Annotated in this window: 39 protein-coding genes (2 of these 39 cut by a window edge); 23 read left to right on the top strand and 16 right to left on the bottom strand. The window is 65.6% G+C overall.

The window, feature by feature from the left end:
* Together pglW and pglX are read left to right on the top strand one after the other, a co-directional pair.
* Positions 1-3,998: the 3' portion of a BREX system serine/threonine kinase PglW gene (gene pglW, locus ACFPJ1_RS02290; RefSeq protein ID WP_380101085.1), read on the top strand. The gene continues 238 nt to the left of window position 1, outside the view; only the last 3,998 of its 4,236 coding nucleotides appear in the window; the start codon falls outside the window, past its left edge; the stop codon is at positions 3,996-3,998.
* Positions 3,995-7,570 (top strand): BREX-2 system adenine-specific DNA-methyltransferase PglX, encoded by a 3,576-nt coding sequence (gene pglX / locus ACFPJ1_RS02285; RefSeq protein WP_380101084.1) that lies wholly within the window; start codon positions 3,995-3,997, stop codon positions 7,568-7,570. Before pglW ends, pglX begins: the two co-directional genes overlap by 4 nt.
* Positions 7,571-7,928: 358 nt before the next feature.
* Here pglX and ACFPJ1_RS02280 read toward each other — a convergent pair whose 3' ends face one another.
* Complete coding sequence (locus ACFPJ1_RS02280) at positions 7,929-8,645, bottom strand: hypothetical protein (protein WP_380101083.1); 717 nt, start codon at positions 8,643-8,645, stop codon at positions 7,929-7,931.
* On the opposite strand from ACFPJ1_RS02280, the gene ACFPJ1_RS02275 reads away from it, so the two are divergent.
* The 8 genes from ACFPJ1_RS02275 to ACFPJ1_RS02240 all read left to right on the top strand — a co-directional run bounded on the left by ACFPJ1_RS02275 (position 8,616) and on the right by ACFPJ1_RS02240 (position 28,109).
* Positions 8,616-11,390, top strand: a complete 2,775-nt coding sequence (locus ACFPJ1_RS02275) for a hypothetical protein (RefSeq protein WP_380101082.1) — start codon at positions 8,616-8,618, stop codon at positions 11,388-11,390. The genes ACFPJ1_RS02280 and ACFPJ1_RS02275 overlap by 30 nt on opposite strands.
* Positions 11,387-14,083, top strand: coding sequence for a BREX-2 system phosphatase PglZ (gene pglZ / locus ACFPJ1_RS02270; protein WP_380101081.1), 2,697 nt, complete (start codon positions 11,387-11,389; stop codon positions 14,081-14,083). The genes ACFPJ1_RS02275 and pglZ overlap by 4 nt, the downstream gene beginning before the upstream one ends.
* Complete coding sequence (brxD, locus tag ACFPJ1_RS02265) at positions 14,080-15,363, top strand: BREX system ATP-binding protein BrxD (protein ID WP_380101080.1); 1,284 nt, start codon at positions 14,080-14,082, stop codon at positions 15,361-15,363. The genes pglZ and brxD overlap by 4 nt, the downstream gene beginning before the upstream one ends.
* Positions 15,364-15,370: 7 nt before the next feature.
* On the top strand, positions 15,371-17,479 hold the full coding sequence (locus ACFPJ1_RS02260) for a DEAD/DEAH box helicase (RefSeq protein ID WP_380101079.1): 2,109 nt from the start codon (positions 15,371-15,373) through the stop codon (positions 17,477-17,479).
* Positions 17,480-17,574: 95 nt separating this feature from the next.
* Complete coding sequence (locus ACFPJ1_RS02255) at positions 17,575-22,920, top strand: AAA domain-containing protein (protein ID WP_380101078.1); 5,346 nt, start codon at positions 17,575-17,577, stop codon at positions 22,918-22,920.
* 255 nt (positions 22,921-23,175) lie between these two features.
* Positions 23,176-23,319 (top strand): hypothetical protein, encoded by a 144-nt coding sequence (locus ACFPJ1_RS02250; RefSeq protein WP_380101077.1) that lies wholly within the window; start codon positions 23,176-23,178, stop codon positions 23,317-23,319.
* Between the two features lie 402 nt (positions 23,320-23,721).
* On the top strand, positions 23,722-26,754 hold the full coding sequence (locus ACFPJ1_RS02245) for a DEAD/DEAH box helicase (protein WP_380101076.1): 3,033 nt from the start codon (positions 23,722-23,724) through the stop codon (positions 26,752-26,754).
* A complete protein-coding gene (locus ACFPJ1_RS02240) occupies positions 26,754-28,109 on the top strand; it encodes an Hsp70 family protein (protein WP_380101075.1) in 1,356 nt (451 codons plus the stop codon). The genes ACFPJ1_RS02245 and ACFPJ1_RS02240 overlap by 1 nt, the downstream gene beginning before the upstream one ends.
* Before the next feature lie 1,509 nt (positions 28,110-29,618).
* Here ACFPJ1_RS02240 and ACFPJ1_RS02235 read toward each other — a convergent pair.
* The gene (locus ACFPJ1_RS02235; RefSeq protein ID WP_380101074.1) at positions 29,619-30,509 is read right to left on the bottom strand and encodes an HNH endonuclease; all 891 of its coding nucleotides are present in this window, start codon (positions 30,507-30,509) and stop codon (positions 29,619-29,621) included.
* A 40-nt stretch (positions 30,510-30,549) separates the two neighbouring features.
* Positions 30,550-31,161, bottom strand: coding sequence for a DNA/RNA helicase domain-containing protein (locus tag ACFPJ1_RS02230; RefSeq protein WP_380101073.1), 612 nt, complete (start codon positions 31,159-31,161; stop codon positions 30,550-30,552).
* A 202-nt stretch (positions 31,162-31,363) separates the two neighbouring features.
* On the opposite strand from ACFPJ1_RS02230, the gene ACFPJ1_RS02225 reads away from it, so the two are divergent.
* Positions 31,364-32,323: a helix-turn-helix transcriptional regulator gene (locus tag ACFPJ1_RS02225; protein WP_380101072.1), complete on the top strand. Its 960-nt coding sequence runs from the start codon at positions 31,364-31,366 to the stop codon at positions 32,321-32,323.
* Between the two features lie 219 nt (positions 32,324-32,542).
* Positions 32,543-32,686: a hypothetical protein gene (locus ACFPJ1_RS02220; RefSeq protein ID WP_380101071.1), complete on the top strand. Its 144-nt coding sequence runs from the start codon at positions 32,543-32,545 to the stop codon at positions 32,684-32,686.
* Positions 32,687-32,949: 263 nt separating this feature from the next.
* Here ACFPJ1_RS02220 and ACFPJ1_RS02215 read toward each other — a convergent pair whose 3' ends face one another.
* Both ACFPJ1_RS02215 and ACFPJ1_RS02210 read right to left on the bottom strand, forming a co-directional pair.
* Complete coding sequence (locus ACFPJ1_RS02215) at positions 32,950-33,303, bottom strand: hypothetical protein (protein ID WP_380101070.1); 354 nt, start codon at positions 33,301-33,303, stop codon at positions 32,950-32,952.
* A 558-nt stretch (positions 33,304-33,861) separates the two neighbouring features.
* Positions 33,862-35,010 carry an epoxide hydrolase family protein gene (locus tag ACFPJ1_RS02210; protein WP_380101069.1) on the bottom strand — a complete coding sequence of 383 codons (1,149 nt, stop codon included), beginning with the start codon at positions 35,008-35,010 and terminating at the stop codon, positions 33,862-33,864.
* Positions 35,011-35,070: 60 nt separating this feature from the next.
* On the opposite strand from ACFPJ1_RS02210, the gene ACFPJ1_RS02205 reads away from it, so the two are divergent.
* From ACFPJ1_RS02205 to ACFPJ1_RS02195, 3 genes are all read left to right on the top strand, one after another.
* Positions 35,071-36,042 carry a helix-turn-helix transcriptional regulator gene (locus tag ACFPJ1_RS02205; RefSeq protein WP_380101068.1) on the top strand — a complete coding sequence of 324 codons (972 nt, stop codon included), beginning with the start codon at positions 35,071-35,073 and terminating at the stop codon, positions 36,040-36,042.
* 208 nt (positions 36,043-36,250) lie between these two features.
* Positions 36,251-37,012 carry a 3-hydroxybutyrate dehydrogenase gene (locus tag ACFPJ1_RS02200; RefSeq protein ID WP_380101067.1) on the top strand — a complete coding sequence of 254 codons (762 nt, stop codon included), beginning with the start codon at positions 36,251-36,253 and terminating at the stop codon, positions 37,010-37,012.
* A gap of 232 nt (positions 37,013-37,244) precedes the next feature.
* Positions 37,245-38,087, top strand: a complete 843-nt coding sequence (locus tag ACFPJ1_RS02195; protein WP_380101066.1) for an alpha/beta fold hydrolase — start codon at positions 37,245-37,247, stop codon at positions 38,085-38,087.
* 187 nt (positions 38,088-38,274) lie between these two features.
* Here the strand turns inward: ACFPJ1_RS02195 and ACFPJ1_RS02190 are convergent, their stop codons facing one another.
* The 6 genes from ACFPJ1_RS02190 to ACFPJ1_RS02165 form a co-directional block, all read right to left on the bottom strand.
* Complete coding sequence (locus ACFPJ1_RS02190; protein WP_380101065.1) at positions 38,275-39,336, bottom strand: branched-chain amino acid ABC transporter permease; 1,062 nt, start codon at positions 39,334-39,336, stop codon at positions 38,275-38,277.
* Positions 39,333-40,205, bottom strand: a complete 873-nt coding sequence (locus ACFPJ1_RS02185; RefSeq protein ID WP_380101064.1) for a branched-chain amino acid ABC transporter permease — start codon at positions 40,203-40,205, stop codon at positions 39,333-39,335. Before ACFPJ1_RS02185 ends, ACFPJ1_RS02190 begins: the two co-directional genes overlap by 4 nt.
* Positions 40,202-41,464: an ABC transporter substrate-binding protein gene (locus ACFPJ1_RS02180; protein ID WP_380101063.1), complete on the bottom strand. Its 1,263-nt coding sequence runs from the start codon at positions 41,462-41,464 to the stop codon at positions 40,202-40,204. Before ACFPJ1_RS02180 ends, ACFPJ1_RS02185 begins: the two co-directional genes overlap by 4 nt.
* A 24-nt stretch (positions 41,465-41,488) precedes the next feature.
* The gene (locus ACFPJ1_RS02175) at positions 41,489-42,172 is read right to left on the bottom strand and encodes an ABC transporter ATP-binding protein (protein WP_380101062.1); all 684 of its coding nucleotides are present in this window, start codon (positions 42,170-42,172) and stop codon (positions 41,489-41,491) included.
* 1 nt (position 42,173) lies between these two features.
* A complete protein-coding gene (locus tag ACFPJ1_RS02170; RefSeq protein WP_380101061.1) occupies positions 42,174-42,956 on the bottom strand; it encodes an ABC transporter ATP-binding protein in 783 nt (260 codons plus the stop codon).
* 230 nt (positions 42,957-43,186) lie between these two features.
* Positions 43,187-44,131, bottom strand: a complete 945-nt coding sequence (locus ACFPJ1_RS02165) for a hypothetical protein (RefSeq protein WP_380101060.1) — start codon at positions 44,129-44,131, stop codon at positions 43,187-43,189.
* A 525-nt stretch (positions 44,132-44,656) separates the two neighbouring features.
* On the opposite strand from ACFPJ1_RS02165, the gene ACFPJ1_RS02160 reads away from it, so the two are divergent.
* From ACFPJ1_RS02160 to ACFPJ1_RS02140, 5 genes are all read left to right on the top strand, one after another.
* The gene (locus tag ACFPJ1_RS02160; RefSeq protein WP_380101059.1) at positions 44,657-45,064 is read left to right on the top strand and encodes a hypothetical protein; all 408 of its coding nucleotides are present in this window, start codon (positions 44,657-44,659) and stop codon (positions 45,062-45,064) included.
* 112 nt (positions 45,065-45,176) lie between these two features.
* Positions 45,177-45,761 (top strand): OsmC family protein, encoded by a 585-nt coding sequence (locus ACFPJ1_RS02155; RefSeq protein WP_380101058.1) that lies wholly within the window; start codon positions 45,177-45,179, stop codon positions 45,759-45,761.
* Positions 45,758-46,948 (top strand): NAD(P)/FAD-dependent oxidoreductase, encoded by a 1,191-nt coding sequence (locus ACFPJ1_RS02150; RefSeq protein ID WP_380101057.1) that lies wholly within the window; start codon positions 45,758-45,760, stop codon positions 46,946-46,948. The genes ACFPJ1_RS02155 and ACFPJ1_RS02150 overlap by 4 nt, the downstream gene beginning before the upstream one ends.
* 104 nt (positions 46,949-47,052) lie before the next feature.
* A complete protein-coding gene (locus tag ACFPJ1_RS02145; RefSeq protein ID WP_380101056.1) occupies positions 47,053-50,223 on the top strand; it encodes an ATP-binding protein in 3,171 nt (1,056 codons plus the stop codon).
* Between the two features lie 146 nt (positions 50,224-50,369).
* Positions 50,370-50,705 carry a hypothetical protein gene (locus ACFPJ1_RS02140; RefSeq protein WP_380101055.1) on the top strand — a complete coding sequence of 112 codons (336 nt, stop codon included), beginning with the start codon at positions 50,370-50,372 and terminating at the stop codon, positions 50,703-50,705.
* A 7-nt stretch (positions 50,706-50,712) separates the two neighbouring features.
* Here the strand turns inward: ACFPJ1_RS02140 and ACFPJ1_RS02135 are convergent, their stop codons facing one another.
* From ACFPJ1_RS02135 to ACFPJ1_RS02125, 3 genes are read right to left on the bottom strand one after another with little or no spacing between them, the layout of a single operon-like run.
* A complete protein-coding gene (locus ACFPJ1_RS02135) occupies positions 50,713-51,396 on the bottom strand; it encodes a response regulator (protein ID WP_380101054.1) in 684 nt (227 codons plus the stop codon).
* Positions 51,393-51,896: a sensor histidine kinase gene (locus ACFPJ1_RS02130; RefSeq protein ID WP_380101152.1), complete on the bottom strand. Its 504-nt coding sequence runs from the start codon at positions 51,894-51,896 to the stop codon at positions 51,393-51,395. Before ACFPJ1_RS02130 ends, ACFPJ1_RS02135 begins: the two co-directional genes overlap by 4 nt.
* Positions 51,896-53,464: a two-component sensor histidine kinase gene (locus ACFPJ1_RS02125; protein ID WP_380101053.1), complete on the bottom strand. Its 1,569-nt coding sequence runs from the start codon at positions 53,462-53,464 to the stop codon at positions 51,896-51,898. The genes ACFPJ1_RS02130 and ACFPJ1_RS02125 overlap by 1 nt, the downstream gene beginning before the upstream one ends.
* 171 nt (positions 53,465-53,635) lie before the next feature.
* On the opposite strand from ACFPJ1_RS02125, the gene ACFPJ1_RS02120 reads away from it, so the two are divergent.
* Together ACFPJ1_RS02120 and ACFPJ1_RS02115 are read left to right on the top strand one after the other, a co-directional pair.
* The gene (locus tag ACFPJ1_RS02120) at positions 53,636-53,989 is read left to right on the top strand and encodes a hypothetical protein (protein WP_380101052.1); all 354 of its coding nucleotides are present in this window, start codon (positions 53,636-53,638) and stop codon (positions 53,987-53,989) included.
* Complete coding sequence (locus tag ACFPJ1_RS02115) at positions 53,986-54,690, top strand: DUF4386 family protein (RefSeq protein WP_380101051.1); 705 nt, start codon at positions 53,986-53,988, stop codon at positions 54,688-54,690. The genes ACFPJ1_RS02120 and ACFPJ1_RS02115 overlap by 4 nt, the downstream gene beginning before the upstream one ends.
* A gap of 582 nt (positions 54,691-55,272) precedes the next feature.
* Here ACFPJ1_RS02115 and ACFPJ1_RS02110 read toward each other — a convergent pair.
* Positions 55,273-56,106, bottom strand: a complete 834-nt coding sequence (locus tag ACFPJ1_RS02110) for an alpha/beta hydrolase family protein (protein WP_380101050.1) — start codon at positions 56,104-56,106, stop codon at positions 55,273-55,275.
* 323 nt (positions 56,107-56,429) lie between these two features.
* Here ACFPJ1_RS02110 and ACFPJ1_RS02105 point away from each other — a divergent pair, with 323 nt between their 5' ends.
* Entirely contained in the window at positions 56,430-56,996 is a 567-nt protein-coding gene (locus ACFPJ1_RS02105; RefSeq protein ID WP_380101049.1) for a flavodoxin family protein, read from the top strand.
* A gap of 273 nt (positions 56,997-57,269) precedes the next feature.
* Here the strand turns inward: ACFPJ1_RS02105 and ACFPJ1_RS02100 are convergent, their stop codons facing one another.
* A protein-coding gene (locus tag ACFPJ1_RS02100) for a hydroxypyruvate isomerase family protein (RefSeq protein ID WP_380101048.1) crosses the window boundary here: on the bottom strand, positions 57,270-57,671 show its 3' portion. It continues 405 nt past the right edge of the window; the window shows 402 of its 807 coding nt (coding positions 406-807); its start codon lies beyond the right edge, outside the window; it ends in the stop codon at positions 57,270-57,272.

Below are 57,671 nucleotides of genomic sequence, written 5' to 3'. Positions count from 1 at the left end.
CCTACCGCTGGCAGCGGAATGGCCGGACCGAGGATTCGCCGCTTCCCCTCACGCGCCGCAAGGCGCAGCGTCTCAAGAGCGTGATCGTGGACGCGTTGCGGGAACTGGCCCCCACCCTGAATCCGCGCGAGGCGGTCCCATTCATTCAGGAGTGCATCTACCTGCATGCCGCCGACGGCTCGTGCGGGCTTGCCCATGCCGACGCCGCCGATCTGTTCGGGCCAGATGGCAACGAACGCACGTCCCTGCTCCCGAGTATCGCCGACCGCCTGCTGGAGCCGCGCAACTCGGCCCAGCGACCGAAGCTGATCGACAACGACGACCTAGTCGCCGCGCTGTTTGAGAAGATCGGCTTCGCCCAGCGGCGGGAGCCAGAGGTCGGGTCCTGGCGCCTGGTTGGCCCTGCCGAGACTGAGGGTGATGATTGGCAGGATTGGCCTGCCGAGCATGCCCGCATTCGGGACCAACACGCTCGCATTCGCTTTTTTGTCAGTGAGCCGGGCGCCTCCGACGCGTCACGCCGTGCCAAGGCACAGCTTGTTGAGCGGGAGTTCGCGCTGACGTCAAAGCTCAGCCACCACGGTCTGCTGACGCCGCGGGATCTCGTGGAGAACGAGGTCGGCGCCGGTCTGGTGTTCGACCGCAAGGAGTCCGCGCGACGCCTCGACCTATGGTTGGCCGACCGGCCCCACGGCCTGCCGCTCGAAGAGCAGGTGGGAATCATCCGCCAGCTGGCGGAGGCCATGGCCTATGCCCACCGGCAGGGCATCGTGCACCGCGGCCTGACGCCGGCAGCCGTCATGGTGTTCCCTGATGAGCCGAACGGAGCCGCCCCGACCGTGCGTGTCGGCGGTTGGCAGCTCGTCGGCGCCGACCGCGGCACAGGTACGGACGGTGCAGCCGGGAGCGCGACCAGGCTTCATCGGATACTGGAAGACCGGCGTGTTCCTGACGCTGAGCAGCAGCGGATGGAGGTGTATCTCGCGCCCGAGGGTCGGTTCGATGTCGGAGCCGAGCGGGTACGGCTCGACGTCTTCGGGCTCGGGGCACTCGCCTACCTGCTGGCATCAGGCCAGCCGCCTGCGCAGTCCGTCACGGATCTTAGGCAGCGGTTGCGAGAGAACGGGGCGCTGGACATCAGTGCCGATGTCACCGGTGCACCCCCCGAATTGCGCCAACTGATCCGTTCGGCTACCGCCGCCGCTGTGAGTGAACGCTCGGAGGACATGAATGCCGTCCTCACAGATCTCGACCGCCTAGACCGCGTCCTCCTCGGGCGAGACCAGGCTGTCGCGACACAGCTTGATCCATTGGATGCGGTGCCGGGCGACGTGCTGGCCGAGCGGTTCGAGGTTGTACGGCGCCTCGGGTCCGGCTCGACAGCCGTCGGGCTGCTGGTGAAGGACCGGGACGCGGACGAGGAGTTGCGCGTCCTCAAGGTCGCGATAAACGACAAGGCGCAGGCGCGGCTGGCGGATGAACTAGAGGTTCTGCGGGCACTTCGGGCCAAGCCCCACACCCGCATTGTGCGCCTGCTCCATAACGAACTCCTGACATTCGGGAAGCGTTCCGCGCTGCTCCTGGAGTCTGCAGGCGAGGAGACCCTTGCCGACGCGTTGCACGAACGGCCGCGACTGTCACTCGATCTGTTACAACGGTGGGGCACCGACCTACTCGAAGCGCTGGTGGCCCTCGACCGCATCGGCATCGACCACCGCGACGTCAAGCCGGCCAACCTCGGCGTCCGGGAGCAGAGGGGCGAACGCAAGAAGCACCTCGTGCTCTTCGACTTCTCGCTCTCTCGAGCGGGCGCGGCCTCAACCCAGGCAGGAACGCCCCCGTACCTGGACCCGTTCCTCGGGGAGGTGGGGCGTCCGACCTGGGACTCCGCCGCCGAGCGCTATGCAGCGGCCGTGACCCTGTTCGAGATGGCGACAGGCCGATCGCCGGTGTTCGGTGACGGGCAGAGCGATCCGACGGTTACCGGCGACGAGGCGGCTGTCGACCCAGGCATGTTCGACCCAGCTGTTGCCGGTGCCCTCACAACGTTCTTCCAGCGGGCACTGAAGGCGAGTGCTCGCGAGCGGTTCCACACTGCGAGTGAGATGCTCGTGGAGTGGCGGGCAGCGCTCAGCGACCCCATCACCACCGTCATCGACAACGCGGACGAAGTGGCCGACGCTGTGACGCCCGAAACCCTGCTGTCGCAGTCGGGCCTCTCCCCACGCGCACTATCCGCTGTTGAGCCGTTGGGGCTGCAGACAGTGGGTGATCTGGCACGTGTTGATCCAGGGCGGCTATCTCGTCTGAAGGGCGCCGCGAGCCCTACCCGCCTGGAGGTACGGCGGCGCGCCAAGCAGTGGCGTGAGCGCTTCGGCGATGACCTGCGGCTGGCGGAGCTCCAAACAGCTCCGCCCGCGGATGTGGTCGCGAGCGCTCAACGGCTCGCTGCGATCGCAGGGAAGCCGCGATCGACCAAGCGTCGGGCGGTGGCTGAGAGCCTCCTCGGCGTTGGCGCCAGCCTGACGGTTCCTGATCCCTTCGCGACGCTCGCCGGACTGATTTCCGGTCTGGGGTTCAAGGATCAGCCGCAGCTCTCGGTCATGCTTGGGCAGATCCAGGAGCAGTGGGCCTCGGACGACGAGGCAATCGCGATTCTCAGTTCGGCCCTGGCCGATGCTGTTGCGGTATTGCGATCAATTGGCGGCGTTGCGTCTGCGCACGATCTCGCCCAACGTATGGCCGCGGGCGACTTGGACTCGGCTGTGGCGAGCGCGGACACCGTCCGCATCACCGCCGGCCTGCTGCGGGTCGCGTTGGACCGGGCCGAGTTGGTGGTCCGTGGCGACGGCGATCCGGCGCCAATCACGCGGATGCGTCGACGTTCCGCAGATCGGGCCGTGCTGGTCGCAACTGATCCCAGCCTGTTCGACCTGGCACCGCGGCTCGGTGAGATCGCCGACTCCTTGGTGGCGGAGCTCAGCGAGACCAGCTCGGTCGTGCCCGCCTCGTACGCAACGGCACGAATCCGGGACGCGTGGCCCGGTGATCTCGAACTGCCCGACGAAATCACGTTGACCCGCCTGGCGGCGCGCTGGTCGCAACGGGCTGGAGCCTCGCGCCGCGGCGAGCTGCACGACCGGCACCTGCCGCACGAGCGGGCGGTCGCAGTAGCTCTGGGCGGTGTATCCGTCTCGCAGCAACTGACCCCACAAACTATTCAGGAGCAGGTGAGGGCGCGTTTTCCTGACCTGCAGCCAGTGCCAGGACGGCCCGACCTCGACCGGATAATTCAGCGGGCAGGACTGCCGCTTGAATGGAGCCGCGCTGACGAGGCATACGTCGCCCCCTCGCGGGGGCCGCTCTCGACAGGTTTCCATAGCCGCTCGACCTCCCTTGCTCCGCATGCAGTTGAAGGCCCCGTCAACGGCTTGGAGCCTGAGTACCGGCGTCTCGACGAGAGCATCCGGACCCGATCCTTCAGCGCGATCGCCGTTCCGCCAGGCGACCTCGACGGCTTCCGGAACGACCTTGTCGAGCGCTACACAGCGACCGTGGTCGACGTGACCGAGGTATTGGTGGCAGAACTGCACCGGCAGGCGAAGGCGGTGTCGATCGCGTGGGCCGATGTGCAGGCGGCGGACGCGGCGGAGCCTGGTACGACTGCATCACAAGGTCTGGCGATGCTGGTTCGTCGCGCGATTCCAGCGGTGGAAGCTGCGATCGCCAGCGCGCAGGAGGCCGAGCCGGCCGGATTGCGCCCTGTCCTCCTGACCGAGGCTGCCCCACTGGCGACTTATGGCCACTCGGACGTCCTCGCGCGGCTGGCGGATTTGACCACGGCGCATCGGCAGGCGGTCTGGCTTCTTCTGCCGTATGACGAATCGATGGCTGTCGATCTCGACGGACGCGCGCTGCCACTGGCGCACACAGGCCAGGTCCTTCGAATGGTGCGGCGGCACAGGGCATCAACACAATCGAAGGGGACTGCTTCATGACGGTCGGCAAGAGCCTGACAGCGGAGCTGCGGGCTGAGGTCCTGACGCTGCAGGATGATCTGCGCGGAAGGCTGACTCGCCTACCGGACACGCTGGCGGAGTGGAAGGACGAGCACAAGCGTGCCGTGGCGCAGTTGCGCACCGGCCAGTCGTGGCTGCAGTGGTCGGAGGATCGCATCACCCAGGCGGCGGTGGCTTGGGTGCTCACCACCGTCTTCATCCGGTTCTGCGAGGACAACGAGCTCGTCGCGCCGGTTTGGTTCGCGGGCCCCAGGCGACGGTGGGAGGAAGCCACCGATGCTGAAGCGGCGTTCATTCGTGCGACGGCTCGCGATAACCCGGACGTGACGGAGCGAGAGTGGTTGCTCCAAGCGGTCGAGCACCTGCGCGACCTCCCGGCAACTCGCGCCTTGGTGGACGAGCACAGCCCGCTCTGGCTGATCGCACCCTCCGGTGACGCGGCGGCACATCTGACCGCGTTCTGGCGGGATAAGGACGATTCCGGCGGCCTGCGTCGCGACTTCACGGACCGCGAGCTGGACACCAGGTTCCTGGGTGACTTGTATCAGGACCTGTCCGAATCGGCACGCGAGCGGTTTGCGCTGCTGCAGACGCCCGAGTTCGTCGAGGAGCTGATTCTCGACCACACGCTCACATCTGCGCTGCGCTCGCGGAAGCTGGACGAAATCAAGATCATCGATCCCACCTGCGGTTCCGGCCACTTCTTGCTGGGCGCTTTCGTGCGCGTCCTGGAGCGCTGGCACCGTGAGGCGCCGGGCATCAACGAGCGCGAGCTGGTCCAGCGGGCGCTCGATGCGATCCACGGCGTCGACGTCAACCCGTTCGCTGTCGCTATCGCGCGCTTCCGGCTCATGGTGGCCGCGGTGAAGGCGTCCGGCATGCCCAGCCTGGAGGATGCGCCGGCGTTCCGGTTCCACCTTGCGGTGGGTGACTCGCTGCTGCACGGGCGAGGCGGATCACAGCAGTTCGACCTCGGTATCGAATACGTCGACGACCGCGAATCGGCCGCGTTCACCTATGCGACGGAGAACTACGCATCGCTGCAGGCGATCTTGGTCGAGGGCAAGTACGACGTGGTGGTGGGCAATCCGCCCTATATCACGGTGAACGACAAGGCTCTCAATGCGCGCTACCGCGACCTCTACAACTACTGCAAGGGCACGTACGCACTGACCGTTCCATTCATGGAGCGTTTCTTTGCATTGGCCAAGTCCGGCGACAACGCCGGATGGGTCGGGCAGATAACGTCGAACTCCTTCATGAAGCGTGAGTTCGGAGCGCCGCTCATCGAGGACTTCTTGGCGAAGATTGACCTTAGCCACGTGATCGACACCTCAGGCGCCTATATCCCCGGCCACGGCACGCCGACCGTGATCGTTATCGGGCGCAACCGCGGCCTGATCGGGTCAACAGTTCGCGCCGTGCTGGGTGTTCGTGGTGAGCCCGGCCGACCGATTGACTCGGCCAAGGGCAAGGTCTGGTCGTCGATCGCGGAGCACCTGGACGAGCCTCACTATGAGGACGAGTGGATTACAGTCACCGACCTTGCTCGCGAGCAGCTCGCCAAGCATCCATGGTCTCTCGCCGGCGGCGGTGCCCTCGAACTGACGGCGGCGATTGTTGCAGGGTCGAACTCGTTATTGGCCAACCACGTCCGGTTGATCGGGCGCACTTGTCATACGGGCTCAGATGATGCCTATTTCGCGCCGCCCGGCTCGTGGCGTCGCCGCGGAGTCGACTCCGCGTCCATCGTCCCGCTCGTCACTGGCAATGTCCTACGCGATTGGACGAACAACTGGGACCTGGAGGCGATGTTTCCATATTCTCAAGCGTTGGCGGCCTCCCTTGATGACGCGGCGGTCTCCAGGCATCTTTGGATGCACCGGGCGGCACTTAGAACACGTCGCGAGCCTGGCGGGACCCACGAAGAGGTTGGGTTGACATGGTACGAATGGAGTCGGTGGCACCCTGAACGCTTTGTCGTCCCAATGGGGATTGCGTTTGCGTTTGTGGCTACGCATAACCACTTTGTGCTTGATCGAGGTGGGAAGGTCTTCAACAGGTCGGCGCCGGTGATCAAGTTGCCGGCGGACGCTACCGAGGATGACCACGTGGCGCTGCTCGGCGTCCTCAACTCTTCCACCGCCTGCTTCTGGCTCAAACAGAACAGTCACAATAAGGGCAGCACGGTCGACTCCAAGGGGGCGCGTCAAACGACTGTCGCTTGGGAGAATTTCTTCGAGTTCACCGGGACCACCCTGCAGGACTACCCGCTTGCTAAGAGATTGCCACTGCAGCGGGGGCGTGAGCTCGATCGACTGTCGGGGCAGCTGCGAGAGCTCTCATTGGCCACCACTGCGGTGGTGCCCTCCCGGCGCGGCCTCGACGTGACAAGAGATTCGACCGCTGCGATCCGGGGCCAGATGGTAGCGATTCAAGAGGAACTCGACTGGGAGGTCTACCAGGCGTACGGTCTGATCGAGGATGATCTGTCATACAGTGGCGACGAATTGCCCGCGGTGGCCCTTGGTGAACGCGCTTTCGAGATCGTGTTGGCGCGTCGATCTATTGATGGCGTCGGAGACACAGTGTGGTTCAATCGCCATGAATCTACGCCACGCACCGACCTGCCTGAGCACTGGTCAGAGGAATACCGCTCGATCGTGGAAAAGCGCATTGCGCTGATCGAGAGCAACCGCTTCATTCGTCTGTTGGAGAGCCCTGAGCACAAGCGACGATGGGCGACTGAGCCGTGGCGAAAATTCGAGGAGCGTTTACTCCGAGAGTGGCTGCTAGATCTGCTGGAGGACAAGCGCTACTGGTTCGATCGGGCGGGGCGTCCGACGCCTCGTAGCATCGCCACACTCGCCGATGTTGTGTCTCGAGATGATGAGATCAGCGGCGTTCTCGCGTTGTGGGAAGGGCGCCCAGATGTTCCCGTGCTGAACAGTCTTGAAAAACTGCTGACTCCAGAGGCCGTGCCCTACCTGGCTGCATACCGATACAAGGATTCCGGGCTTCGGAAGCGCGCCGAGTGGGAGCGCGTCTGGCACTTGCAGCGGAAGGAAGACGACAAGACGTACAACCAGGCGACCGACGGACCAATCCCGGTGCCGCCGAAGTACACCACCGCCGACTTCCGCAAGACCGACTACTGGCGTCATCGGGGCAAGCTCGACGTGCCGAAGGAGCGGTTCATCGCCTACCCGGATGCCGGTCGGGAGACCGATCCGACGCTGGTAATCGGCTGGGCCGGCTGGGACCACGCACAACAGGCGCTGGCTTTGGCGACGTTGGTCCAGCTCCGGGAGAGCGAGGGCGCGAGCGAGGAGCGGCTGATTCCTCTGGTCGCTGGGCTGGTCGAGTTGCTGCCGTGGGTCAAGCAGTGGCACGACAACGCCGATCCTCTTTACGGCGGCGGATCGCCGGCTGAGTTCTTCATAGCGCAGGTAGACAGCCGCGCCGCTCAGCTCGCTCGTACACCAGAGCAGCTCGCCGCCTGGCGGCCGCCGCAGGCTAAGCGAGGGCGACGCACGAAGGCGGGCGGATGACCTGCCGTCGGTCCCGGATGCTTGATAGGACAGCACTGAACGACCCCGCGGCCGCATCGGTTGAGGCCGCGAGCACGTACCGACTGGGAGACACATGAGCACGCTGCTCCGCGATGTCATCGCCATCCCTAAGCGCACAGGGGCGGACGACTACGTCCTGCGTCTCACGGAAGGCGTTCAGGGGAGCCACCGCAATCAGACCATCGACGATTACGTCGTCACAGATCAACTGGCAACGTCGTTCGACCAGGCGCTAGACCTCGTCGCCAGCGCCCTCCGCGACAACACCAGCCGGGCGGCCTTCCTCCACGGCTCCTTCGGGTCCGGCAAGAGCCACTTCATGGCTGTCCTCTACGCCTTACTCGGTCACGACCCTGTCGCGCGCGCGAAGGAAGAACTCGCCCCTATCCTTGCGCGCCACGACGACGACCTCGCGGGCAAGAAGATCCTCCGGCTCGCGTACCACTTCCTCGATGCCGATGCCGTCGAGGACCGGATCCTCGGCGGCTACGTCGAGCAGATCCGCGCACTGCACCCTGGTTGCATCCTGCCGGCCGTCCACGCCAGCGACGGCCTGCTGGCGGACGCCGAGCGGCTGCGATCGAGGATGGGCGATGACTCCTTCTTCGAAGGTCTCAATGCACTCGCCGGCGGCGGCAGTGACGATCCGTGGAGCAAGATGCTCGACGGCGCCGGCGGCTGGAACAAGGACCGGTACGACTCTGCTCGCGCGGCCGCCCCGGGCAGCGACGCTCGCCAGGAGCTGGTCACGGCCTTGGTGGCGGTCTACTTCCAAGACTCCTTCAGCGTCAGCCGCGGAGCGCGCTATGTCTCGCTCGACGAGGGCCTCGCCGCGATCTCGAAGCACGCCAAGGGCCTTGGCTACGAGGCGGTGGTCCTGTTCCTGGACGAGCTGGTGCTCTGGCTGACCTTCCTCGTTCGGGACCACCAGCGGTTCAGCCAGGAGGCGCAGAAGCTCACGAAACTGGTCGAGTCCACCAGCGGCGAGCGCTCCATCCCGCTCATCTCGTTCGTCGCACGCCAGATGGATCTTCGCCAGTACTTCGGTGAACACGGCGGCGGCCCCGGGTCCGAGCGCCAGGCGCTCGAGGATGCGTTTCGTCACCAAGAGGGTCGCTTCGTCCCCATCACACTCGGAGACGACAACCTCCCCTACGTCGCGCAGCGCCGGCTTCTGCGCCCGCTTGACGACCGGGCCGACAGGATCTTGACCGACGCCTTCGAGTCGCTGGACAGGCGGCCTGAGGTCTGGGACACGCTGCTCGACAGCGCGAACAGCGATGACAAGCACCGGGGCGCCGACCAGCTCGCCTTCCGTCGTACCTATCCGTTCTCGCCCGCGTTGGTGTCGACCCTCCGCGCGTTGGCCTCCGTGATGCAGCGCGATCGCACAGCCCTCAAGGTGATGCAGCAACTGCTGGTCGAACAGCGTGACACGCTGACCGTCGACGACGTCGTCCCGGTCGGTGATCTGTTTAACCTCGTCGTGCACGGCAGCCAGCCCATCACCAGCGAGATGGCCGGCCGCTTCACCAACGCGCGTGCGCTGTACACCGACAAGCTGCGGCCGATCCTGTTGCGCGACCACGGACTCGCCGAGGAGCAGGTCGCAGCGCTGGATCCGTTCCACCCGTTTAACGCGGACGACCGGCTGGTGAAGACGCTAGTACTATCGGCGGTCGCACCCGAGGTGCCAGCACTTAAGGACCTGACCGCTAGCAGGCTCGCAGCGCTCAATCATGGGTCGATTACCTCGCCGCTGCCAGGCCAGGAAGCAAGCCTGGTGCTCAACAAGGTGAAGCGCTGGAGTATCGACGTGCCGGCGCTTCGGGTCAGCAACGACCCGCGGAACCCGGTGATTCGGCTCGGCATCTCGGAGGTCGACTACGAGTCGATCATCGATCGGGCACGCGCGGAGGACTCGACCGGTGCGCGGCGAAACACCCTCAAGCACCTGGTGTGGGACGCCTTCGGCTTCGCTGACACCGGCGACGACGCCTTCGGCGTGCACCGCCACGCCGTGCTGTGGCGGGGCTCCCGCCGCGAAGTCGAGATTGTCTTCGGCAACGTCCGAGACCGGGAATGGTTGCCGGACAATCGCTTTGAGGCGACCTCGGACACGTGGCGGTTCGTCATCGACTATCCGTTCGACGAGGACGGCAAGAGCGCCCGCGACGACCTGGCGCGACTGGATGATCTGCGCACCCGCCTTAGCCACACCACTAGCCTGGTCTGGCTGCCGCGGTTCCTTCATCCCGCGCGCCTAGACGAGCTCGGAAAGTTGGTAATTCTCAACCACGTGCTGAGCAGCGACGAACGGTACCGGCTGGCGTCCGATCATTTGGGCGACGTGGATCGAATCGAAGCTCGTCGCATCCTTGAGAGCCACCGCGATAGCCTGCGGGAGCGGTTGCAGCGGGCCATCCAGGAGGCATACGGCGTTGCGACCGAGACACCCAACACGTTGGTCGATGATGCAGCCCACACGAAGGTCTTGGTCAGCCTCAACGCGGAACTGCAGCCCGAGTCGCCCGTCGGCGCCGACCTCGCGTCGGCATTCGACAACCTGGTAGACCAAGCCTTCACAACCCTGTTTCCTGGTCACCCACGCTTCGGCAATGAGGACGTCCGCCCGAAGGACCTGATCACCGTCCTTCGGTATCTTCGCCTGGCCCGGCAGGACTCAGACGGCCGCGCGCCTGTGGAACCGCGCGACCGTGAGGTGGTCGGGCGCATCGTCGGCCCACTCGGGCTGGGCCATGTCAGCGAGAATGCGCTGCTGTTCGAGTCGAGTAGGTTCACCTGGTCCACCGAGATCAACCGGGCCTTCGGGCGTGAGGACCGCGGTGGCCAGGACACGGTGACTGTCGACGACGTGCGACGGTGGATCGCCGCGCGCGAACCACGTGCAGGTCTGCGCCCTGAGGTGGCCGATCTGGTGGCGCTGGCCTGGGCGGAGCTGACCGACCGATCGGTGTGCCGCGGTGGAGTGGCGATGACGCCCACGCCGGACCCCGGGAAGCTCACCTCGGACATGGAGTTGCGGCCGGAGGCGATGCCCGACCACGAGGACTGGGAACAGGCGATCGAACGAGCTCAGCGTATCTTCGGCACGATCGTCAACCAGTACCTCACCACATCGTCGGTGACTGAGTTGGTCAGCGATGTGGTGCACCGGGCCGGTGTGCAGCGAGCGGCAGCCAGCGACCTAGTCGGGCGGCTTAGCGCGGCCTATCAGCGACTCGGGATCGACGCAGCCACGCGGACGGGCAGGCTGGCGACGGCACGCAGCGCCGAGCGGTTGGTTGCTAAGCTCACCGAAACTCGCGACCGGGTGGAGATCGTTCGTGGTTTGGCAAACCACGACATGCCGTCGACGCCGGAGGCGCTGAGCAGGTCGCTGATGTCGGCGTCGCAAGCAGCCCTCCAGCTGACGAACTTCGGCTGGGACAGGCTGGCGCCGCTGGTTACCGCATCAGCGGTCGATGACGTCCGGGGCCGGGAGGCAGCCGCCGCCCTCAACCGGCTTCGAAAAGCGCTGCAGAGCGATGAACTCGCGATCCAAATCGGCAAGGCACTCAAAGATGCCGACCACGATGTCTTCACCTGGCTGGCCGGCGGCGTCCAGAAGCCAGGACCGACGCCCCCAACTCCGCCCTTGCCGCCACCACCGCCTGGCAGTGGCTCGGCGACCATTGAGTCGACCAGTGATCTAGATGAGGCGATCGCGGCGCTGCGCGACTACATCAGCGATCACCCGGGCCGGACTGTCTCGGTCCGGTGGCAGGTTGAGTCGTGAGTCTGACACCGATCACCATTGCCGAGGTGCGAGCGCTGCTCGATGACGTGCGGAGCAAGGGGCACGGCGACGGCGTGGTAGCCATCCAGGCTCAGCCTGTGTGGGAGGAACCACCGACTCTGGACCACCGTGGAACACCCGTCAGCGTGGTCACCGCCAGCTCCGCGCTTGCCGTCCGCGAGGCCCTCTTGCTGCGTGAGCCGCAGCGCTGGTTGGTGATCCTCACAGATCGAAGCGAGGCCGATCTCGGGCTCAGCATTCGCGCTCATCTGGCTGGTCAGCGGCTTCATCGCCCCGATGCCTGGGCGGGTGTTCGTCAGCGGTTCGCCGCTACGCGCGTCGACCACCGCCTCGTCGTACACAAGGAGCACCGGGCGCTGGCCACGGGCGTACTTGCGCTCACCCCTGCCGGGGGAGCCTGGCCGCCGACGGCTGGTGGTTTCCTGACGCTCGATCACCTGTGCTCAGCTGTTGCGGATGAACAACTGGGCTTGCGGGGGCGTCCGGATGTCGGGCCCGACCTGGTACTCGACTGGAGCACGGGCCGGATGGTGGCAGCCTCGCTGGCCGACCTCCGCACTCTGGCAGGCAACGCCCTGACCGACTTCGTGGTGGAGTGGATCTCGCGTCAGGCCGGACCTCTGGAGCGCGCGGCTGCGGCGTTGCTGAAGAACGGGCGGGTGGCAGATCTTGTTCCGCTCGGCTTGGTTGCAGCTTGCGTGGTTGAGTCCGATCCAGGGTCGGGCCCCAGGGCATTGTTCAAGAAGAACGTGGGTGAGAACCCGAATGACGATCAGCTACGCCGCTGGGCTGAACTCGCCCGCGATGTTGTCGAAACCCTCGTTGACCGCGACCAGTCGTCCGTTGCGGCGATTTTGGATCGCGGCGATGCACTACTGGCTGACGTCGACGGCACCGCATTCGCCGCCGCCTCGCCAGTACTCCGAAGTGGACTCACCGAACGGCTCGCGGCCGTCGGTGAGGCAATGTTGTCTGCTGTCGGCTCCACGTTGCGGGGCCGCTCGACGGCGAGAATTGAAAGGGCTGACCTGAGCGCGGCGGAAGCAGCGCTGGCCGATGTCCGGGACCACATCCTTGCGCGTCGCAATGACCAGGCCGCTCGCGCAGAGGCAGGAGTCCGGCTGCTGCGCTGGGCGGTCGCCCCGTCCAGGGAAGCGATGTCGCTCGCGGATCTCACGTCGGTCTACCTTGAGGATCTTGCCTGGGTGGACCGTGCAGTTAACGATGCCTGGTCGGGGGTGCACGCCAAGAGTCTCTCGATGGGGCTGGAGCGAGTGCTCCACCTCGTGCGTGAACGACGGGGAGCGTTCGACGAGCAGTTCGCCAAGGCACTGGCGGCCGATACGGCAAAGGTCATCGGTAAGCCGTCTGTGCTGGGAGTCGAGTCCCTCCTGGGCGATGTGGTGATGCCGATCGCGTCCGAACTGCCCGTGCTTCTGGTGGTCGCTGACGGCATGAGTGTTGCGGTGGGCACCGAGGTGCTGGACGATCTGACGACTGGAGTCCAGAGCTGGACCGAGTGCCTTCCCGCGGATGGCACGAGCCGGCTGGCGGCGCTCGCCGTCCTGCCGACGCTGACCGAGTACTCCCGGACAAGCTTGCTTTGTGGCACGTTGACTCGTGGGTCCCGACGCCAGGAGCAAATCGGCTTCGAACGACTATGCAAGGAGTACGGGAAATCCTCGAAGCTGTTCCACAAGTTCGAGCTTGAGAAGAGCAAAGCCGGGTTCGCGCTTGCCGGTGAGGTCGCCGACGCTGTGGATGACGTCCAGGGCATCCGGATCGTGGCGTGCGTGCTGAACACAGTCGACGACGCGCTCGACAGGTCCGATCCGGGCGGTACCACGTGGACGAGCGACATGGTCAAGCATCTTGCGCCATTGCTGACCACAGCGCGTCGGGCCGGTCGGGTTGTCGTGCTCACCGCGGATCATGGGCACATCGTGGAGCGGCGTGAGGGCCGTTCTCTTCCGGCGAAGGAGATGACGAGCAACCGTTCGCGCATAGCGCTGTCCAAGAAGGACGTTGAAGCTGGCGAGGTTTATGTCGAGGGAAGTCGGGTCATGACCGAAGGCGGGACGGCGGTCCTCGCGGTCGATGAACTGGTGCGTTACGGACCGATGAAGGCCGGCTATCACGGAGGCGCTGCGCCTGCGGAGGTCGTCGTACCAGTGGCTGTCCTTTGCGCCGGCGACGCCCCTCAGAACTGGATCGCGGCACCCCCGCAAGCACCATTGTGGTGGCATGAGCAGGTTGCGGCGACGATCGCTTCGGTCGACGAAAAGCCGGTCTCTGCCCCGTCGCGTCGGGCACGTCGTGGCGCGGACGAACTGCCGTTCGATGAGCCGACAAGCACGCCGACGCGCGGCTTGGGTCATCAGTTGGTCAAGGCACCGGCCTACCAGCGTAGGCCGAAGGTCGCTGGTGGTCCGACCGACGAGCAGGTCGTGGCGCTGATATCGGCGCTGGCTACTGCCCCGTCGAATCGGCTCGGACTCACCGCGGCCGCGACGACCCTCGGCGTGCCTGAGGTTCGTGTGGTCGGCGCGATCGCGGCTCTGCAGCGGCTATTCAACGTCGACCAGTACCCAGTGCTCGCCCGAAGCGCTGACCAGCGCAGTGTCGAGCTCGATATCGGCCTGCTACGCGAACAGTTTGGTCTAGGCACGTGACAGTCACCGTCAGCCCACGCCGCCGCCGCGACATCGTGGATGCCCTGCGCCGGGGAACCGTGCCGAGCAACGGTCTAGACGTCCTTGCCGTGGGCTTACGCCGGTTCGAGGGTGCAGTGGACGCGGAGCTCGACACGGTGGTTGGCGGGGGAGCCGTCTTCAAGGCGGTGCGTGGCGATTACGGGTCAGGCAAGACCTTCTTTGCCCGCTGGGTGGCGGAACGAGCAAAGCAGCGGGGACTTGCCACCGCAGAGGTTCAAATTTCTGAGACCGAGACTCCACTGCACAAGCTGGAGACGGTGTACCGGCGAGTCGCTGAGTCGCTGCAGACTGCCGAGTTCCCGCCGTCTGCGTTTCGACCCGTCCTGGATGCCTGGCTGTACGCTTTGGAGTCGGAGGCACCCGGGGAGGTCGACTCGGTGCTCGAGCGCCGATTGGCTTCCGTGTCGCAGACCACGCCGGCGTTTAGCGCGGCCCTTCGAGCGTACCGATCGGCAACCGGTGAGGGCGAAACCGCGAAGGCCGAGGGGTTGGCGGCCTGGCTCGCTGGTCAACCCCACGTTTCCTCATCCGTACGACGTTCAGCCGGCGTCCGGGGTGAGCTTGACCACTTCGGGGCGTTCGGCTTCCTGCAGGGACTTCTCACGGTTTTGCGGGACAGCGGCCACCCGGGCCTTCTGCTGGTGCTCGACGAGGTGGAGACACTGCAGCGGGTGAGGATTGACGTCCGGGAGAAGGCACTCAACGCGCTCCGGCAGCTGATCGACGAGGTCGACGGCGGACGATTCCCAGGGCTGTACCTGGTGATAACCGGCACTCCCGCATTCTTCGAGGGAGCTCAAGGGGTACAGCGGTTGCCGCCCTTGGCGCAGCGGCTCGCTACGGACTTCACCACCGATGCGAGGTTCGACAACCCCCGGGCAGTGCAGCTACGCCTACCGGGGTTCACGCTCGAGACGCTAGGCGAACTCGGTCGCAGGGTCCGCGACATATTTGCCGTTGGCGCAGAGTCACCAGATCGGATCGCCACTCACGTGTCCGACTCCTACATCGACGAGCTCGCCGCTGCCGTGACAGGTGGACTCGGAGGGCAAGTGGGCGTGGCGCCGAGGGTGTACCTGAAGAAGCTTGTTGGTGACATTCTCGATCGCGTGGACCTCTACGACGACTTCGATCCGCACCGCGACTACAAGCTGACCGTCAGCGGAAGCGAGCTCACGGACGTCGAGCGCAATGCTCGGACGCAACGCGCAACCTCCGTCGACGACGTCGAGCTGTAAGCGCCACATGAGCGTTGACCTCCTGCACCCGACAATCGCCCACCACATCGTGAACACGTTGCAGTGGCCTTCGTTGCGCCCCCTCCAGAACGATTCGATCGAGCCACTGCTGCGTGGAGACGACGCGTTGCTCCTCGCGCCCACGGCGGGCGGCAAGACCGAGGCTGCGACCTTCCCGCTACTCACCTCGATGGCGAACGGCCGCTGGCACGGGTTGTCGATCTTGTACGTATGCCCGCTTAAGGCCTTGCTGAACAACCTTGAGCCGCGGCTTACGTCATACGCGTCCTGGATCGGACGTACTGCCGGCCTATGGCACGGCGACGTATCGACAGCACGAAGGGGCGCCCTCATTCGTCAGCCTCCTGACATCCTGCTGACCACGCCGGAGTCGTTGGAGTCTGCGCTCGTGTCGACCAAGGTCAATGCTCACGAGTTCTTCGGGAACGTGCGAGCGATCGTCGTCGACGAGGTCCACGCCTTCGCGGGCGATGACCGGGGATGGCACCTGCTTGCAGTGCTGGAGCGGGTGGAGCGACTGGCCGGTCACAAGATTCAGCGAGTCGGACTGTCTGCAACGGTGGGCAACCCGGACGACCTGCTGCGCTGGTTGCAAGGGAGCGGCGTCGGAAGGCCTGGCGCAGTCGTCGCCCCAGATGTCCAAGCTGGCAGGCGCGCTGACGCTGATGTCGTCCTAGACGACGTGAGCGGTGACAGCCCCGCGGAAGGGACGGCCAACGCGGCGAAGGTCATCTCAGCTCTGCACGCCGGCGAGAAGCGTCTTGTGTTCTGCGAGAGTCGGCGCGCTGTCGAGACCCTGGCATCGGCGTTGCGGATCAGAGGTGTCGAGACCTATGTCTCGCACTCGTCGCTGTCTCTCGACGAACGCAGGCGGGCGGAGAAGGCGTTCGCCGAGTCCCGCGATTGCGTAATCGTCTCGACATCGACCCTTGAGCTCGGCATTGACGTTGGTGATCTCGATCGGATGATCCAAGTCGACGCTCCGGGCACCGTGGCGTCGTTCCTCCAGCGACTCGGGCGAACCGGGCGACGAGCGGGTACCTCGCGCAACGCGCTGCTGCTCGCGACAACGCCTGGTGCTCTGCTGCATGGGGCAGGTCTGCTGCACCTATGGAGCCAGGGATTCGTTGAGCTGGTGGAGCCGCCACCTGATCCCGCTCACGTGCTGGCGCAACAATTGATGGCGCTGTGTCTGCAGGAAGGCCAGGTCGGTGAGTCGACGTGGCCGGAATGGTTGGGGAGGACCACGCCACCTGACTCGCACGATGCTGCAATCGCAGACTGGCTTGTCGAAAGTGGCCATCTTGAGCGCGACAGCGGAATGCTGTTTGTCGGTCCAGAGGCCGAGAAGCGGTACGGCCGTCGGCACTTCATGGAACTGCTCAGTGTATTTACGGCCGCCCCTGAGGTGGCCGTTTGGGCGGGCCGCGAGCAGATCGGAACCGTCTCGCCGTTAGCACTCACACGGCGGGTGAGCGGTCCGCGGATATTGCTCCTCGCTGGGAGGGCCTGGCGGGTGACAGCCATCGATTGGAAGCGACGACGGTGCTTCGTCGAGGCAGCTGCAGACGGAGGACGGGCGAGCTGGCGCAGCGCGTCGGTCCCGCTCCTGGGTTCGGCTCTTTGCCAAGCACAGCGGGAGGTGCTGCTCGGTGCTGAGCCCGATGTCGAGCTGTCGCGGCGAGCTATGACTGGTCTGGCCGAGCTGAGAGAGTCGATGCGGAACACGGTGAACCCGCGCGGCAGCGTGGTGGTCCGAGATGACGGATTGCACTGGTGGACCTGGGCGGGTGGACGAGCCAACCTGACCTTGGCAGCAAGGCTGCAGTCCGTCGCAGAGCCAGCGGCGCGCTTCGACAACTACGCCATTCGGCTGCAGCCGGACTTGGCGAGAGATGAAGTGGAGGCTGCTTTACAGTCCGCGCACTATGACTCTGCTCTGCCCGAGGTGTCCGATGAGGCGCTCACCGGTCTGAAGTTCTCGGAAATGCTCCCGCCTGGCCGCGCACGCGCCACCTTAGCCAGTCGACTGCTCGACGAGAACGGTGCGAGCATTGCCCTAGAACCAAGGACTTACAGCAACATTTCAGACTAACTGGTTTGCCTACGCGTTGAGATCGTCGGTTGTTAGGCGATCACTGGCAGGTGGCGTCAGGGTCGCAGATCTGGGGAGGAATCAAAGTGTCATTTATGGAGCAGGAATCGGCGACCGAGCTGACATCAGGGATGAAGGAAGGCCGAAGCCCGCTCGTTGAGCGAGCGATGAACCTCTTCGAATTCCTCGCGCGTGCTCAGCAGTTGAAGACGGCGCCTCCTCGCACTACGGATGCCTACGAACGAGAAGGGTCCGTTACTTGGTTCGCAGATCTGCCGGACCATTGGGCGATCGCCAGTGCTCACCGCAGTGCGATCGTGGAGCCGGACGGCCCGATCCTGACGGTTGAACGAGTTCCGCGAACGGAGGCACCGATACCTGAGGATGCGTTGGCGCCATGGCTTGCGGGTCCCATCGACGACCCGGAACGAGTGCCGCGGCTTCGTGAATCGATCCACCGATCCGAGAGCCCCGAAGCTGGCGTGAGTAGTGAGCCAGATCCCATTGAGGTGACATCCTCGATGGTGTTGATCGAAGATATGCCCGATGTAATTACCGCTTACAACATGTGGCTCAAAGACTGGCAGTCGTGGGCGGGTCAGGAATTGCGAGATCAGGCCGTAAGATTGCTGTACGGGGAACTGTTCTCCACTCACGTGACTGCCGCCGGACACGCTGAGGAGTTCGAACTCGTAGTCGGCGTCGGCTGCCTAGGCTGGAAGCCCGATGGGTATAGCCCGGTCAGTCGGCACCTGTTCACGGCGGCAGCAGCCATCAACCTCGATGCCGACAGCGGCCGTCTCACCGTCGTTCGTGAGCCCGCCATCGATACCGTCACGGTTGAGCTCGACATGCTGGACCCTCATCTCATCACGAACCCGCAGCGAATCAACGAGCTGAAGAGTGAAGCACGTGGCTTCGAGTCCCATCTTCTAGATCGGGACGAGATAGGTATCCTTGCCCGACGCTTTGTACACACCCTTGACGCAGGTGGCGAGTATTTTGACACAGACACGGCGCCCGAATGTCGCGCGGATGCCGTCGCGGCCTATGCACCAGCGCTCATTCTGCGAAAGCGATCGCAGCAAGGTCTGGTCGAGATCTTCCAGACGATCGTCGCGCAACTGGCCGAGAGCGATGAGGTTCCTTCAGGTCTACTTCCTCTAATCGACCCGGACCATGTACCGGCGGCGCTTAGCGATTCCGCCGAGGGCGGCATGGTCTCAATCGACGATGAGGTGTTCCTACCCTTACCTGTCAACGACATTCAGCTCAAGATCATCCGCAAGGTCGACACCAGTGCGCAAACACTTGTACAAGGTCCGCCGGGAACGGGCAAGACCCATACCGCGGCCGCGCTGCTATCGCATCTCTTGGCCCAGGGGAAGCGGGTCCTGGTCGCGGCCCACACTGACCGGGCGCTCAAGGAGGTCCGAGACAAACTTCCAGCGGCCATCAAACCGCTGAGCGTTGCGGTGGTCGGAACGTCGCGCAGCGACATGTCGGATCTCAAGCTAGCGGTCGAACGCATCGCATCCACCGCGGCAGATCATGATGCTGATGAAGCTGTGCGTGCGATCGAGCAGGCCGTCCTATCAATCGACGAGCTTCGCCGCCAACGTGCGGAGACGCACCGCCAGCTAATTGAAGCTCGCGAGCAAGAGGTCGGCACACATCAGCACGGTGGCTATGACGGTACGCTCGCTGCCATTGCGCAGAAGTACCAGTCTCAGGCCGAGGAATTTCGGTGGTTGGCACAGCACGCCACCGTACTACCGACCGAAGCTGTACCCCTGACTGACGCGGAGATTGTGGAGTGGCACAGCTACTTGCTCGATGAGGAACTCGTAGAGGATGAAGCGGACGCGGCACTACGGCTGATCGATGTCGAGTCAATTCCGCTGCCTCATCAGTTCGCTGACCTGCGTGCACAGGAACGCGATGCCGCTGCGATCGCAAATGGACATGGCGACCTCAACGCACACCACGCGTTCGACGCTGTCAGCCGTCTCGAAGCCAGTGAACGCACGCCGCTACAAGATCGGATGCGGGCGTTGGCTCAGGTTGCCGGCGAGCTCGAGCAACGTAGCGAAGCCTGGATGAACGAAGCTCTCTTTGATATACGCGCGGGCAGGGCAGGTTTGTGGCAGGTGCGCTCGAGCCAGATCTCGCAGCTGATAGACCGAACCCGGCCCTTGGCAGATGCCTTGGGGCCGATCACTGAGGTGACTGTTAGCGGCGGCGACATCGGCGCGCTCACGGCCTTGGCTCAACACCTTCACGAGCACGTGAGCAACGGTGGTTCCGTCAAGACCGCAGCGGACGGCTCACCCAAGCTCGGCGCCTTCACCGCGAAGGCCGTCAAGCAGGCCAAGCCGCTGCTCGATAATGTTCGCGTCGACCAGCTTCCGCCGACGACCGAGCACCAGCTCAGAATGTTCCTCACATTTGTAGAGGCTGAGCGGTCGGTCAACGCGCTCGATAAGGCTTGGCCGTCCAACGTAAACATCCCGCCAGAGGGCACCCTCCGAGAGCGTCTCCAATGGCATACCACTGAGCTGCAGCAGCTCAATCGTGTCCTGAACCTAGGCGAGCGACTTGCGGTCGAAGAACAAAGCCTCGCCAGTCTCGGGCTCCCGCGGCCGGACTGGCACGACCTGATGGCCGTCCACACTTACGCCAACCTCGTTGATGCAGCGGCCGCCAAGGATGCCTTGGCCGCGGCGGCGCAGCCCTTGGAAGCGTTGGAAGAGGCTATCGAAACCGCGACGCGCTGGCTCGATGCCGCCCCATGCGTTCAGCATCTACATCTGGCTGTGCGACGCCGAGATCATGACGAGTACGCGGCCGCACATGGACGTCTCAAGCGGCTGCACGAAGTACGCAGCACGGCCGCGCGCCGCGACGAACTCGCCGCGCGACTAGCCAGCGGGGCGCTGGCGCTCCGACAGACGATCGAGCAGAGTCCTGCGGATCCGCGGTGGTCGTCGCGCCTACCGAACTTGGCCGCTGCATGGTCGTGGGCCGGCACCGGTGTCTGGATCTTGGAGCAGGACACCACTGATATCAACGCACTGCAAGCGAAGATCACTGTCATCGAGGAGCGGCTGCGTCGCGAGGTCGAGACCCTTGCGGCAACGCGTGCCTGGAACCATGCCGTCTCGCCAGGCAGATTGACGGGGCAGGCTCGTGCCGACCTTACCCAGTACGCCCAGCTCGTACGTCGAATGGGCAAGGGCACGGGGAAGTACGCAGCCCAGCAGCGTGCCGAGATCCGGAAGGCGATGGATCGCTGCCGCCCGGCAGTTCCCGTGTGGATCATGCCGATCTATCGCGTCGCGGAACAGTTGCAGATCGAGCAGAACATGTTCGACGTCGTCATTGTCGACGAGGCGTCTCAGGCCGGACTGGAAGCCACCTTCCTGCAGTATCTGGCCCCCAAGATTGTCGTTATCGGGGATGACAAGCAGGTGTCACCTGTCGCCGTGGGCGTAGACCAGCAGGGCTTGCGTGACCTCGCTAACCAGTACCTCGCCGACGATCGCTACAAGGCGTCCTGGCAGGACCCGAAGCGCAGTCTGTTTGACGAGGCTCGAATGAGATACGGCAGCATGATTACGCTCACCGAGCACCGGCGTTGTGTGCCGGAGATCATCGGATTCTCCAATCGGATCGCTTACGAGCCTGACGGCATCCGCCTCATTCCGGTTCGTCAGTACGGCGCGGATAGACTCGAACCGATCAAAGCAGTCTTCCTTTCAGACGGATACCAGAAGGGGACGACGAACAAAGTCAATCCGCCTGAGGTTGATGCGATCGTCGATCAGATCGAGAAGTGTCTGAGCGATCCGCGGTACGACGGACTCACCTTCGGTGTCGTCTCGCTCTTGGGGGGCGCGCAAGCGAAGGCAATCGAGGCGGGGCTCCTCGAGCGCATCCCGCCCGAGGAGTGGGCGGCGAGGGATCTGCGATGCGGGGACGCGGCGGACTTCCAAGGGTCGGAGCGAGACGTGATGTTCCTGTCTATGGTGGCTGCGGCAGAAGTCGGTCGGCGACTGGGCACGCTGACACAGGATTTGTACGTTCAGCGCTACAACGTGGCCGTGTCACGAGCCAAGGACCAACTGTGGCTGTTCCACTCCGTGGCGATCGGCGACGTCAGTAACCCGGCTGATATGCGTTTCCAGCTTCTGGACTACTGCTATGGAGTGATCAATCGGCTCCAAACCGATGACGACGGCGTCGTCAAGCATGACGTGCCCGAGAACGCGCTAGTTGAGCCCTTCGACTCGCTATTTGAGCAGCGTGTCTTCAATCGTTTGATCGACCGCGGCTACACCGTCATTCCGCAGTTTCCGGCGAACGGCTACCGACTCGATCTTGTCGTTGTCGGGCCCAAGGGTCGGCTGGCGATCGAGTGCGACGGAGACGCGTGGCACGGACCGGACGTGTATGAGAGGGACCTTGCTCGCCAGCGCGACTTGGAGCGCTGCGGGTGGCAGTTCTTTCGAATCCGTGAGTCTGCCTTTTACGTCGATCAGGCCGGCGCTCTGGATGCCCTCTGGGGCACGCTGAGCGAGCTTGGCATCCATCCGTCCGGATGGCTGTCGGAGGAGATGGATGACGCGGCGGACGCGGAAGCGGACTCTGGCCAGGACGGCAAGGGTGGAGTAGAACTAAGCACCGATGACCAGTATGAGCACATGGGCATGTCCAAGCTAAGCGCGCCTCACGACATCGCACCGAGCATCGCGGGAGCGGTTGGCCGGGTCGCAGTAGACGAAGACTTCGTAAACGAACCGGCTACGTTTGCCGACGACGTCGCGGAGCTGGACCCGCTTGTTCCATCGGCCGTCGATAGGAGTCGTGAGCTTGCGCCATACGCGGAGTACACGGGGATTTTGCCGTCAGCTGTGACCGCGACAAAGCATGACTTGATCCGGGGGATCCGTTCGATCGTCGCGGTTGAAGGACCAGTCGAAGGGCATCGGCTCCATACGGCGTATGTCAGAGCGTCGGGTGGTCACCGAGTCGGCAAGCAGATTGCCAAGGCTCTGAACTCAGCCATCGTGATCGCCGTACGGCAGGGAACACTTCTGGCAGACAATCCATTGGAGCAATCGGGGGTGAAGCCACGAACTTACCGGCTACCCGATCAACCCGAGCTAACCGTTAGGCAGTTGGGGCCGCGTCCGCTCGAGCACGTCCCGCCGCGGGAGCTGGCTGCACTGATTGCAGATGCAGCAGACGTACATGGATGGGACAGTGACGAAGTCCTATTCAGACAAGTGTTGGATCAGCTTGGACTACGCAGACTTACCACCAACGTTGAGGCCCGACTCGCCGCAGTGCTGTCCCTAGCCCGCGATGTTTCAGCTGGAGAGCAAGAGACCGCAGGCATCTCAGTCACACAGGTTAACGACGAGGGCCGCGAGGCCTGAGGCAGTAGGAGGACAGTAGGAAGTCTGAATTGTGGCGGCCAGGTGGGCCAGTCAAGACGACATTATTGAGGTGGCGCTTGGAAGGAACGTCTGGGCGCCGCCGCGTCGCAACGATTGCGGGCCATCGGTGGCTGTGGAGCGGCGGGTTCGGTTCAGCCGCGGCGAGCGCGCTGTGCTCGCGGGCCAAGGCGTCGGACGGTACGTCTCTCGGCGCCGGCAATGGCCAGGAGCGTTCAGCGCGTCCACTGCGGCCTGTTGGCTGGCGCCCCGCTCGATTTGGTCGCGAGTGCTGCCGAGCGCACGGACGACGGCATCTCCGTCTCGAACATGACGGGCAAGCACTTCAGGCTGTTCGGCTTCGTCGACGGTTTCAGCAGAGAGATCAGTCCGTCGACCTGATCCAGTGCGCCGAGCAGGCTAGGAGCGGGCTATGGGTGGCGAGTTCTTCGTAGAGTCCTGGCTTCACCTGTACTCCTGACCTAAAGATTGTCAGATTCCAGGGCGGTTTCGCAGATACTGTCGCTACGACGCCGGTTTTGTCGGCATAGTCGCGAGGGCCGGGCCCGCGGTCCTTGACAGCCACTTGACTTCCCACTGGTAGGAAGCGTCCAGGCGGAGACGTAACGCCGTGCAGTGATTCACCGATGAGTGCGGTATGTGGTGGGGACTGCCGCGCGGGCTTGGCATGTGACAGTACTTCCTGATTGTCCGAGAGTGCTACAAGGGCTAGCGCCGCACACTTCAAAAATGTCGGCGAGGGCTACTACGATGCCGAGTGCATCACGACGCAGGGAGGAGATCGTGAACGGGCCGAGTTTTGCCGCTGGTGTTCAGGTTCGACAACGAGCGACAGGCGACGCGGGCGTCGTCCTTGAGGCGGCGGGTGACAACGCACGCGTGGCCTTCGCAAGTGGAACTAGGTATGTCTCAGTGCATGACCTTGAGTCGCTCGAGCTTGAGCCACACCTGCTGTTGGCGGAGGGCGTCCGAGGCGACGCGAACGCCGCATTGCTCCGGCTACTCGCACGGCTTGTGTTGCACGCGTACCGGTTCGACTCCAGCGCGGCCCTCTCCAACGCTCGGCTGGAGCCGAAACTCCACCAAGCCTTCGTGGCCCATCGCGTCGTTGCCCAAAAAATTGCGCCACGGATGATTCTGGCCGACGAGGTCGGTCTCGGGAAGACTATCGAGGCAGGCCTCATCATCAAGGAGCTCCGCGCCAGGAAGGTACTGGAACGAGTTCTTATCGTGACGCCGGCCAGCTTGACGAGGCAATGGCAGTCGGAGCTTGCGTCGAAGTTCAACGAGCCGTTCGAGATCATCGATGGCGCGGCTGCGGAGCACTATGGCCGCGGCGGTAAGAACCCGTTCGAGCGGGTGCCGAACGTGATCTGCTCGCTCCCGTTCGCAACGCAGGCCAAGCGCCAAGAGCAGATTGCCGGAGCGAACTGGGACATGGTCGTGTTCGACGAGGCTCATCGTGTGCGCCGAACGCGGTCTGGCAACTCCTCGCCTCGCAGCACGCAGGCTTATCGCCTGGCCGAGGATCTGAAGGACCAAGTGCACGGACTTCTCCTGCTGACGGCGACGCCCGTTCAGCTCCACGAGTACGAACTCTTCTCGCTCATTGAACTGGTGGAACCGGGCCTATTTGTCTCTTCGACGCACTTCGACCGCGAGCGTCTCCAGATCCCCAAGCTAAACCGACTGATGCATCAGCTGCAAAGGTGGGAGTCCGAAACGGATCCCGATCATCAGGCTGCACTGGAGCACTACCGGTCCCTGATGGCCGGTCGAGACGGCGGAACTGCAGCCGTCGACTTGATGACTTCGGCAGGTCGTGAGGCGGCCAAGGATGCCTTGGTTGAGCTACACCCGTTGGCGAACGCCATTGTTCGAAACAGGAAGTCCGAGCTCAATCTCGGCGGCGAGCGTACTGCGACCGTCGTGCAGGTATCCCTGTCGCAACAAGAGCTTGATATCTATGACGAAGTCTCGGAGTACTTGCGTAGCGTTTACTCGACCGCGATGGGGACGAAGAACACAGCCGTTGGGTTTCTCATGGTGATCTATCACAAGATGCTGACGAGCAGTTCGCATGCCCTACGCGTCAGCTTTCGCCGCCGTATCGTCCGCCTGCGACATGTACTCCGTGCCGCGAAGGAATCGAAGCGAGTCGCGAAGGCGAGCGTTTTGGATTGGGACGATCCCGAAGAGCAGTCGGAGGCGCTGGCGGCCGTCGAAGGGCAAGGAACCTCGTTCGAGATCGCGGCACTCGAGCTGGAGATCCACCAGCTCGAGCGCATGGCGGATGAGCTCGATGACGTGCGCGATACCAAAGCCAAGGAGCTCGTTCGACTGTTGATGGACGCTCTCAAAGGGGGAAACGACAAGGCTGTGGTCTTCACTCAGTTCATCGAGACCCAGTTGTTCCTTGCTGAGACCTTGAAGTACAACGGGCTCGATGTGGCGGTCTTCAACGGGCGGATGTCCGCTGAGGAGAAGGAGACTGCCATTCGTCACTTCCGCGAGAAGTCGCATGTACTTGTCTCGACCGAAGCTGGCGGTGAAGGCCGCAACCTTCAGTTTGCCAACATCATCGTGAACTATGACTTGCCGTGGAACCCGATGAAGGTCGAGCAACGCATCGGACGACTCGACCGGATCGGGCAAACGAAGCCGGTCGAGATCTTCAATCTCGTTTGCAAAGGGACCATCGAGGAGCGGATTCTCGAAGTTCTGCGGGATCGGATCAGGCTGTTCGAGGAGTCGATCGGCGCGTTGGATCCGATCCTAGGTGGGATTGAGAAGGACATTGAGCGGATGGCGTTTGCTGGTAGCCAATCGTCTGTCGATGCGCAATTCAGGCAGTTCGGCCGCGATCTCGAGCGACGAGTCCAGGAAGCGAGGCTGTTGGAACAGACGATGGCTGACTTCGTGCTCGACCGCGCCAGCTTCCGACTTGATGAGGCGAACAGGCTTCTCGGCAAGGAGTCGTTTGCGCAACCCGCGCACCTCCGAGCTGTGATCGAGCGTGGTCTCGAGCACTTAGGCGGCACGGTCACGGATCACGCAGAGGGTGGAAGCGTCATCAACCTCTCGCCGCGGCTCGCGAGTCGCATCGGTGTGCGAGAAACTACTTGGCGGGGTGTCTTCAGCCCTGAGGAAGCCGTGCGGATGGATGATCTCGACTTCTTCGCCTGCGGCCACTCCCTAGTCGACCGGCTTCTGACGGCGATGGCAGAACTTCCTGACGGGAAGGTGGGATGCCGACACAGTTCGAGCGTCGGACCTGGTACTTGGGTCGAGGTCATTTATCGGCTGTCAGCTGAGCTCGTAGTCGAGAAGTCTCGGCTTGTGCGGCACCTTGTGAACGAGGACGGCGTCATTCGTTCGCAGGAGCTCCGAGAACTGCCGCTGGAGGACAAGCCGAGCCAGGCCAATCGGGCGGCCTGGGTTGCGGACGGCGTTGCTCGCAGCGACAGATTGTTCCAGCGGGAGTTCAGGGACTTCCGATTGGAGCACGGGGATCGTTTCGAGGACGATCGAGAGCAGAAGCTGCTGAGGCTGAAGCGAGTATTCGAGAGCCAGCGGCAGCGGTTGACGAGTGAGATCGAGTCGGCGGAAGAGTGGCTGGCGGAGCGCTCGCTGGAGATTGCGGTGAGCGCTCGTGATCAGAAGATCCTGCCGGCACGCAGAGGCCGCCTCGAGAAGCAGCGGGCGAGGCTAGCCGATCTGGAGCAGGAATACAGCGCAGATCGCGAGGCCCTGCTCAAACAAGAACTCGCAGTGCACGGCGAGGTAATAGGGGCATCAATCGTCTTGGGGGGATAGTGAAGACACCGATTGCGTATGGAATCGACTTCGGCACGACCAACAGTGCGCTGGCCGTCGCCTTCGATGATGGAACGACGCAGGTCCTCGGCGTCGACGCGGGGGAGCAGTTGCTGCCGTCAGTCGTCTATCTGCACCGGAATCAGAACAGACTGGCAGGCAATGAGGCGCTGGCGACGTTCTTGGTGACCGGCTCGGATCGGACAAGGTGTCGTGGCTGCACTCTGGTTAGCTGGGACGCAGGTGAGCCAGCCACTGATTGCCGGCAGTGCAGGAGTGGAGGTTTCTGCCTCGACTCCAGACTTATCAGCCAAGTGAAGTCGAGCCTTAGCGAGGATCCCCGCTTCGTCACGCATAGTTGGGCTGCCGATTTCCATCTCGAGGACCTAGTCGCTGTCGTCCTGCGGCGGCTGAAGGTTGCAGCCGATCGATCCCTCGGGGCTGAGATCGATCGAGTCGTCCTTGGTCATCCAGTGCGATTCGTCGGCGCCGCTGGACCCGAGTTCGAATCGACTCAACGGCTCGCACAAGATCGCCTACGCCGTGCTGCTGAGCGAGCGGGCTTCACCGATGTCGTCTTGTTGCCGGAGAGCCAGGCTGCGGTGGCGGTGGATGGCATCGACGAAGGTTTTGTGGTCTGCACTGACTTCGGCGGTGGGACGTTCGATACCGCAGTCATCGACCTCCGAGCGGATGCCGCACTCGTAATCGCCTTGGATGGCGTTGCGGTTGGTGGCGAGGAGTTCGATGCCAAGATTTTCGATGGTGTCGTGGGCCCGGCTCTCGGCCTCGATCAGACGTTCTCGCGACGAGACGGTGGAACGCGACAACTCGCCGCTCACGTCCGTAGGAAGCTGAGATCCCTATCCGGCCTTCGGACTCTCTTGAGTCATGGGGACGCGAGCGTCGCGCTCAGCCAGTTTGTTGAATTGGATCACGACGGCGAGCTGGCACGTCTAATCGGTGAGTTGATCTACGGCGGTCAGGCTGTTGCGTTTTACGGCGCAATCGAAACCGCCAAGAAGGAGCTGAGCGACGCGGACAAGACATCTGTCACATTTCGCAGACCGTGGATCGATCTCGAGATTCCGCTCGCGCGAACGACGTTCGAAGCACTGATAGCCTCAGATTTGGCCTTGGTGAGACGTTGCCTCGAGGACAGCTGCGCCGGCGCAAAGATCGAGCCGTCCGACGTCGACTTCGTCACGAAAACCGGCGGTAGCTCGCGGATACCGGCCTTCGATGCGTTGTTGAGGTCCACCTTTCCATCCGCCGAAATCATCGAGCGTGATCCGTTTACGTGCGTCGTGACTGGGTTGGCGGAGTACGCGGCTGAGGAGTGGGCTGATGAGTGATCCGTTTATTCCCTCCGGTCGTGAGCTCGATGAAGGATTGGATCCTCGTCGACGCAAGACTCGCTTCGGCCGTCTGCTGGACAAAGTCACACCGGCCGGGCGCAGAGAAAAGAGCAGGATTCGTGCGCTGAGGCTCACAGTTCAGCCCGGCGTAGGGGAACGCCAAGCAGTTGCAGGTAGACGGCCAGAGCCCCTTGGCGCCTCTCCCACCGAGACTGGCACACAAGACGCCGGCGAGGCTTTCCGGGACTCCGCTGACACCGTCGATGAGATCTCAGCCGCACTCGGCGTGAGTGTCTACAACCTCTGTTCTGTCATCGTGGCCGCGGGAAACATCAACGCTTCAGGCGAGGTTGTTGATCGCTGTCTTGGGGAGTCGCAGTTGGCCAACGGCACGCGGAACCTAATCTCCTGGCTCGCCGACATCCACGGCCTTCCGACTGGCAACGGGCGACCTTCGTGGCATGCTCGTTCTGACCACGCGAGCCTGCCAGGTGGGGTGTATAGAGTTCTCGCGTTCATTACTTCGATTGAGAACAGCGATCGTCTCGGCGAATATCGGCGAAGCCTCGGTGTGCGTCGTGAAGCCGAGGCGGCCATACGGCGGCTCGACGGCGCTGCCGTCAAGTATCCAGGGCTCGCGCAACTAGCCCGTCAGTTGCGCCGAGGAGATACCTCAGGTGTCGAGCGGCATCATCACTATGGCAGCGCCGCGTGGATGGCCGCGCATACGGAGATAGCGGAAGCTGAGACTATCGTCCGCGCAGCGGGGCCGGCGACGATGAACATGCCACTGCTCCCGAGGACACCGACACAGGGGATGCCGGCTCGTGATGCGGTTATCGTAGATGCCGTACTGCATAGGATCGAGGACATTCCCACTCGACGGCGCGGACTGGAAAAATCCTTGGCTGAGGTTCGGAATGCCGCATTAGCACGCAGAGACAAGGGGGTGGTGGTTAGCTGGCTGGAGCGGCATGGGATCGAATTCGATTCGGCGAAACCAGTCGCGCCCTCGCCACGGCAGCGCCGCAGGGCGGTAAGTTTGCCGCCGGCGAAACCTGAGTTCCTGAGCGCCGATCGTAATTACGGTCCTGCCGGGGGTGCACCAGGCGTGAACGGATTGCGGATCTGTAGACGTTGTCGTACGGCTCCCGCCGACCGAGGTGCTCTCTGCGATGGATGTGCAGATGTAAACGACTGATCACACACACCTCGAGGGGGGCACCTACGGCGGTGCGCACGGGTTCGGTGTGAGCATTCGTCAGCAGGGCGGCGTCCGAAAGCAGGGTGGTAGGACGAATAGCCGAACTGACGCACTCCAGGCCCGGCTGATGGACGCAGGGCAACCAACTGAATCGCCCCAGGATCTCTGCCGCTCTCAGACTGCGCGAGCCGGTTGAGCGCCGGCAAGGGTGCTGGACTGTCAATGCCAGGGGTGTTGCTCAAGGATCATCCCAACTAAGTGTGTGAACGGTCTCGTTCCCGCCGGTGCAGAAGCCCGAACCGCTAGCTGGCTCTGAACTGTTCGTATCGCCATTCGAGTGCGTGGGAGCTGGGCCGCTCATGCTTTCGAGCGGGCAAGGAGATGGTTGTCCCGTGCATCTGCTGAAGGCCGTACTTCAGCATCGGCCCATCGGTCTCCTCCAAGAGCCCCTTGTTGATCTGTACAACGCAGTCGGGGCGGATGCCGAGTAGGTTCTGGTCGTACGCGGCGTGATGGATCTTGCAGAGGCTGAGGCCGTTGGTCACCAGCGGCAGACCGATCTCTTCGGAGTCCGGGACGATATGCGCGGCGTCGAGGAGTTCGCCGTGTTGGAGGCGACAGACTGCGCATTGTGTCTGGTAGGCCCGAATGACTGAGCCACGGAAAACTTCCTGATGGAGGCGGCGCCGAGTGACCTGCTCCGCATACCGCTTTACTGGTCCTGACAAGCTCTGCGGATGTTCGATGAAGCGCAGCGATTCGTCGAGAGCGATCATGAATTGTCTGGCGGAGTCGTCGTGTGCGATCGCAAATACGGGAAAGATCGGTACGAAGACGCCTGGCTCCAGTTTGTGAAGCAAGATCAGCGGAGCACCCAAGCCGATTGCTTGACGCAGCTTTCGGTTGTCGCCATCGGTAGAACCGGCTCGGTAGGCGTAGAGGAAGAAGCCGCGATCGACCTGACGGTCGTCGTACGGGCCTGTTGGGGAACTGACGATGGACAGGGTCGCGTTGAGATCGCGGGGGTTCCAGATTCCGCGAGAGGCATCGATCAACCGTCGCCGTTCGCCATTGACCTCGAAGTTGGTCAGCTGCTCACGTGTGACCGTTCCGCCGGAGAGATCGCGGAGATGAGCTAGGCGTGCCATGATCACATGCCGAAGAGCGAAGTCCGCGGCGATGTCCAGAACCATGAGTCAACTTCCGTCGGGGGACCGTGCTTTGTAGCTGATCTTATTGGATGCGGTCGCCTCGAATCCGATTGCATCGGCGCTGTGCTGCGCGTCGAGGATGAAATTGTCCACCAGGAAGCAGAGGACTGCACTCCGATTCGGTCAACTCCCGATCAAGCTCTGCTGCGCCCGTGGGTCGTCGGTCACGTTTGCAGTCTTTCAGGCCTCGGGTGGGGTGCGGCGTTTGCCTCTTCGTCGAGGCCGAAGTTAACGAAGACTGCAACGAGCGTGTCGGAGGCGTTGCTGACAGTCCAGATGCCGTGTCCGCCGTCACCGATGCCGCTTTCGCAAAGTACGTCGCTGGGGCCGCGTTTACGGTCTCGCGGTTGCGGTTGCGGAAGGCGGAGGCCTTGTTGGAGTCGCGGATTGTGGTGAAGTGGCCGTTGCGCCAGACGAGGTCGGGGCCGATGATGACGCCGCTCCAGCCGTATTCGAAGCCCTGGGCTGTGTAGACGCAGCCAACCTGGTCGAAGCCGTTAGGCTCGGTGTGGCCCAGAGGGCGTCTGGCGGAGCCTCGCCGACCTTGGGGGCGCCTTTGAGGTTCCTGGGGCGGGACCAGGTTCCTAGCTAGACGTCTGGGACGAGGGTCTTGTCGGGGCGTGGGTCGCCTCACGGCCAGCGGTAGCTGGCGGTCATGCAGGCAGCGTAACTTTCGGCGGCCCTGGCTATGAGTGTTGCCTCCAGCGCCTCGGGTGTGTCGGCGACTTGCGCTTCGAAGGACGGGTCGCCTGTCCAGGGAGTCGGCTCACCTTCGGCGAGGCCTAGCTGGACGATCGCGGAAGGAAGTTGGCCGCGATTGCTGGAATGATGAAGGCATGTTGGAGACGTCGGCGCGGTTGCTTCGGTTGTTGTCGTTGTTGCAGGGGCGGCGGGACTGGGGTGGGCCGGAATTGGCGGAGCGACTTGGGGTGTCTACGCGGACGCTCAGGGCCGACGTGGAGAAGCTGCGGGGGTTGGGGTATCCGGTGGAGGCTCGGCCTGGGGTGGCGGGTGGGTATCGGTTGGGGGCTGGGGGGCAGATGCCGCCGTTGTTGTTAGATGACGAAGAAGCGGTGGCCGTGGCGGTCGGGTTGGGTGCTGCGGCGGGTGGGGGTGTGACGGGGATTCAGGAGACGTCTGTCAGGGCGTTGGTGAAGTTGGAGCAGGTGTTGCCGGCTCGCCTTCGGCATCGGGTGCGGAGTTTGCAGGCCGCGATGCTGACTGTGCCAGGATCCGGGCCGACTGTGGATGCTGAGGTGTTGACGGCGATCGCGGGGGCGATTCGGGCTGGCGAGCGGTTGCGGTTCGACTACCTGAAGCGCGACGGCGCGGCGAGCACCCGTACTACGGAGCCGCATCGGCTGGTGGCGTGGGGGCGGCGGTGGTATTTGGTGGCCTGGGATGTGGAGCGCGGGGATTGGCGGACGTTCCGGGTGGATCGGGTGGTGCCTCGTACGCCGACTGGGCCGCGGTTCGTGCCTCGGGTTCTCGACGAGGAGAGTGTGAAGGAGTTCGTGCAGCGGACTGTGGGTACGGCGTCCTGGCAGTACCGGGCGAAGGTGCGGGTACATGCTTCGGCGGAGTACGTGCAGGGGCGGATGCCGATTCCGATCGATCCTGAGGTGATCGACGACAGCACCTGCGAGGTGGAGTTGGGCTCGGATGCGCCGCATCAGCTGGCACTGTGGTTGGGCCTGCTCGACGCCGACTTCGAAGTACTCGATGCTCCTGAGTTGGCGGCCGCTGTGAAGGAAGTTGGCGACCGGTATCACCGCGCGGCGGCGAGGTTTCAGTAGTCAACGTTGTCGGTCGGGAGGTGCCGATGGGCGATCGCGGCGGGCTGGAGCTGGGCCGGCGCCGGGTGTGTTGACGGCTCCGCGGGCGGGCGCGACACCGGAGGCCGCGGCGAGGGCGGCTCGCAAGTCGGGTGGTCGGGGCTGGCGGATTGGTCCTGCTTCGCCCGGACCTCGAGTGCCGAACTGCGGTCGGGTGTGAGACAGGGCGTCCATTGTTTGATGTCTGGCGCCAACCTCGCGACGGAGACGGGTGCCGGCTACTTCAAAAGGGCGGTCGTTGCCCCGATGCTCGAACGAGATCACTTCCCGGTACGGCGGACCGTCGTCTTCTGCCTCGAACTCTCGATAGACAAGGCGATGTGACGGACCCAGTTCCTGGTTGTGCCGGGTTTCCTGGACGACTGGCAACTTGATCGCTGCGCAGTCCCTGAGGTCGTGATGGTTCGGCGAGAAGCCGAGTCGCTTGCCTTCGAAGGATTCTTCTCGTCCGTTGGCCAAAGCCTGGAGTCCGACCTTGAGCGCGCGGAACTCGCGATCGCGGAGACCGCCGGGCTGCGTCTTCGCCGCGTGCGCCAGCGCGGCCAACTGTCGACTGACTCCGGGCTGCAACAGAAGCCGGTACTGCGTCATTTCGGCTTGCGGAAGTCGGAGTCGTCGATCTCCTCGTTCAGATCCCAGCCGATCTCGGCCGCTACGTCCTCAAGCGGTACCGAAGGCTGGTTGTCCGCCAGGCGTTGGCGGGTGATGTCGTAGAGATGCTCGAAGCCGTCCTCGTCCGCAGCGAGGGCGTCAAGTCGTTGCCACAACTCCCACGGGATGACCACTCCCTCCGGCTGGCCGGCGTCTCCGAAGACCATCGGTTCGGATTTTCCGGAGCGGAAGAGTTGGAGGAGGTTCGGAAGCAGCCTCGAGGCCTCCGAGGTGGCGATCACCCAGATACGCTCCCCGTCGGGGAGCAAGTACGGCGTTTCAGGGTTCATCGAGGTCCCTCTCCGGTCGGAAGTCTCAACAGAATAGGCCGAGAGGGACAGCGTCCTCTGGAGTTATCCACAGGCCGCCGCGTCTCAATGCAGTGCCCGCCTGCGCGACGGCGACGCCCTGACGGCGATTTGCTGGTCTGTGCGCGGATCGTGATCGGTGGGAAGGTGAAGGTTGGGTCTGTGGGAAGGGGCGGTCATGATTGCTCGTGTCTGGAGGACTGGGGTCGACGAGAGCCGGGCGGGGGAGTATGACGCGTTTGCGATTGAGCGGTCGGCGCCTATGTTTCGGCGGCAGGATGGGATTCGGGCGGTGTTCTTTGTCCGTACTGCGACGGGGCGGGCGGTGATCTCCGTGTGGCGGGATCTGGCTGCGGTGGAGGCGCTGGGGCAGTCGTCGGACTATCTGGAGACTGTTGAGGCGATTCGGGCTGCCGACTTTCTGAGGCCGCCGTGGACGGTTGAGTTGCTGCCCGTAGATAGCGCCTGGCTTGCGCCGGATCTTGTCTAGGCAGCCAGGCGGGGCGTCTCTGTGGAGACGCCCCGCGGTGGTGGTTGGGGTCAGGAGGCGCGGAGGCCGGCGAAGAAGGTACGGAGGTCGGTTACCACCTCGTTGGGCCGTTCCAGGGTGGCGTAGTGGCCGCCGTCCTTGAAGTTGCTCCAGTGCACGATGTTGGTGTTGTCGCGTTCGGCGAGCGAGCGGATCGTCTTGAAGTCGTCCGCGAAGACGGCAACACCGGTGGGCGCCGAGTTGAGCGCCGGTTCGGTGCCGGCGTGCGCCTCTTCGTAGTGGTAGCGGCCGGCGGCGGCTGACGTGTTGGTGAACCAGTAGAGCGAGACGTCGGTCAGGATCTGGTCGCGGGAGACCAGGCTGGTGCCGTTGCCGAAGTTGTTGAAGAGTTCGTTCCAGGCGAGCTGGCCGACCGGCGAGTCGGAGATGCCGACGGCAACGGTCTGCGGGCGGGTCGCGTTGATCGCGTTGTAGCCGCCGACCGACTGGAACCACTTCAGGTGCTCGAGGGCCGCGTAGTCCTCAGGCGAGAACTTCTCGAACTCGCTCGGGTCGCCCGACGGGAACGAGAACAGCTGCAGGACGTGCAGGCCGAGGTATCCGGGAGGGTTCAGCAAGCCGAGTTCGCGGGAGACCATGGCTCCGGCGTCGCTGCCGTGCGATCCGTACGACGAGTAGCCGAGGCGGCGCATCAATGTGTCGAAGGTGCGGGCCACCCGGGCCATGGTCCAGCCGCGGTCGACGAGCGGAGTACTGAATCCAAAGCCAGGGATCGAGGGGATCACAACCGAGAAGGCGTCCGAGGCCTTGCCGCCGTGAGCGACCGGATCCGTCAGCGGGCCGATCAGGTCGAGGAAGTCGACGAACGAGCCCGGGTAGGGGTGGATCAGCAGCAGCGGGGTGGCGTCGGCCTCGACTGACGGTACGTGGATGAAGTGCACGTTCTGGCCGTCGATCTCGGTCAGGTAGTGCGGGAATTCGTTCATCCGCGCCTCCTGCTCGCGCCAGTCGAACCCGGTCTGCCAGTGGTCGACCATCTCGCGGAGGTAGTGGTTCGGAGTACCGAGCTCCCAGTCGTCGACCGGGGCCGGCTCCGGGAGACGGGTGTTGGCGAGGCGGGCGAGCAGGTCGTCCAGGTCAGCCTGGGCGACATCGACGCGGAAGGGGTGGATCTCTGCGGGGGAGCCGTTGTTGTTCATGGCTTCACCGTAGGAGCCATATAGGAACGTTAGATTCCCAATTGTGAGACTATTTTCCGCATGCGTGAAACCTCGTCTCGGTTGCTCTCTCTGCTGGCCTTGATGCAGTCGCGGCCGGCCTGGCCTGGGTCCGAGCTGGCCGAGCGGTTGGGGGTGTCCACGAGGACCATCCGTAACGACATCGACCGGCTGCGGGAGCTCGGCTACCCCGTGGATGCGATGCGCGGTGCGGCTGGGTACTACCAGCTGGGCGTGGGGGCGAAGTTGCCGCCGCTGTTGCTGGACGACGAGGAAGCGGTTGCTGTTGCCGTCGGTCTGCGTACGGGCGCGGGGGTCAGCGGGATGGAGGAGAGCAGCGCTCGCGCGTTGGCGAAGCTCGAGCAGGTCCTGCCGCATCGCCTCCGCCGCCAGGTGAACGCGATCCACACGACGCTCTCGAAGGGCCCGGACAACACCGGGTCGAACGTGAAGGATCCCGAGGTGGATCCGGCGGTCGTCACGACGATCGCGGCGGCGATTCGCGATGAGCACTACCTGCGCTTCGACTACGCAGTACCGGAGTCAGAGAGCGCTCCCGCGTTTCCGATCCTGGTCGAGCCGTATCGGTTGGTGAGCTGGCAGCGCTATTGGTATCTGGTCGCGCGGGACGAGTCCGGCGAGTGGCACACCTATCGCGTCGACTGGATGGACCTGCGGATGGCGACCGGCCGCCGGTACAAGCCGCGGCCGATGCCGGAGGACGACTACATGGATTTCGTACTGCGTGACGTCGCCTCCACCGGGTGGAAAGTCCATGCCAGGATCACGGTGTTCGCCTCGGCCGAGGAGGTGCTCTCCCGAATCCACGCGGCCGTGGGCATCGTCGAATCCGTCGACGAGAACACCTGTCTCCTCATCACCGGCGCCGAGTCCCTCGAGGTGGTTGCCGTCTACATCGGAATGCTCGGCATCGACTTCCAGGTGACCGCCCCACTTGCGCTGGTAGAACACCTCAAGCTCATCGGAGAGCGCTACCTTCGAGCTGTCGAGTGAGTTCGGTCGGCTTCGTCCGACGCCCGCTCAATCCTCTTGAGTTGTTTGTCACTCGGGGCGGTCCCAAACTCGAATGGGCTACGCCATCGGCGTCGCTCGTGTGGATGTCTCCGCGCAGCGGGGTATGTCCGCGCCGGACATCTGACGGCTTGGCGGTGTGTGAGTAGAGGACGTGTTGGATCAAGCTCGCGATGCATAACGTCGGGGGATGGGCGATGTGGGGCTTGGCGCGCTGGTTGGGCGTTCCGTGGTGGTGACGGGCGGGGCCAGTGGGATTGGGGCGGCCTGCGCGGAAAGGTTCGCCGGCGCAGGTGCTGACGTGGTTGTGATCGACCTGGACGGTCCCCGAGCGAAGGAGGTTGCGGATCAGATCGGTGGCCGGGCTGAGATCCTGGACCTGTCCGACCTCGGTGCTGTGGATGCGCTCGAGCTGCGATGCGACATTTTGATCAACAACGCCGGGCTCCAGCACATCGCTGCGATCGAGGACTTTTCTCTGGAGCAGTTTTCGCTCATGCTGCGGGTCATGTTGGAGGCGCCGTTTCGGTTGGTGAGGCAGGTGTTGCCGGGGATGTATGCCAACGGGTGGGGGCGGGTCGTCAATATCTCGTCGGTGCATGGGTTGCGGGCGTCGCCGTTCAAGGCGGCGTACGTCGCGGCCAAGCATGGTCTTGAGGGGTTGTCGAAGGTGATCGCGTTGGAGGGCGCGGCGCAGGGGGTTACGTCGAACTGCATCAACCCGGCCTATGTGAGGACGCCGTTGGTCGAGAAGCAGATCGAGGCCCAGGCGGTCGCTCATGGGATTGAGCCTGATGAGGTGCTGGAACAAATCATCTTGGCGCCGGTGGCGATCAAGCAGCTGATCGAGCCGGAGCAGGTCGCTGAGTTGGCAGCCTATCTGTGCAGCCCGCATGCCGATTCGATGACGGGGACTTCCTTCGTGATGGATGGAGGGTGGACCGCACGCTGACCGAGACGAAGTTCCCTGAACCTGCTGGCTCGCGACGCTCCGGCCGAGGAGTACGACGAGGCGCTGCGTGCCGCGGTCGCAGCGGGCGCCAGGGGCGGCTACACCGCCTAGTGCGTTCCTGAAGACCATCGCGCACACGACATTCCTGTAACTCCCAGAGAGCTTGACGCGTCCTATATTGAGCGCCATGTCACGCAGATGGGTCGCCCTGCCTTGCCTGCTCACGGTCGTTGTGCTGGGGTTGATCGGCTGCAGCGCTGACACGGAAACGGGCGAACCGAGCCAGCCGCCGGTCCCGCCGACATCGGTCACGTCGGCGATCGTCACATCTGATTCGCCCAGCCCGTCCGCCGAGCCTCTCGGTGCGATCACGCCGAACGGACGGCCCACTTCGACGGTCCCGCCTTCGCCGCTGCCCGAGGTCGGCGCCACCTGCCTGGAGCCATCCGATCGCGCCCGCCGCGTCATCATTCCGACGAGTACTGGCGCGAAGCTCACCGCTGCGTTGTTGGGTCAAGGGCGACGCGGCGTGGTTCTCGTCCATGAATCCAACCAGGACGTCTGCCAATGGCTGCCGTACGCCCGCGAACTCGTGCGGAACGGCTACTTCGTTCTCGACCTCGATCTGTCGACATCCGGCTACGTGCAGTACGAAGGCGTGCAGCCGAGCCCGCTCGGCCTGTCCGTCTCGGCGGCAGCCGGCTATCTGCGCAAGCAAGGTGCAGGCAAGGTTGTCCTCGTCGGTGCCTCGATGGGCGGGACGGCGTCGCTGACCGCTGCGGCGATCACCACACCTCGGGTCGATGGAGTGGTGAGCCTGTCGGCCCCGGCGGAGTACGACGACATCGACGCCCGCACCGCGGCAGGGATGCTGCGCGTGCCGGTGCTTTATGGGGCGGCAGTAGACGACAGGAATTTCGCCGATGCCAGCAGGGTCTTGCATGCAGCGACCACCTCGCAGAAGTCGATCCAGATCGTGCCGGGTACCAGGCACGGTGTCGCCCTCGTTGCGCAGGACGGCGACCCGACGCTGCGGCGTGCCGTCGGCGCCTTCATCGCCATGCACACGCGCTAGCACGTTGGCGTCAGCTGTCGACCAGACCGGCGTTCCGAGCGGCCAAGGTCGCCACCACGACGTCCTCCACGGCAAGACCAACTGAAACGAAGACCGTGACCTCGTCGCCATCCAAGGTCGCCACGACGTCACCTCCGCCGCCGAAGAGCGTGTACAACCCCTGCGCTCCCGACGGCCGAACGGCTCATCACGGCTTCGGCGCTACGGCCGGCTCACGCTCAGCCACAGACGGAGTACCGCTGAGGTGCGGCTCGACATCAGCGACACCCCGGCGGCGGCCTCGCAGCAGGTGCGCGATGGTTCCCCACACGCCTCGCCGGAAGAGCAGCACGACGCCCACGAAGATGAGCCCGGTGATGAGGCCCGGGCCGGTGATGTTCAGCGGGCCGATGTGGATGCCCGAGGTCGCGACGTAGTCCTCCACCTGCACGATCAGAGCCGCGCCGATCACGCTGCCCCACAACGTCCCGATACCACCCAGCACCGTCATGATCACGACCTTGCCGGACGTCGTCCAGTACACCTCCTGCAGGGACGCGAACCCGTGGCTGATGGCGTACAGCCCGCCCGCGAGCCCGGACAGCCCGGCGGAGATGACGAAGATCATCACCTTGTACCGGTCGACCGGGAAGCCGAGGGACCGAGACCGCGCCGGGTTCTCCCGGATCGCGACGAGCACCCGGCCGAATGGCGAGTGCACCACCCGCCAAGCGATCACCAGGCCGATCAGCGCGATCGGCAACCCGGCGTAGTAGAAGTAGAACGGGTCCGACAGGTCCAGCCCGAACAGGTTCTTCGGGATGCCCTGCAGGCCGTTCTCCCCACCGGTGAGCCCGCGCCACTGGTTCGCGACGTAGTACACCAGCTGGGCGAAGGCGAGCGTCACCATCGCGAAGTAGATGCCCGTACGCCGTACTGCGAGCAGCGCGATCGGCACCGCCAGCGCCATCGCGACGACGGCGCCGCCGACAACGGCAACCGGGAACGGCACGCCGGTCTTGATCGCGATCGTGCCGGCGATGTACGCCGAGCTGCCCCAGAAGGCCGCATGCCCGAACGAGAGCAGGCCGGTGAACCCGAGCAGCAGGTCGAGCGCCACCGCGAACAGAGCCCAGGCAACGATGTCCATCGCCACCGGCGGGTAGATGAGCCAGGGCAGCGCGAGCGCGACCAGCAGGCCGCCGAGCACCGCGACCAGTCGCCACAGGCGGGGCATCGCGGCCAGCTTGCGGATCACCAACGCCGTCATGCCGCGCTCTCCTCACGGCCGAACAGACCGGCCGGTCGCCACAACAGCACGACGGCCATCAGGATGAAGACTGACGTGGTCGCGAGTCCGGGCACGTACACGTTGCCGAGCGCCTGCAGCATGCCGATCAGGAACCCGGCGGCGACCGAGCCGAAGATCGACCCCAGGCCGCCGATCACGACCACCGCGAACACGAGGATGATCAGATCCGCGCCCATCAGCGGACTGACGGCGCGCATCGGCGCCGCCAGTACGCCGGACAGGCCGGCCAGCGCGATGCCGAACCCGAAGACCGGCGAGATCCATCGCCCGACGTCGATGCCCATGGCCCTGGTCAGCTCTGGTCGTTCTGTCGCCGCTCTGACGATCATCCCGACTCGCGTCCGGGCCAGCAGCAGCCAGGCACCGAGCGAGACGAGCACCGAGAACACCAGGACGAAGACCTGGTACGCCGGGAAGTCGAACAGCCCGAGGTCGACCGTCCCACGGAGCCCGGCCGGCTGCGGGTACGGCTGCGGTTGCGAGCCGTACTTCATCCGCAGCAGGTCTTGGATGATCAGCGTGAGGCCGAAGGTCAGCAGGAAGTTGTACAGCGGGTCCAGCGAAACCAGCCGGCGGATGAGCGACCGCTCCAGCACCATCCCGACCGCACCGAGGAGCAGAGGGACCACCAGCAGCGAGACCCAGAAGCCGATGCCGGCCTCGTTGAGCAGGATGAACGCGCCGAACGCACCGAGCATGTAGAACGCGCCGTGGGCGAAGTTGACCACGCCGAGCATCCCGAAGATGACGGCCAACCCGAGTGCGAGCAGCGCGTAGAAGCTGCCGTTGACGAGTCCGTTGAAGGCGTGTTGAAGCAGATCGGTCATCCCTGGCCCATCTTGCAGGTGGTCTCGGACACCGGCTTGAACGCCTTGTCCGCAGGAATGGTGGTCACGATCTTCTCGTAGTCGTAGTCCTCCTTGACGTCGCTCTTCGGCTTCACCTCGGCGAGGTAGACGTCGTGGATGACGCGGTGGTCCTCGGCCCGGATCTTGCCGTTGCGCAGGAAGAAGTCGTTGATCTTCTTGCCCTCGAGGTTCTTCACCACGGCGTCCGACTCGTCGGTGCCGGCCGCCTGGACGGCTTCGAGGTAGTTCATCGCGGCCGAGTAGTTCCCGGCGTGAGCGAACGACGGCCGGGAGCCGGTCTTCTCCTTGAACTTGTCGGCCCAGTCGCGGTTCTGCTGGTCGAAGTTCCAGTACCAGGCGTCGGTGAACCTCGTGCCGGCCAACGCGTCCGGGCCGAGGGAGTGGATGTCGGTGATGAACATGAGGCCGACCGACAGGCCGACGCCCTTGTCCTTGAGTTTGAACTGGTTGTACTGCTTGACCAGGTTCACCAGCTCACCGCCGGCGTGCATGGTCCCCAGTACGTCGGGGTGCGCCGCGGGGGCCTGCAGCAGTTGCGACGAGAAGTCGCCACTGGTGTTCGGGAACTCCGACGACTTCTTGCCGACCACCTTGCCGCCGGACGTCTCGATGGCCTTGGTGAAGCTCTTCTCCATGTCCTGCCCGAACGCGTAGTCGGGGTAGACGATGTACCAGTTCTTCGCCCCGGCCTCGGTCACGGTCGTCCCGGTCCCGTTCGCGAGCATGTAGGTGTCGTAGGCGTAGTGGAAGGTGTACTTGTTGCACTTGTCACCGGTCAGCGCGGTCGTCGCCGCGGTGATGTTGAAGTACAGCTTCTTCTTCGCCGCGGCCTGCCCGGCGACGGCGAGCGCGGCCGACGAGGTCGGTACGTCGAAAATCGCGTCGGCCTGCTGCCGGTCGTACATCTCCTGCGCCTTGGTGTTGGCCACCTCGGGCTTGTTCTGGTGGTCGGCGACGACCACCTCGATGTTCTTGCTGACGGCATCGTCGGCGTGCTTGGCCTTGAAGTCCTCGACGGCCATCTTCACCGCCTCGACGGCGTTCGGGCCGGAGAGCGCGCTGTAGATGCCGGTCTGGTCGTTGATGACGCCCAGCACGATCTTGTCGTCGCTGATCTTCCCGCCGCCACTGGATGGGCCGCCCGCCCCGCCGCCGCAGGCTGCCAGCAGCGAGACGACCGCCAGGGTCGAGATCGCCGGGATGAGGTTTCTTCGCATCAGTTCTCCTCGAATGGTGGTCAGTCAGATGCCGAGGTACTCGAGCAGTTCGTGCTCGCGTTCCTTGACCTCGGCGTTGTCCAGCGTCTGCGCGACCCGGCCTTGGGCGAGCAGGTAGTGGCGATCGGCAACGGTCGAGGCGAACCGGACGTTCTGCTCGACGAGCAGCACCGTCACCCCGGCCGCCTTGACGTCGCGCAGGATGTCGCCGATCTGGTGCACGAGCACCGGCGAAAGACCCTCGGTCGGTTCGTCGCACAGCAGCAGCCGCGCGCCCATCCGTAGTACGCGGGCGATGGCGAGCATCTGCTGCTCGCCGCCGGAAAGCTTGGTGCCCGGGAACTTGCGGCGTTCCTTCAGCACCGGGAACGACTCGTAGACACGGTCCATGGACCACGCGCTGTCGCTGACGCCGGGTGGCAGCCTGAGGTTCTCCTCGACACTCAGGCTGGCGAAGATTCCGCGGTCGTCCGGCACGAGTCCGAGGCCACGACGGGCGCGCCGGTGAGCCGGCAGACCGGTGATGTCCTCGCCGTCCAGGGTGACGATTCCCGCCGTCGGCCGGTGGAGTCCCGTCAGGCAGCGCAGCAGCGTCGTCTTCCCGGCGCCGTTGCGGCCGACCAGGGTGACGACCTCGCCCGCCGCCACGTCGAGCGATACGTTCCGCAGTACCTGCGCCTCGCCGTACGACGCGCTGATGCCCTGCACGCTAAGCAGCGGACTCACCGCCCAGGTAGGCCTCGATCACTCGCGAGTCGTTGCGTACTTCGTCGTACGTGCCCTCGGTCAGGATCTGGCCGAACTGCAGCACCGTGACCCGGTCGGCGAGGCCTGCGACGACGCTCATGTTGTGCTCGACGAGAACGACCGTGCGGTTCGTACGGATCCGTCTGACGAGCTCGACCGTTCGCTCGACGTCTTCCATCCCCATGCCGGCTGTCGGTTCGTCGAGCAGGAGCACAGCGGGATCGAGGGCGAGTGCGAGGGCTAGCTCGAGTGCGCGCTTCTGACCGTAGGCAAGGGTTCCAGCCGGTATGTCGCGCTGCCGGGCGAGTCCGACCTCGTCGAGCAGCTCGCCGGCGCGGTCTCGGAACCTGGTCAGCACCCGGTCGGACACCCAGAACCGGTGGCCGAGCTTCGTCGTACCCATCAGGGCAAGCTCGACATGCTGCTGCAGCGTCAGCTGCTCGAACAGGTTGGTGATCTGGAACGAGCGAGCCACACCCAGCTGCGCGATCCGTTCCGGCGACGAGCCAGTGATGTCGCGGCCGCCCAGCCTGATCTGGCCGGCGCTTGGCTTGAGGAAGCCGGTCAGCAGGTTGAACAGCGTCGTCTTGCCCGCGCCGTTCGGCCCGACCAGTGCATGCACGTCACCTTCCGAGACGGTGAGGTCGACGCCGTCGACGGCGGTGAAGCCGCGGAAGCTCTTGCTCAGTCCGGTGGTCTCGATCACCGCCGCGGAATCGCCTCCGGGCGCGTTGCTTGGATCCATGGGGTGGAACCTAGGTGCGCAGCGAACCACGATCCATGTCGTCGGAGGACACACTGCTCGCGCAATTGGTGTGGCGGCCGCACAGCGGCAGTACGCCGCCCCACCTACCCCTCGGCCAATGCCCGAAGCCCGATCACCGTTCGTTCGGCCACTGGCGCCTTACAAGCCGCCAGTGGCCGAACGAACGGTGATCGGGCGGGTAGTTGCCTTGGGGCGCCATAGCTCCATGGTCAGTTGGTGGAGCGGACGCCGGTGATGGCGAAGCGTTCGACGGATTGGAGGTGGCCGCCGGTTGAGGCGACGATCGTCAGGGCGGGGTCGGTTGCGCCCTGGAAGGTGACTCGGGTGGACCATGGTTGTTGGTCGCCGCCGGTGGCGATGCAGCAGGAGGTGCCGATCGGCCGGCCGGATGATGGCTGCCGGATTTCTACTCGGATGGTTTCGTCCACGCCGGTGATCCGGCCGCTGACGGTGAGCGGTGAGACCGCGGTTGCGCCGTACTGTGGGCGGTCCAGCGTGAGCGTGGTGTCGGCGCTGCCGACGACCTCCCAGGGCGCATCCTGACCCTGACCGATCCGGACCAGGTGGAGTACTGCGGCGACGCTGACGGCACCTTCGACTGCCTGGTAGCCCACGGCGATCCGCGCATCGTCACCTCGGATCGAGCTGGACGCCACCTTGTTGATCTCGGAGAAGCCGAGGAAGCCGGTGGTGAAGGACAGTGCGGTCAGTTCCGCGTCCAGATGCCACGGCTGTTGCCCGCCAGCGCGGTACCTACGCTGCCAAGCGGCGGCCTCGGCTGTCGAGACGAACGGCCAGAGCGGCTGGTACGCGAACGGCCTCGGCAAGACCGAGGTGGTAGGCGTCGGTGATGCTGTGGGCACCGACGTGGTGGGCTCCGGGGTGGTTGGCTTCGGTGTGGGCGTGGCTGTGGTTGGCGGGCGGGTCGGCGTCGTACTGGCCGCTGTCGTACTGGCCAAAGGCAACGGAACGGCGGATTGGCCCGAGTCCGACTCGCCGCCGAGGAACACGACCGCGAGCCCGGACAGGAGCGCGGACAGCAGGGTGACCGCGGCGGCCGCAGCGATGATGATCACTGAGCGCGTACGCCGGGTTGTCCGCCGGAGTGGGTCCGGTTCGAGGCCGGGATCCTGGTCAGGGTCGCTCTGCGTCATGGCTGTCTCCCTTTGAATCGAGGAAACACCACAATCAGCGACCATGGCAGACCATCCCCGCAGCATTAATACAATTGATGTACGAGTTCTCAAACTGCGCCGAACCGCACACATCGTGTGATTACCTGTCCGTACGGTGAATTATTCGCGCCTCCTGGCCGTGGGTGGCAACATCCCTGATATCAGCCTTTGGGGTGTGCCGATATGTCACGAGCCAAACGGGCAATACCGCACAGGAAAGCGTCGATCGTCACCGCCGTCGGGATTACCGGCGCAGCCGTCGTGGTGGCTGTCGCAATGGCGGTGCAGTTGCGAGCCGACGACGGCCCGAGCGCGAATCCGGCTCCGATCACCTCTGTGCAGACGAACGGCGCGCAACAGACTCCGACTGTCGCGCCGACCCGGCCAAGCACGCCCACGGTCGTGGGTGCTCCAGATGCCATCCGTGCCTGCACCGCCGAGGTAGCCTCCACGGAAGCAGTCGTCGGGGCGACGCGTATCGCCGGATCACATTGGCGAGAGCATGTGCAAGCGCAAACGGACCTGGTCGCCGGCAAGAACACCGAGGGCGATACCAAGGCGATCTGGAAGCGCACCCGCCTCGCCGGGCCGGCCGACGCGGCCAGGCTCGGCGCGGCCACCTCGGCCCAACTCGTGACTCAAGGCAGTTGCGCCAAGCTCACTGGCCCAGCGGCGACTGCCTGCAGGCAACGGATGGCCGCCCTCAACGCGGCAGCCACCGCTGGACGCGCCGCGGCGGGCGACTGGGCGAGGCATCTCGCGATGATGGCTGCTCACGCGTCCGGCGACTTCGGCCCCGTGCATGCGCAGCAGGTCTGGATCGAGGCCTGGAGGGCTGCGCCGAAGAACCTCGACGCCTTCGCCCGGGCCGACGCGGCGCTGTCCAAAGCGCCGGCCTGCCCACCCTCCTGACCTCATCACACCTGGGCTCTCCTGTGCCGAAGAAGTCGTGGGGAAGGTTGAGGGAAGGTGGCATTCCTAGCGTCGGCGGGGTCATGGTCCATCTACCGAACGGAGTCTTGCCATGACCGCAACGGTTCAACGGCCTCCACGCAACGGTGTCGACGTACCGACGCTGTTCGCCACTCTCGACGCGGTGAAGGGGGCGCCGGAGATCGCCCAGTTCCAGTTCCGGGCGAACAACGAATGGATCAGCGGTACCCATAGCCGCTCCGTCATCCAGGGCTTCTACGGCGCCGGACAGGAGGACATGTCGCGCACCGACCCATTCGCGTACGACGCTGATCACCCCGCCGTGCTCGTCGGGTCGAACCAGGGCCCGACCCCGGTGGAGTTCCTCCTGCATGCCATCGCCACGTGCCTCACTGCGGGCCTGGTGAACATCGCCGCAGCCCGAGGGATCACCCTGCGGCGGGTGTCGTCGACTGTCGAAGGTGACATCGACCTGCTCGGCGTACTCGGCCTGTCCGATGTGGTCCGCAACGGCTACCGGCAGATCCGCGTGCACTTCGACGTCGAGGGCGACGCATCGCCCGAGGAACTGGCGGCGCTCGTTCAGCGGTCCCGCAACCGCTCCGCGGTGTACGACGTGCTCGTCAACGGCACCGATGTCCAGATCGATGTCAGCACCCCAGTGAAGCCATCGTGAATCCGCGGAACCGGCTCGGCGCCGCTTGGGACGCCATCGTTGTGGGCGGCCGCGTCGCCGGCGCCTCGACCGCGCTGCTGCTCGCTCGCAGCGGCCTGCGGGTATTGGTCGTGGACCGGGCCCGCCGCGGCTCCGACACCGTGTCGACGCACGCGCTGATGCGCGGCGGCGTCCTGCAGCTGCGGCGCTGGGGATTGCTGGACCGCGTCGTAGCAACCGGCGCGCCGCCGGTACGCCGGGCGACGTTCCACTACGGCACGGAGTCCATGGCGGTCTCGCTGAAACCGTATGCCGGTGTTGATGCCCTGTACGCGCCACGCCGTACCGTCCTCGACGCCATACTCGTCGACGCCGCGGAGGAGGCCGGCGCGCAGTTCCGCTTCGGGCCGGCTGTCACAGACCTGGCTCGCGACGGCGCCGACCGGGTCGTCGGTGTGGTCCTGCGCGACCATGGCGGGGCTAGCTGGACCGAGCGCGCGCGGCTGGTTGTCGGCGCAGACGGACGCGGCTCCGTGGTGGCTGGTCGGGTGGCCGCACCCACCATTGCGGCGGGCGCCCAGGCTGGGGCGTACGCCTACGGGTACTGGCCGGCCGCGGACCTGGACGGCTATCACTGGTACTACGGCGACGCCTTGTCCGCAGGCGCCATCCCCACGAACGACGGCCTCGCGTGCGTGTTCGTCGGCGGCCCGCAGGACGTACTCGCCAACGCGACTCGCAACAACGGTCCGGCCGCCGCACATCACGGGCTGCTGGCGCGGCTCGACGCCGGGCTCGCCGACCTCACCGTGGCGCCGTCGTACGGTCCGGTGCGGTTCTTCCGTGGGATGCCGGCGCGGCTGCGGCGTCCGTACGGACCTGGCTGGGCGCTGGTCGGGGACGCCGGCTGCTGGGTGGATCCGCTCTCGACTCACGGGATCACCGACGCGCTGCGCGACGCGGAGTTGCTCGCCGCAGCCATCGTCTCCGGGGCGGCATCGGAGCGCGCGGAGGGGATCGCGCTTGCCGACTACCAGGCGCAGCGGGATCGCATGGCCCTGCTGATGCAGCCGATCGTCGATCGCCTCGCCTCCCACGAGTGGGACCTTGCCGAGGCCCGCCGGCTGTTGCGCGGGCTGTCCTCGGTGATGGCGGACGAGGTCGAAGCGATCCGCGGCTTCGACTTAGCGCCCAGCCGCACCGCCTGACAGAGGCGGCGCCGGAGAAGGAGCGCGCGTCGGAAGGGCAGGCGTCGGGATAGAGCAGACGCCAGACCCGGCGTGCGGGACTAAACTCACGGATGGGAGAAGCGATGCGCGTCGAGATCGATCTGTTGGACGGCTTCGCCGTCCGGATCGATGGGCGGGCCGTTCCAGCCGAGGAGTGGCGCCGCCGCCAGGCGGCGGCGCTGGTCAAACTCCTCGCGCTCGCTCCACGCCGCGCTCTGCATCGCGAGCAGGTCATCGACGCTCTGTGGCCCGGGACCGGGGTCGACGACGCGGCGCCGCGGTTGCACAAAGCCGCGTACTACGCCCGACGCTCCCTGGGGGATCCGCGGGCGCTGGTCCTGGCCGGGGACTTCGTGTCCCTGTTCCCGGACGCCGAGGTAGTCGTCGACGCCGAGGTGTTCGAGCGGTGCGCCCAGCAAGCCCTCGCAATCCCGGTCGAAACCGGCAAATCAGCGGGGCTCGGCAACGCGGACGGACGCGGCAATGCAGAAGGTGCGAACGGTGCGGCCGCAGCCACTGCGGCGGACCTGTGGGCCGGCGACCTGCTGCCCGAGGACCCGTACGAGTCGTGGCTGGAAGGCCCACGGGATCGGTTGCGTCGGCTGCATCAGGAGGTACTGCGCCGCGCCGGCCGCTGGGAGGATCTCGCTCTTACCGATCCGGCCGACGAGGACGCCAGCCTGGCCCTTGCGCGAAAGCTCGCCGACGGCGGCGACCGTCGCGGGGCGCTGCGACAGTTGGAGCGACTGGAGCGAGCGCTTCGCGGCGAGCTGGGCGTCACCCCGAGCCCGGCCGTCGCCTCGCTTCGTGCCGAGCTGCGCGCGCTCGACGCCCCGCAACCCGATGGCCAGCGGGCGCCGATCGGCCGCGACACCGAGCTGGCCCGTATCGACAAGCTCATCGTTGCCGCGAGCAACGGCCAGGGCAGGACGCTCTTCATATCCGGCCCCGCAGGCATCGGTAAGACCGCCGTACTGCGGTGGTTGGATCGGCGAGCCGAAGAGCGCGGGCTGCGGGTGGGCTTCGGCACGGCCGCCGCCATCGAGGGGGCATGGCCGTACGCGCCGGCGCTGGAGGCGCTCGCGGATCTGTGCCGTCGCCACCCAGCCCTGCTCGACGGCCTGGCCGACGAGTACCGCGTCGAGATCGAGGGCGCCCTGCGCGGCACCTCCCCGGACTGGACCGGCGAGAGCCGCCACCAGCGGCTGTTCGTCAGCGCGGCCGAACTGCTGCGGCTCGCGTCTTCCGGCGGTGGCGCCGTACTCGTCGTCGACGACGCCCATGACGCCGACGAGGCCAGCCTGCGCCTGCTGCACTATCTGTCCCGTACCGCGGTCGGCGAGCGGATCGTGATCGTCGTTGCCCACCGCCCCTGGCCGCTTCGTCCGGCCATGGACGCGATGCGCCGCAGCTTGATCGGCCGCGGTACGTCGGTGCCGCTGGACCTCGGCCCGCTGGCCGACGAGGACATCCGCCAGCTGGCGGGCCGGGCCGTCGGCGAGGATCAGGTGCTGCTCGAGCGGGTCGTGAAGCTTGCCGGTGGCAACCCCTTCGCAGCGGTGGAACTGGCGCGCACGGCCGGGGCGGCGGACGACCGCGCCGGCCCGATGGGCGCGCTGGTACTCCGCGGTCTCGGCGGTGCCGCGACCACGGCTCTGACGAGGGTGGCTGTGCTGGGTGGCTCGTTCGACACCGACGAGTACGTCGCCATGTCCGGCGTCGGCGAGGCTCCGGCGTACAAGCTGCTCGACGACGCACTCGCCGCGGGCGCGGTCGAGCGGACCGGCGCCGGCTACCGCTTCCGGCACACGCTCGTGCGCGACGCATTGCTCGACGGACTGCCCCCGCACCGGCTGCTGCCGCTCCATCATCAGGCTGCTGACACGCTGCGCAGCCTCGGTGCGTCTCCGGCAAGGATCGGCCACCAACTGCTGCAGGCCGGCGACGTCGGTGCTGCCGCACCGTTCCTGCTGCAGGCCGCCCGCACCGACGCTGCCATCGGGGCTTACCGCGACGCGCTCGGACTGATCGATCTGGTCCGCCAGGAAGTCCGCGGCCCCGAGCGCGGGCCGCTGCTCGCCCTGCGCGCGGACATGCTGTTGGCGACAGGGGACGCCGGCGCCGTACTCGCCTACCGTGAGGCGCTCGGTGCCACAAACGACGCCGCCGACCAGCGGCGACTGCTGCCACGGCTCGCCCGGGCCGCCACCTTCGCCGGCGATTACGCGACCGCGGCCGAGGCGCTCGACGGCCTGGAGCCAGACGGATCCGCCGACGACGCCGCGCTGCTGCTCCAGCGCGGGATCCTGGCCTATCTGACCGGCGATCTGCCGGCGGCCGCCGCTGCCGCGGACGAGGCGCGCCGCCGGATCGGGGTGGCCGACCCCGGCGACTGGCGGATGTACGACCTGATCTCCTTGCAGGGCCTGGTCGCGCACCTGCGCGGGGAGTGGTTCGGCCGGCTCACCGTCGAACTGCGCGCCGGTGCGCAACGGCCGGATCTTGCGCGGTCGATGTTCGACAGCCACCTGTGTGTGGCGGAGTTCCTGCTGTACGGACCCACGCCGTACGCGGAAGTGCTGGCGCTCGGTGCCACCCTGCGCGAATCGGCGCGTCGATCCGGCGTACTGCGGGCTGTCGCGTTCGCCACCGCGCTGCGCGGCGAGGCTGCCTTGCTCTCCGGCGACCTTGCCCTCGCCGAATCCGAGCTCACCGAGGCGACGCAACTGCACCACGACATCGCCTCCACCGCGGGGGAGGCCCACAGCCTGCAGCGGCTCGCCGAAGTGCGCCTCGCGCAGGGGGAGCGTGCTGAAGCGACGCGGCTGTTGCACCGCGCGCTCCCGCTGGCCCGGTGGTCGTCGATCGCGCTGCACCTGCTGCAGCGCGTGTACGGGACGATGATCCGCGCCGCGCCGGACGTGGACAGCGCCCGCGCCGTCGTGGACCAAGCCGTGGCCGCCCTCGGTCAGGAAGACGCCTGCACCTTCTGCTCCATCATGCTCGCGGTGCCCGCCGCGACGGCCTGCGCCGACGCCGGCGATCTCGACGACGCTCGCCGGCACCTCGCCGCCGCCGAGCGGTCCGCCGCGCTGTGGAAGGGCACCGCGTGGCAGGCGGCGATCGCCGAGGCTCGGGCGCACCTGCACAGCGCCGAAGGCGACCGCGACGCCGCGCGCCGCCAGCTGCTCGAGGCCGCCGAACTCTTCGCCGCCGCCGGGCAGCCGCTAGACGCCGACCGCTGCCTCGCCTGACGACCGCTGCCTCGCCTGACGACCCGCGCCGATCCAGGACTCCGAAGTCGGCCTTCGACCTACCTGTCGAGGAAGCCGCGAGGAACCCCGACGGAATACGACGGTCCTACCTTCGATCCATCGAGTCGCGCGGAGGAGGTGACACCGTGGTCGTCGAGATGCTGGCGTGGTGCGGCGCCGCCCTGTCCTGCCTGCTCTGTGTTCCACAGGCCGCGCGCACGATCCGCGAAGGGCGACTCGACGGTGTGTCCGCCTGCACCTACTGGATCATCCTGGCCAACGCCGCTGTGTGGGCTGCCTGGTCGTTGCTCACCGGCGAGCATGCCGCGGGGGCGCCGGCCCTGATCAACGGTCCCGCCGCCGTCATCATCCTCCGCCGCCTGCTGACCGCCCGTCGGAGGCGCAACCCCAAGCTGCCGGGAGTGGTCGTCGGACAGGACTCATCGGAGAGCGCTATCTCTGCGCGCGAACCGCTCACCTGAAGCAGTTCTACGGGTTTCCGAGGCCGGCGTTGCGGGCTTGGATGATGGCTGTGGCGCGGTCGGCGACGTTGAGTTTGGTGAAGATTGTGGAGACGTTGTTGGCGACTGTTTTGGAGGCTAGGGATAGGCGGTCGCCGATGGCGGTGTTGGAGAGGCCTGCCGCTAGGAGGTTGAGGATTTCTCGTTCTCGGGTGGTTAGTTCGGGGAAGGGGTCTGTGGTGGGTGGAGGTGTGGAGAAGAAGGCGAGGACTCGGCGGGCTACGCCGGGGCCGAAGATTGCCTCGCCGGCGGCTACTGCGCGAATGGCTCGGGCGATCTCCTCCTGTTCGGCGCCCTTGACGAGATAGCCGCGGGCGCCGGCGCGCATGGCGGCGAAGACGGAGTCGTCGTCCTCGAACATGGTGAGGACCAGGACGGCAACCGAGGGCGCAGTACGACCGAGCTCGCGGGTTGCGGCGAAGCCGTCTAGGTCGGGCATCTGGAGGTCCAGTACTGCGACGTCAGGGCGGGTGGTGACGACCTCTCGGATGGCTTCGCGGCCGGTCGAGGCGACGCCGACTACCTCGATGCCCGGGAGCGAGGTGAGTAGGGCTGCCAGGCCGGCCCGCACGACCGGATGGTCGTCGGCCAGGACGACGCGGATCACAGGCTCAGCATCGTTCCGCCTGCCCTCGCGCGGGATGGAGGTCATGTCGTCACCATCGGGAGGGTGGCGTGGACTCGGCCGCCGGCGGGGGACGGGCCGGCTTCGAATCGGCCGCCTAGTTCGGCGGCTCGTTCGCGCATGGCTTGGAGGCCAACGCCTGGGGTCCAGGCGCCGTTGGGTGGGCCGTCGTCTGTTATCTCGATCTCCAGCTCCTTGCCGCAACGCAGAGCCAGTACTGCGACCGTGGCGCGCGAGTGGCGTACGACGTTGGTGAGGGCTTCCGTGGCGATGCGGTACGCCGCGACCTCCAACGCCGCTGGGAGTGCGGGCAAACCGTCGGCGGAGACCTTGACTGAGACGGAAGCCCCGTCGGCGCGCCAGGAGAGTTGGTCGGCGCGTTGGCGGAGGGCTCCTACCAGGCCGAGTTCGTCGAGGGCGGGTGGGCGGAGGTCGTCGACGAGGCGGCGTACGTCGGCGATCGCCGTACGGGTATCCGTTCGCAAGGTGCTGAGGAGTTCCGAGGCGCGCTCGGCATCGACCGGGATCAGGTTGGCGGCGGCGTCGGCGGTGAAGGTACGCCGGTCAGCGTCGGGCCGAGGCCGTCGTGGAGGTCGCGGCGGAGGCGGCGGCGTTCCTCCTCGCGCGCGGCGACGAGTTTCTCCCGGGAGGTCTGGAGGTCAGCGGACAGTTGGGTTGCGTGTACGGCGACGGCCAGCGGTACGGCGACCAGGTTGAGGACGTTGCGGTCGGCTGCGGACAAGGAGGACTCGCCGGGGCGGAGCCCGACGAGGAGGGAGCCGACTGTAGTGCCGCCGTAGGAGAGGTCGACCGGGACGACCGTACCGGGGACGCCTGACGAGGCGAGGATGCTCGCGGAGGAGGAGGCGGAAGCAGAGGAAGTAGAAGAAGAGGCGGAGGTGGTGATGGCGGCGTAGGGGAGGCGGAGAGCGGAGCGGATGGCTGCGACGACGCCTGGCATGCCTCCGGCGGTACCGGTCGCGAGTTCCTCGCCGATCAGGGTCGCCACCCGCGCGGGATCACGCCGATCGCCGTACATGGCTCTGTCGACCATGCGTTGCAGGCGAGGCAGTACGGGGGCGATCAGCAGCGCCACGAGCACCGTCACGAAGGCCGAGCGGCCGAAGCGGGAGGCGATGAAGGAGTCGGTCACAGCGACCAGTGCCACGTAGGCGCCAACGGCAACGAGGGAGAGCAGCGCCCAGGTGATCGCACGGGAGACCACCAGACGGATGTCGAGCAGTTGATACCGCACAATCGCGACGGCGACCGCCACCGGGATCAGCGGAATCGCCAGCAGCACGAAGATCGGAGTACCGGTCACCAGTGCCCAGGGGATCATGAACGCGAGCATCACAATGGTTGCGAGGAGCAACCAAAGGAGTTGGCGACGGCCGGTCTCGGAGGCGCGCCGATAGCGGACGATCAGGCTGGCGATCGCGAGACCGTAGACGACCAGTCCGCGGAGCTCGGTTGCCGTCCACAACGGTTGGAGGCTGTCGTAGGAAGGCAGGGTGAGATAACCCAGAGGCCCTCCATCGAAGAGTGGTTCGGCACTGCCGCCCATCTCGACAGCGAACAGCGGCGCAGTGACCACGATCGCGATCGTCACCCATCGCCAGCGAGGCGACACCAGCCGTCCGTCGGGGAACAACAGCAACGCCAGGGGCAGGAACAGGGCGATCGACCACGGCCAGGACCACATGATCACCGTCGCGACCAGCCGCTGGAGCTCCACCGGCGCCGACCCGTCGTACAAGGCCTGCGAGAGCGGTGCGCCGACGGCGGTGGTGGCGTGACCGATGCCGTCGGCCACGAACAGCCAGCCGATCGGGTTCGACGGGCGATGCCACGCGATCACCGCGCCGCAGACCGCGAACGTCAACCCCATCAGGCCGTTGGTGACGAGGAAGCTGTCCAGCGCGGTGTCGAACGACCAGCCGACCACCACGGCCAGCACGATCCCCACGATGACCTCGACGACGGCGAAAGCGCCGAGCCCGGCCGCCAACCCCCTCCGGACCCCGCGCTCACGCAGACCAGGCAGGCCGCGATCGGCCGTTCGACCTTCTGCCGCGCCTGGACCTCCCGCCATGTGCATCAGTGTGCCCCCGGAAGTGTCCCGGCGTCCCGGGAACGCATTCCCGATCCGGCCGGGCGACCTCCCGCCCACCGGTGAACGCCCACCCAGGCGCCGGGGTCCGCCCCACGCCGACCGTGGTTCCAAGGCCCCAGACGAAGGGCCGCAGTACAAGGGGAGGTTCTGATGTCTCGTACGTTTCGCGCCGGCCTGATCGTGCTCGGGGTGCTTTCGGTAGGTGATCTAGCCGGGCCACTGCTGACCGATGGTGAGCACCCGCCGATGTCCGTCGCGCTGATCGGTTCGGCTCTCGGCCTGATCAGCCTCGTCCTGGTGGTGCTCGCGTGGCGCGGCGCCCGGCGGGGCGTAGTACCGCTCATCGCACTGCGGTTGCTGTCGGGCCTGAGCGCGGTACCGGCCTTCTTCGCGGGCGACGTACCGGCCGCGGCAATGGTTGCTGCCGGCGTCACGATCGCGCTCTCTGTGATCGGTACTGCGCTGCTGTTGGTGCCCGCGCCTGAGCTGGTAGGTGCGCGATGACCACGACAGCGACCCGTACTGCGACCGTGGCTGATGTTCGCCCCGCGAGCAGGTGGCTCGCGGCGATCCTGTTGCCGATCGGGCCGGCCGCGGTCGCAGTACTGCGGTATGTCTTGCCCTATGACACCACGGACGACGCGGCGACTATCACCGCGAAGACGATGGCCGCGCAGGGGCGGATGTCGGCGGTGCTATGGCTCGGGTTCATCGCGCTTCTGACGCTGGTGCCGGCCGCGTTCGCGGTGGGGCGGCTGACCAGGCGGCGAGCTCCGAAGCTGACAGTGGTCGCGTTGTTCCTGCTGGTACCCGGGTATCTCTCGCTCGGATGGCTCGCCGCGGAGGACCAGATCGTGTGGTCCGGAGCCCAGGCAGGGCTGAACGCTGACCAGATCACCCGGCTGGCCGAGGCGATGCACCCGTCCGGCGAGGTGGCTGCCGTCTTCTTCGTGCTCGGGCATGTGCTCGGGACGATCCTGATCGGCGTAGCGATGTGGCGGGCTCGAGTGGTGGCTCGGTGGGCAGCGATCGCGGTGATCGTGTCGCAGCCGATCCACTTCGTGGCCGCGGTGGTCGTGCCGAATCACACGCTCGACCTGGTCGGCTGGGGACTACAGGCAGTCGGGTTCGCCGCAGCGGGGTGGGCGATCCTGCACCTGGCCGACGACGAGTGGGACCTCCCGCCGTTGCCCGAAAGGTCCTAACCGCCCGATTCGTCCGGCGACACGCTGAGGTGGTCCGAAGGGGGGTGGACCTGTCCGAGGCGTTGTCGCCGGACGAATCGGTTGAATGAAGGCGGTCAGCCGCCGCACATCTTTATGCAGATGGTCGACGGTCTGCCATGAGCGGCCGCGGTCGCGCCCACATATGATCCCGGCCTGAGGATCTGACGAGCTGGGGGCCAAAGCGCGATGCACGAATCGATCGACACCAAGACCTGTACCGCCTGTGGGGAGACCAAGCCTGTCGACGAGTTCCACAGGGACCGTCAGAAAGCCGACGGTCGGCGTCCGCGCTGTGCTGTCTGCAGCCGCGCCGACGTCAAAGCCATTGCAGACCGTAACCGTTCTAGGGCGGTCATCCCTCAGACTGTCTCTGAGCAGACGTGCTCAACGTGCGGGGTCGTGAAGCCTCGCGCGGCGTTCTCCGCGGACCTCGGCCGCCTAGCCGGTATCGAGTCCCGCTGTAAGACCTGCATTGCCCGCGACAGCCGAGCGCGATACGCGGCCCGCCGACGTTGACCGCGCGCGTCGCCCGCATCATTTCTATCGCGAGGTTGGGCGTACTCAGACGCCGTTCTGTTTCAGGAAGGCGACCGATCTGGTCATGGAGAGGGGCCAGGCGGCGGCGAAGGCGTGTTCCTCGCCGGGGTAGGTGAGGAGGGTGGCTTGTTTGCCAGCCGTCTTGAGGGCGGCGAGGGTGTCTCGGGACCAGGATGGGGGGCAGGTTGAGTCGGCGGTGCCGTGGTGGATCTGGACGGGTTCGGTGACTCGGTCGAAGAAGTTGACGGGGGAGACGTTGCGCCAGAACGTGGGGTTGCGGGCCGGTTCGCCGTGGGTGCGGAGGATGGCGGTGGCGTCCGCGCCGTCCTGGCGGGTCCAGCGGTTGAAGTTGTCGGCGGTGTCGGAGCTGACCGGCGCGTAGACGATTGCCGCTTTCACCAGGCCTGGTTGGGCTACGAGGACGTTGTAGGTGACGCCGCCGCCCATTGATCGGCCGAACATGCCGACGCGCTGCGGGTCGACGTACGGCGAAGCCTTCAGAGCGAGTACTGCGTTGATGGCGTCCTCGGTGTAGCCCAGGCGGAGGTTGACCTCGGAGCGCGGATCCTTAGACGACTGCGCGTGATTGCGGTAATCGGTGTGCAGTACTACGTACCCGCGGCGGGCGAGGTAGTCCTGCTCGCGCATCAGGCCGCGGCCGTTCGTGTAGATGTCGAGATCGATGTGGCCGTGGTTGAGCACGAGTCCGGGATGCCGGCCGGGGGTGCGGGGGACGTTCAGGATGCCGGAGATGGTCAACGTGCCGCTGGTGTAGGTGACGAAATACCGCGTGTAGGCCTCGTTGCGGGCGAGGACGCGCCCGAGGCGGAGGTTGGAGCCGTTGTACTTCTTAGTCATCAACGCCTGAAGCGAGACGGGATTCGCGGGCGCCGCAGGTGTTGGCGTAGCGGACGGTCTGGGCGTGGAAGGCGCAGAGGGGGCCGGGGCCGGCGAAGGGCTTTGCGAGGACGACGAGGTCGCGGGAGTCGGCTCCGGAGCGGAAGTATCGTCTGGGGAACACGCCACGGCCGTGGTGAGGGCGAGCACGACGAGACCTGCCCAGCGGATTCGTCCACCTTTGCCCATAGCCCTATGGTGCCGTCCCGCCCAAGCTGCGCCCATAGTCTGATCCCGCCGTAGGTTGTATGCTCGTGCATCATTTGCGCACGCAAGGAGTCGTCGTGTCGTTTCTCTTTCTGCTGGGCAGCACCCGTCCGGGTGGCAACACCGAGGCGCTCGCGCGGCTGGCGGCCGAGCACCTGCCCGCGGACGTGGACCAGACCTGGTTGCAGCTGAGCGAGCTGCGGTTGGATCCGTTCCGGGATGTCCGGCATGACGGCGACGGGGTGTATCCGCCGGCTGTCGGCGATGAGCAGGTGCTGCTGGACGCGACGCTCGCTGCGACGGACCTGGTGATCGCCTCCCCGCTCTACTGGTTCAGCGTCTCCACGAGCGTGAAGCTGTACCTCGACTACTGGTCCGCGTGGATGCGCGTGCCCGGCGTGGACTTCCGCGACCGGATGCGCGGGAAGACGATGTGGGCGATCACCGCGCACACGGCGAAGGAGCCGGCCGAGGTCGAGCCGCTGCTCGGCACCTTGCGGCTGACGGCTGACTACATGGACATGAACTGGGGCGGCGAATTGCTTGCCTACGGCAACCGCCCGGGCGAGGCGATCACCGCCGACGGCGTCCTCGAACGTTCGCGGCAACTGTTCGCCAGCCGAACTGCAGCCAGTTGGGCATGACCCAGCAGGCGCGTGAGCTATTAGGTCCTCAAGCAACGTCGAGGTGCATTCAGGCGCAGGCCTCGCCGGACGCGCCGAAGCCCGCGCGACTTGATGAGCCGGCGGGCCGACTTGGTGCACCACGTGAGTGTTCCTCCGGCCGGGATCTGCTCATCCGGTGCACAAGGTGCCGGTAAGGGGAGTGCCGGCCGTCGGTGGACCCAAGCGGCTGGGGCTCCGCAGAGGGAGCGTGACCCGCAGGAAGGTGGTCGCGTTCGGGGCTTGTGAGACTCGCTAGGGCTTGATCCAGCTCAGGCTGGTCGCGGTGTCGGTGGTTGGCTTGTATTCGCAGGCGACGACGCCGCGATAGCCCGCCGCCTTCAGAGCGTCGAGGGTTTCGTCGATCGGCAATGCGCCGGATCCCGGCTCACCCCGGCCGGGGCTGTCCGCGATTTGCACGTGGGCGAGGTTCGCGCCGAGCCGAGCGGCGGTTGCCGGCAGGTCGACGCCGTTGCTGCCCAGGTGGAACGTGTCGAACAGCAGCGACACGTTGTCCACGTCCTTGAGGGGACCATCCAGGATCTCGAGTACGTCGTCCGCCGTGAGCAGGGGATAGCGCCCGTTCAGCCCCTCGGTGAGTGGTTCGAGCAGCACCGTGCCGCCGACAGACGCCACCGCCTCGGCGGCTGAGCGGAT

This window comes from Kribbella qitaiheensis, from assembly GCF_042657745.1.
GTDB lineage: Bacteria > Actinomycetota > Actinomycetes > Propionibacteriales > Kribbellaceae > Kribbella > Kribbella qitaiheensis.
This window is presented reverse-complemented; position numbering and strand designations above follow the sequence as displayed.

Bases quoted from the DNA above. Each gene is read 5' to 3' on its own strand.
- pglX (WP_380101084.1), top strand. From the start codon at position 3,995: ATGACGGTCGGCAAGAGCCTGACAGCGGAGCTGCGGGCTGAGGTCCTG.
- ACFPJ1_RS02275 (WP_380101082.1), top strand. From the start codon at position 8,616: ATGGATCTTCGCCAGTACTTCGGTGAACACGGCGGCGGCCCCGGGTCC.
- ACFPJ1_RS02260 (WP_380101079.1), top strand. From the start codon at position 15,371: ATGAGCGTTGACCTCCTGCACCCGACAATCGCCCACCACATCGTGAAC.
- ACFPJ1_RS02255 (WP_380101078.1), top strand. From the start codon at position 17,575: ATGGAGCAGGAATCGGCGACCGAGCTGACATCAGGGATGAAGGAAGGC.
- ACFPJ1_RS02235 (WP_380101074.1), bottom strand. From the start codon at position 30,509: ATGGTTCTGGACATCGCCGCGGACTTCGCTCTTCGGCATGTGATCATG.
- ACFPJ1_RS02225 (WP_380101072.1), top strand. From the start codon at position 31,364: ATGTTGGAGACGTCGGCGCGGTTGCTTCGGTTGTTGTCGTTGTTGCAG.
- ACFPJ1_RS02220 (WP_380101071.1), top strand. From the start codon at position 32,543: ATGTCTGGCGCCAACCTCGCGACGGAGACGGGTGCCGGCTACTTCAAA.
- ACFPJ1_RS02215 (WP_380101070.1), bottom strand. From the start codon at position 33,303: ATGAACCCTGAAACGCCGTACTTGCTCCCCGACGGGGAGCGTATCTGG.
- ACFPJ1_RS02210 (WP_380101069.1), bottom strand. From the start codon at position 35,010: ATGAACAACAACGGCTCCCCCGCAGAGATCCACCCCTTCCGCGTCGAT.
- ACFPJ1_RS02205 (WP_380101068.1), top strand. From the start codon at position 35,071: ATGCGTGAAACCTCGTCTCGGTTGCTCTCTCTGCTGGCCTTGATGCAG.
- ACFPJ1_RS02200 (WP_380101067.1), top strand. From the start codon at position 36,251: ATGGGCGATGTGGGGCTTGGCGCGCTGGTTGGGCGTTCCGTGGTGGTG.
- ACFPJ1_RS02190 (WP_380101065.1), bottom strand. From the start codon at position 39,336: ATGACGGCGTTGGTGATCCGCAAGCTGGCCGCGATGCCCCGCCTGTGG.
- ACFPJ1_RS02185 (WP_380101064.1), bottom strand. From the start codon at position 40,205: ATGACCGATCTGCTTCAACACGCCTTCAACGGACTCGTCAACGGCAGC.
- ACFPJ1_RS02180 (WP_380101063.1), bottom strand. From the start codon at position 41,464: ATGCGAAGAAACCTCATCCCGGCGATCTCGACCCTGGCGGTCGTCTCG.
- ACFPJ1_RS02170 (WP_380101061.1), bottom strand. From the start codon at position 42,956: ATGGATCCAAGCAACGCGCCCGGAGGCGATTCCGCGGCGGTGATCGAG.
- ACFPJ1_RS02165 (WP_380101060.1), bottom strand. From the start codon at position 44,131: ATGACGCAGAGCGACCCTGACCAGGATCCCGGCCTCGAACCGGACCCA.
- ACFPJ1_RS02155 (WP_380101058.1), top strand. From the start codon at position 45,177: ATGACCGCAACGGTTCAACGGCCTCCACGCAACGGTGTCGACGTACCG.
- ACFPJ1_RS02145 (WP_380101056.1), top strand. From the start codon at position 47,053: ATGCGCGTCGAGATCGATCTGTTGGACGGCTTCGCCGTCCGGATCGAT.
- ACFPJ1_RS02135 (WP_380101054.1), bottom strand. From the start codon at position 51,396: ATGACCTCCATCCCGCGCGAGGGCAGGCGGAACGATGCTGAGCCTGTG.
- ACFPJ1_RS02125 (WP_380101053.1), bottom strand. From the start codon at position 53,464: ATGGCGGGAGGTCCAGGCGCGGCAGAAGGTCGAACGGCCGATCGCGGC.
- ACFPJ1_RS02120 (WP_380101052.1), top strand. From the start codon at position 53,636: ATGTCTCGTACGTTTCGCGCCGGCCTGATCGTGCTCGGGGTGCTTTCG.
- ACFPJ1_RS02115 (WP_380101051.1), top strand. From the start codon at position 53,986: ATGACCACGACAGCGACCCGTACTGCGACCGTGGCTGATGTTCGCCCC.
- ACFPJ1_RS02110 (WP_380101050.1), bottom strand. From the start codon at position 56,106: ATGACTAAGAAGTACAACGGCTCCAACCTCCGCCTCGGGCGCGTCCTC.